The sequence below is a fragment of the Phormidium tenue FACHB-1050 genome (genome assembly GCF_014696925.1).
In the GTDB taxonomy this organism is placed as follows: Bacteria; Cyanobacteriota; Cyanobacteriia; order Pseudanabaenales; family Pseudanabaenaceae; genus Pseudanabaena.
In genome coordinates this window covers 173,014-226,495 of record NZ_JACJQY010000004.1, presented here as the reverse complement: position 1 = coordinate 226,495, position 53,482 = coordinate 173,014, and the positions used below count along the sequence as shown (strand labels likewise).

General features: G+C 42.3%; 46 protein-coding genes and 2 tRNA genes (1 of these 48 cut by a window edge). 25 read left to right on the top strand and 23 right to left on the bottom strand.

All coding sequences use genetic code 11. The features are described 5' to 3' along the window. Nucleotides 1–179: 179 nt before the first annotated feature. Nucleotides 180–572: a restriction endonuclease subunit S gene (locus H6G05_RS04565; RefSeq protein WP_190576694.1), complete on the top strand. Its 393-nt coding sequence runs from the start codon at nucleotides 180–182 to the stop codon at nucleotides 570–572. 105 nt (nucleotides 573–677) lie between these two features. Here H6G05_RS04565 and H6G05_RS25240 read toward each other — a convergent pair whose 3' ends face one another. Both H6G05_RS25240 and H6G05_RS25235 read right to left on the bottom strand, forming a co-directional pair. After that, on the bottom strand, nucleotides 678–1,115 hold the full coding sequence (locus tag H6G05_RS25240; RefSeq protein WP_242025249.1) for a hypothetical protein: 438 nt from the start codon (nucleotides 1,113–1,115) through the stop codon (nucleotides 678–680). A 12-nt stretch (nucleotides 1,116–1,127) separates the two neighbouring features. Then, nucleotides 1,128–2,000: a transposase gene (locus H6G05_RS25235; RefSeq protein WP_242025247.1), complete on the bottom strand. Its 873-nt coding sequence runs from the start codon at nucleotides 1,998–2,000 to the stop codon at nucleotides 1,128–1,130. Between the two features lie 213 nt (nucleotides 2,001–2,213). Between H6G05_RS25235 and H6G05_RS04555 the strand changes: the two genes are divergently transcribed. From H6G05_RS04555 to H6G05_RS04535, 6 genes are all read left to right on the top strand, one after another. Further along, nucleotides 2,214–2,825 (top strand): Uma2 family endonuclease, encoded by a 612-nt coding sequence (locus H6G05_RS04555; RefSeq protein ID WP_190576692.1) that lies wholly within the window; start codon nucleotides 2,214–2,216, stop codon nucleotides 2,823–2,825. 10 nt (nucleotides 2,826–2,835) lie between these two features. Continuing rightward, the gene (locus H6G05_RS04550; RefSeq protein ID WP_190576690.1) at nucleotides 2,836–3,252 is read left to right on the top strand and encodes a XisH family protein; all 417 of its coding nucleotides are present in this window, start codon (nucleotides 2,836–2,838) and stop codon (nucleotides 3,250–3,252) included. Beyond that, nucleotides 3,240–3,611: a XisI protein gene (locus H6G05_RS04545; protein ID WP_190576688.1), complete on the top strand. Its 372-nt coding sequence runs from the start codon at nucleotides 3,240–3,242 to the stop codon at nucleotides 3,609–3,611. Before H6G05_RS04550 ends, H6G05_RS04545 begins: the two co-directional genes overlap by 13 nt. Nucleotides 3,612–3,616: 5 nt before the next feature. Then, on the top strand, nucleotides 3,617–4,228 hold the full coding sequence (locus H6G05_RS04540) for a Uma2 family endonuclease (protein ID WP_190576686.1): 612 nt from the start codon (nucleotides 3,617–3,619) through the stop codon (nucleotides 4,226–4,228). Nucleotides 4,229–4,288: 60 nt separating this feature from the next. Further along, on the top strand, nucleotides 4,289–4,558 hold the full coding sequence (locus H6G05_RS25230) for a hypothetical protein (RefSeq protein WP_242025245.1): 270 nt from the start codon (nucleotides 4,289–4,291) through the stop codon (nucleotides 4,556–4,558). Between the two features lie 63 nt (nucleotides 4,559–4,621). After that, nucleotides 4,622–7,219, top strand: coding sequence for a type I restriction endonuclease subunit R (locus tag H6G05_RS04535; protein ID WP_322096326.1), 2,598 nt, complete (start codon nucleotides 4,622–4,624; stop codon nucleotides 7,217–7,219). Nucleotides 7,220–7,272: 53 nt separating this feature from the next. On the opposite strand, the gene H6G05_RS04530 is transcribed toward H6G05_RS04535, so the two are convergent. Next, nucleotides 7,273–7,346 (bottom strand) — tRNA-Val (locus H6G05_RS04530). Between the two features lie 49 nt (nucleotides 7,347–7,395). Here H6G05_RS04530 and H6G05_RS04525 point away from each other — a divergent pair. After that, on the top strand, nucleotides 7,396–7,653 hold the full coding sequence (locus H6G05_RS04525; protein ID WP_190576685.1) for a glutaredoxin family protein: 258 nt from the start codon (nucleotides 7,396–7,398) through the stop codon (nucleotides 7,651–7,653). 2 nt (nucleotides 7,654–7,655) lie between these two features. On the opposite strand, the gene H6G05_RS04520 is transcribed toward H6G05_RS04525, so the two are convergent. Continuing rightward, complete coding sequence (locus H6G05_RS04520; protein ID WP_190576684.1) at nucleotides 7,656–8,969, bottom strand: aldehyde dehydrogenase family protein; 1,314 nt, start codon at nucleotides 8,967–8,969, stop codon at nucleotides 7,656–7,658. 19 nt (nucleotides 8,970–8,988) lie between these two features. Then, nucleotides 8,989–9,405, bottom strand: a complete 417-nt coding sequence (locus H6G05_RS04515; protein WP_190576682.1) for a hypothetical protein — start codon at nucleotides 9,403–9,405, stop codon at nucleotides 8,989–8,991. Nucleotides 9,406–9,841: 436 nt separating this feature from the next. Between H6G05_RS04515 and H6G05_RS04510 the strand changes: the two genes are divergently transcribed. Next, nucleotides 9,842–9,922 (top strand) — tRNA-Leu (locus H6G05_RS04510). 38 nt (nucleotides 9,923–9,960) lie between these two features. On the opposite strand, the gene H6G05_RS04505 is transcribed toward H6G05_RS04510, so the two are convergent. After that, nucleotides 9,961–10,443 (bottom strand): 2TM domain-containing protein, encoded by a 483-nt coding sequence (locus H6G05_RS04505; RefSeq protein ID WP_190576680.1) that lies wholly within the window; start codon nucleotides 10,441–10,443, stop codon nucleotides 9,961–9,963. Between the two features lie 47 nt (nucleotides 10,444–10,490). Beyond that, nucleotides 10,491–11,012, bottom strand: a complete 522-nt coding sequence (idi, locus tag H6G05_RS04500; RefSeq protein ID WP_190576678.1) for an isopentenyl-diphosphate Delta-isomerase — start codon at nucleotides 11,010–11,012, stop codon at nucleotides 10,491–10,493. 183 nt (nucleotides 11,013–11,195) lie between these two features. Between idi and H6G05_RS04495 the strand changes: the two genes are divergently transcribed. The 3 genes from H6G05_RS04495 (at nucleotide 11,196) to H6G05_RS04485 (ending at nucleotide 13,544) form a co-directional block, all read left to right on the top strand. Next, nucleotides 11,196–11,621 (top strand): hypothetical protein, encoded by a 426-nt coding sequence (locus H6G05_RS04495; RefSeq protein ID WP_190576676.1) that lies wholly within the window; start codon nucleotides 11,196–11,198, stop codon nucleotides 11,619–11,621. Nucleotides 11,622–12,001: 380 nt separating this feature from the next. Next, nucleotides 12,002–12,718: a hypothetical protein gene (locus H6G05_RS04490; RefSeq protein WP_190576674.1), complete on the top strand. Its 717-nt coding sequence runs from the start codon at nucleotides 12,002–12,004 to the stop codon at nucleotides 12,716–12,718. 43 nt (nucleotides 12,719–12,761) lie between these two features. Beyond that, entirely contained in the window at nucleotides 12,762–13,544 is a 783-nt protein-coding gene (locus H6G05_RS04485) for a CBS domain-containing protein (RefSeq protein ID WP_190576672.1), read from the top strand. Between the two features lie 77 nt (nucleotides 13,545–13,621). On the opposite strand, the gene H6G05_RS04480 is transcribed toward H6G05_RS04485, so the two are convergent. Continuing rightward, nucleotides 13,622–14,509: a ferritin-like domain-containing protein gene (locus H6G05_RS04480; protein ID WP_190576670.1), complete on the bottom strand. Its 888-nt coding sequence runs from the start codon at nucleotides 14,507–14,509 to the stop codon at nucleotides 13,622–13,624. A gap of 58 nt (nucleotides 14,510–14,567) precedes the next feature. Here H6G05_RS04480 and bioF point away from each other — a divergent pair, with 58 nt between their 5' ends. Together bioF and H6G05_RS04470 are read left to right on the top strand one after the other, a co-directional pair. Continuing rightward, nucleotides 14,568–15,734 carry an 8-amino-7-oxononanoate synthase gene (bioF, locus tag H6G05_RS04475; protein WP_322096325.1) on the top strand — a complete coding sequence of 389 codons (1,167 nt, stop codon included), beginning with the start codon at nucleotides 14,568–14,570 and terminating at the stop codon, nucleotides 15,732–15,734. Between the two features lie 461 nt (nucleotides 15,735–16,195). After that, nucleotides 16,196–16,870 (top strand): GGDEF domain-containing protein, encoded by a 675-nt coding sequence (locus H6G05_RS04470; RefSeq protein ID WP_190576668.1) that lies wholly within the window; start codon nucleotides 16,196–16,198, stop codon nucleotides 16,868–16,870. A gap of 157 nt (nucleotides 16,871–17,027) precedes the next feature. Here H6G05_RS04470 and H6G05_RS04465 read toward each other — a convergent pair whose 3' ends face one another. The 4 genes from H6G05_RS04465 to xdhA form a co-directional block, all read right to left on the bottom strand. After that, nucleotides 17,028–18,242, bottom strand: coding sequence for a hybrid sensor histidine kinase/response regulator (locus H6G05_RS04465; RefSeq protein ID WP_190576666.1), 1,215 nt, complete (start codon nucleotides 18,240–18,242; stop codon nucleotides 17,028–17,030). 65 nt (nucleotides 18,243–18,307) lie between these two features. Then, nucleotides 18,308–19,273, bottom strand: coding sequence for an XdhC family protein (locus H6G05_RS04460; protein WP_190576664.1), 966 nt, complete (start codon nucleotides 19,271–19,273; stop codon nucleotides 18,308–18,310). Between the two features lie 3 nt (nucleotides 19,274–19,276). After that, nucleotides 19,277–21,607: a xanthine dehydrogenase molybdopterin binding subunit gene (gene xdhB / locus H6G05_RS04455; protein ID WP_190576662.1), complete on the bottom strand. Its 2,331-nt coding sequence runs from the start codon at nucleotides 21,605–21,607 to the stop codon at nucleotides 19,277–19,279. Between the two features lie 63 nt (nucleotides 21,608–21,670). Next, on the bottom strand, nucleotides 21,671–23,089 hold the full coding sequence (gene xdhA, locus H6G05_RS04450) for a xanthine dehydrogenase small subunit (RefSeq protein ID WP_322096324.1): 1,419 nt from the start codon (nucleotides 23,087–23,089) through the stop codon (nucleotides 21,671–21,673). 253 nt (nucleotides 23,090–23,342) lie between these two features. On the opposite strand from xdhA, the gene H6G05_RS04445 reads away from it, so the two are divergent. The 3 genes from H6G05_RS04445 to H6G05_RS04435 all read left to right on the top strand — a co-directional run bounded on the left by H6G05_RS04445 (nucleotide 23,343) and on the right by H6G05_RS04435 (nucleotide 26,501). After that, on the top strand, nucleotides 23,343–23,984 hold the full coding sequence (locus H6G05_RS04445) for a DUF559 domain-containing protein (RefSeq protein WP_190576660.1): 642 nt from the start codon (nucleotides 23,343–23,345) through the stop codon (nucleotides 23,982–23,984). Between the two features lie 114 nt (nucleotides 23,985–24,098). Further along, nucleotides 24,099–24,578: a 2-C-methyl-D-erythritol 2,4-cyclodiphosphate synthase gene (gene ispF / locus H6G05_RS04440; RefSeq protein ID WP_190576658.1), complete on the top strand. Its 480-nt coding sequence runs from the start codon at nucleotides 24,099–24,101 to the stop codon at nucleotides 24,576–24,578. 126 nt (nucleotides 24,579–24,704) lie between these two features. Continuing rightward, nucleotides 24,705–26,501 carry an ABC transporter substrate-binding protein gene (locus H6G05_RS04435; RefSeq protein ID WP_190576657.1) on the top strand — a complete coding sequence of 599 codons (1,797 nt, stop codon included), beginning with the start codon at nucleotides 24,705–24,707 and terminating at the stop codon, nucleotides 26,499–26,501. On the opposite strand, the gene H6G05_RS04430 is transcribed toward H6G05_RS04435, so the two are convergent. After that, nucleotides 26,498–30,718, bottom strand: coding sequence for a DEAD/DEAH box helicase (locus H6G05_RS04430; RefSeq protein ID WP_190576655.1), 4,221 nt, complete (start codon nucleotides 30,716–30,718; stop codon nucleotides 26,498–26,500). The two genes, H6G05_RS04435 and H6G05_RS04430, sit on opposite strands and share 4 nt — an antisense overlap. A gap of 564 nt (nucleotides 30,719–31,282) precedes the next feature. Here H6G05_RS04430 and H6G05_RS04425 point away from each other — a divergent pair. Next, complete coding sequence (locus H6G05_RS04425) at nucleotides 31,283–31,597, top strand: hypothetical protein (RefSeq protein ID WP_190576653.1); 315 nt, start codon at nucleotides 31,283–31,285, stop codon at nucleotides 31,595–31,597. 383 nt (nucleotides 31,598–31,980) lie between these two features. Here the strand turns inward: H6G05_RS04425 and H6G05_RS04420 are convergent, their stop codons facing one another. Together H6G05_RS04420 and H6G05_RS04415 are read right to left on the bottom strand one after the other, a co-directional pair. Further along, on the bottom strand, nucleotides 31,981–34,224 hold the full coding sequence (locus H6G05_RS04420) for a caspase, EACC1-associated type (protein WP_190576651.1): 2,244 nt from the start codon (nucleotides 34,222–34,224) through the stop codon (nucleotides 31,981–31,983). 2 nt (nucleotides 34,225–34,226) lie between these two features. Then, on the bottom strand, nucleotides 34,227–34,661 hold the full coding sequence (locus H6G05_RS04415; RefSeq protein ID WP_242025241.1) for a hypothetical protein: 435 nt from the start codon (nucleotides 34,659–34,661) through the stop codon (nucleotides 34,227–34,229). A gap of 85 nt (nucleotides 34,662–34,746) precedes the next feature. Between H6G05_RS04415 and H6G05_RS04410 the strand changes: the two genes are divergently transcribed. Then, nucleotides 34,747–35,901 (top strand): pyridoxal-phosphate-dependent aminotransferase family protein, encoded by a 1,155-nt coding sequence (locus H6G05_RS04410; protein WP_190576649.1) that lies wholly within the window; start codon nucleotides 34,747–34,749, stop codon nucleotides 35,899–35,901. 208 nt (nucleotides 35,902–36,109) lie between these two features. Here the strand turns inward: H6G05_RS04410 and H6G05_RS04405 are convergent, their stop codons facing one another. Next, nucleotides 36,110–36,934: a type IV pilin-like G/H family protein gene (locus tag H6G05_RS04405; protein WP_190576647.1), complete on the bottom strand. Its 825-nt coding sequence runs from the start codon at nucleotides 36,932–36,934 to the stop codon at nucleotides 36,110–36,112. Between the two features lie 227 nt (nucleotides 36,935–37,161). Between H6G05_RS04405 and H6G05_RS04400 the strand changes: the two genes are divergently transcribed. The 3 genes from H6G05_RS04400 (at nucleotide 37,162) to H6G05_RS04390 (ending at nucleotide 38,868) form a co-directional block, all read left to right on the top strand. Beyond that, nucleotides 37,162–37,512, top strand: a complete 351-nt coding sequence (locus H6G05_RS04400; protein ID WP_190576645.1) for a formylglycine-generating enzyme family protein — start codon at nucleotides 37,162–37,164, stop codon at nucleotides 37,510–37,512. Between the two features lie 356 nt (nucleotides 37,513–37,868). After that, entirely contained in the window at nucleotides 37,869–38,051 is a 183-nt protein-coding gene (locus H6G05_RS04395; protein ID WP_190576643.1) for a hypothetical protein, read from the top strand. A 277-nt stretch (nucleotides 38,052–38,328) separates the two neighbouring features. Further along, entirely contained in the window at nucleotides 38,329–38,868 is a 540-nt protein-coding gene (locus H6G05_RS04390; protein ID WP_242025251.1) for a formylglycine-generating enzyme family protein, read from the top strand. On the opposite strand, the gene H6G05_RS04385 is transcribed toward H6G05_RS04390, so the two are convergent. Then, the gene (locus H6G05_RS04385; RefSeq protein WP_190576641.1) at nucleotides 38,869–39,426 is read right to left on the bottom strand and encodes a deoxycytidylate deaminase; all 558 of its coding nucleotides are present in this window, start codon (nucleotides 39,424–39,426) and stop codon (nucleotides 38,869–38,871) included. A 273-nt stretch (nucleotides 39,427–39,699) separates the two neighbouring features. Here H6G05_RS04385 and H6G05_RS04380 point away from each other — a divergent pair, with 273 nt between their 5' ends. Then, a complete protein-coding gene (locus H6G05_RS04380) occupies nucleotides 39,700–41,637 on the top strand; it encodes an ATP-dependent nuclease (RefSeq protein WP_190576639.1) in 1,938 nt (645 codons plus the stop codon). 48 nt (nucleotides 41,638–41,685) lie between these two features. On the opposite strand, the gene H6G05_RS04375 is transcribed toward H6G05_RS04380, so the two are convergent. Next, nucleotides 41,686–42,867 carry an amino acid ABC transporter permease gene (locus H6G05_RS04375; RefSeq protein WP_190576637.1) on the bottom strand — a complete coding sequence of 394 codons (1,182 nt, stop codon included), beginning with the start codon at nucleotides 42,865–42,867 and terminating at the stop codon, nucleotides 41,686–41,688. 121 nt (nucleotides 42,868–42,988) lie between these two features. After that, a complete protein-coding gene (locus tag H6G05_RS04370) occupies nucleotides 42,989–43,135 on the bottom strand; it encodes a hypothetical protein (protein ID WP_190576635.1) in 147 nt (48 codons plus the stop codon). Between the two features lie 272 nt (nucleotides 43,136–43,407). Between H6G05_RS04370 and tkt the strand changes: the two genes are divergently transcribed. Continuing rightward, nucleotides 43,408–45,411, top strand: coding sequence for a transketolase (tkt, locus tag H6G05_RS04365; protein WP_190576633.1), 2,004 nt, complete (start codon nucleotides 43,408–43,410; stop codon nucleotides 45,409–45,411). A gap of 247 nt (nucleotides 45,412–45,658) precedes the next feature. Further along, nucleotides 45,659–46,129 (top strand): DUF29 domain-containing protein, encoded by a 471-nt coding sequence (locus tag H6G05_RS04360; RefSeq protein WP_190576631.1) that lies wholly within the window; start codon nucleotides 45,659–45,661, stop codon nucleotides 46,127–46,129. Between the two features lie 74 nt (nucleotides 46,130–46,203). Here H6G05_RS04360 and H6G05_RS04355 read toward each other — a convergent pair whose 3' ends face one another. The 4 genes from H6G05_RS04355 to rodA form a co-directional block, all read right to left on the bottom strand. Next, nucleotides 46,204–49,662, bottom strand: coding sequence for a WD40 domain-containing protein (locus tag H6G05_RS04355; RefSeq protein ID WP_190576630.1), 3,459 nt, complete (start codon nucleotides 49,660–49,662; stop codon nucleotides 46,204–46,206). Nucleotides 49,663–49,715: 53 nt separating this feature from the next. Further along, a complete protein-coding gene (locus tag H6G05_RS04350) occupies nucleotides 49,716–51,647 on the bottom strand; it encodes an AAA-like domain-containing protein (RefSeq protein ID WP_190576629.1) in 1,932 nt (643 codons plus the stop codon). Nucleotides 51,648–51,885: 238 nt separating this feature from the next. Continuing rightward, nucleotides 51,886–52,854 carry a malate dehydrogenase gene (gene mdh, locus H6G05_RS04345; RefSeq protein WP_190576628.1) on the bottom strand — a complete coding sequence of 323 codons (969 nt, stop codon included), beginning with the start codon at nucleotides 52,852–52,854 and terminating at the stop codon, nucleotides 51,886–51,888. A 76-nt stretch (nucleotides 52,855–52,930) separates the two neighbouring features. Next, a protein-coding gene (gene rodA, locus H6G05_RS04340) for a rod shape-determining protein RodA (protein ID WP_190576627.1) crosses the window boundary here: on the bottom strand, nucleotides 52,931–53,482 show its 3' portion. The gene runs 705 nt beyond the window's last position; 552 of the gene's 1,257 nt are visible here — the last part of the coding sequence; its start codon lies beyond the right edge, outside the window — the gene reads right to left on this strand; it ends in the stop codon at nucleotides 52,931–52,933.

Below are 53,482 nucleotides of genomic sequence, written 5' to 3'. Positions count from 1 at the left end.
GTTCTATGGATGGTTTACGCAATACCGCCGCTTTATTGACGGTTATTCAAACTTGTAAAGCTCAAGGTAAATCTGTCATTGATTTTTTTCGTCAAGCTTTAATTGATCCTTCTTCCATCTCTCTCATCCCTATTCTTACCTGAATTCTTACAAATTTACTTAGAAATAGTATAGGTAAAATGACAGAAGAAACTAAAATTGGATTAGGACAACCATTGCCTAATGAATTAGTTTTTACTAGAGAAGCACCCGCAGGAGAAGTTGCAATGATCCCAGACAATAATATTGAGATGTGTCTTGGACAAAGAATGATGGGTATCAAAACTAATGAAAATGAGGTCTTAGGCAACTACCTGTTATATTTTCTGCAATCTCAAGCACTAAAAGAATATGTTGCTATCAAATCTGCTGGCAGTACAGTAAGCCATTTACGGGTTGGTCAGGTCTTTGATATTCCAATAATTTATCCATCAAGTATTAGTGAACAGAAAGAAATAGCTGATCTTTGTTCTAGATATACAGAAGAAATAGATTATGGCTGTAAGTTCATACAAAACGATATTGAGCTTTAGTTTGGACTAAAGGGCAGGTAAGAGAGAGGAACCAAAAGACACGAGAAAATTGAGCAGGAGCTGCAATAGCAAAATCCAGCTCAAAATTGAGAAGAGAACCAGAACCTAAGTGGCAATTGGATGGGTTGGCACAGGAGTTTTTTCAGTTTTCTTTATTTTTGAGGCGTGTTTTTTAACAGTCGGATAGCGAATACGAGGAGGAAGGCGAGCGCCCTTGGAGCGCCCAGGCGATTTACCGCGTAGTTTAGGAGGGATTGCAGGAGTACCAATCGCGGCAATAATTACCGCAAAGGATTGAGCGACACGACCAGGAGCAAGATTATCCTGAGGAGACTGCCAAGGTAAAGGAGAATCAACACAATCGAGTCGAGCGAACCAAAGTTGCCAAGTCATTAAAGGCATCAAAGCACTCCAACGCTCAGCCGCCTGAGTAGAGGTAATCTGGGGTAGAGTCCAATGTAGGCGTTGCTTGGCAAAACGATACCAATGCTCTAGGGCAAAGCGACGCAAATATTTTAACCACATAGTCTCCAAAGCAGGCATAGTTTTACCCAATCAAGCCAACCACATGGGCTGAAACTTACGGTTGCGTCCCAAGGGTTCAATCACCTCAACTCTAAAAATCTGCATCGGTCGTTCTGGAGTGGTACGGAAATGAAAATCACGCCAATGAGTTACCCGTACCCGACCGATTTTTGGGTCTGTAATTTCTATGGTGGTGTCGGCAACAGCCCAAGTTTCTGTGGCATTCAGTTTGAATTTATGCCCATGCTTACAAGGTGCGCCACGACCGCTATAGGCTGGAGGAACTCCCCAAATACAGCGATTAGATGCCAAACGCAGTAATAGATCCGCCTCAATATTCGCTGTTGCTTTCACAAAACTTGCATTCCCATATCCTCGATCATAGACAGCTAGGGGGCGTACGCTTAACTGCTTTGTGACTTGTTTGAGTTGGAAGGCAGCTTTACTCACAGGAGTCTCGAAACTGTTGATCCGCTCATGTTTTATCGGTAGCGCCCAACTTCCTCTTGCTTCGGGAATCCATGCCAAGGTGCTGTAGCTTTGTCCTATGCCGATACTTTCATCTTTGCCATGATGGAATCCTCTTTCCTTCAGCGTTTCTGCATCTGGTCGCAACCATACGCTATTATCTCCTGCTAACAAAGGTTGCTCTTCCGTTGGGATCTCTTGCACCATCAGCTTCATTAGCTTTGCTCTGACTGGTCGGCTGTCGCGCAGTCCCTCATAAATACTTGACCATTTTCGCCGAAATAATGGATTCATTGATAGACTCACATACGAGCTAATACTCGGACTTGTCAGGACGGCATCCATTAATTCAAATACTGCATCTTTTCCTGTTCCTAGGTATTCATATATCGACTTGCGAAATTCTTGTAATTTTTGGAAAATTATAGTAGTCAATGTCAATTTGGTTTATTGATCATTGCTCTTTTGGCAGTTTGTGACATTCACTTCCTGCCTTTCTTTTCTTCTTTTTAGTCTAAAGTCCAGATTGAGAAAATTAGAGAATTTCATAAAACACTTATTTCAGAAGCAGTTACAGGCAAAATCAAAGTGTGAGTACAGGCTTTTAGCCTTATGTCATACTAAAAACATTGGTAATAAAATATCACCATGACTCAAACCCCACTCCGCACCGCCATAACCAGCGAACAAGACCAAGATCAACGCCTAGTCTATTCGGGCATCACTTGGGAACAATTTAAACTGATTCAAGCAGGTTTCGCCGAATCTAACCGAGTCAGACTTTTTTATTATCAAGAAACCATCGAAATTCTCATGCGCGGACGCGCTCACGAATTTAACAGAATTATCATTGGATTCTTGATCGAACTATTTTGTCTAGAAAGCAACATCGAATTTGAACCCACAGGCTCCATGACCCAACAACGCGAAGGCGAAGTATCCGTCGAGCCAGATGAATCCTATTGTTTCGGCGCATCCAAAAACACACCCGATCTCGTTATTGAAGTAACCTTTAGTAGCGGCAGCCCCAAAAAATTACAACGCTATCAGCCATTACAAATTCCCGAAGTATGGTTTTGGCAAAACGGTACATTTAGCCTCTATCGCCTCAATGATGACCACTACGAAGCGATCGCCAAAAGCCAAATACCAGAACTAGCCAACCTCGATATCGACCTACTCACAAACTGCATTGCGATCGCTCAAACCTCTCGCCTCGAAGCCTCAAACACCTTCCGCAATGCCATCAAAAAGAGATAACGTGTAAATTATGCCTGCAAAAGATATTTACCATGATGCGGTTAAAAACGCGCTTATTCAAGACGGATGGGAAATTACCGCCGATCCTTACTTCATTAAGTACGAAGATGCAGAACTTTATGCAGACCTCGCCGCCCAAAAGCCGATCGCCGCACAACGTCAGGAACAGAAAATTGTTGTCGAGATCAAAAGCTTTATTGGTAGATCTCCCATGTATGACTTTCACAACGCCATTGGGCAGTACATCGTTTACCGTAACCTCATCCAGATCACCGAACCTGAATATAATCTTTATCTAGCGATCGACGACCTCACCTACGACAACTTCTTTCAACGTGCCTCAATTCAATTAATCACCAAACAAAACAACTTAAAAATTATCGTTGTAGATACCCAAAAGGAGCGCATACAGTTATGGATAAACTAACCTACTATCGCCACACGATCCAAACCCTGCTCAGCGACTACTACAATCTCAACCAACGTCAAACTCAAGAAAATCCAATTTGCGATCGCCTAGCCCTCGACCCAGAGCGAGATCAATACCTATGGCTTCGCACGGGATGGGATGGTAAAAAACGAGTACAACATATCATCCTTTATTTACAAATTCAAAACGGTAAAATCTGGATAGAAGAAGACAGTACCAACTTTTGTATCGTTGACGATCTGCTCAATGCCGACATACCTAAACAAGACATCATCCTTGGCTTTCAACATCCCAGCAAACGACACCTCACCGAATTTGCAACCAATAGCGAAAACGAAATTTTACTTGTAAGGTAGCCACAATGGTTCAAATTGCCCCAAAACTACTCAGCACCGATACCTTTATCGCCAAATATGGCGACACAACGCAATACGAACTAATTGACGGAGAACTAATTGATTTGGAACCAACAGGACTACATGAACAAGTAGCCGCCCTCATCGGACGGAAACTCAACATCGCGATCGATCGGCAAAACGCACCATTTTTTATCCCCTATCGCTGCTTAATCAAGCTATTAGGCACAGAAACCGCCTTTCGCCCTGATGTCATTGTCCTCGACCAAAGCCAACTCCACCAAGAACCCCTCTGGCAAGAAGAACCGATTATTTGCTTAGGTCAATCGATCAAACTGATCGTCGAAGTTGTCAGCACCAACTGGCAAAATGACTATGCCCGTAAAGCCGAAGACTACGCTCAACTAGGCATCCCCGAATATTGGATCGCTGACTATCTCGGACTTGGTGGCAGAGAATATATCGGCACACCCAAACAACCCACCCTCACGATCTGCACATTGCAAGGCGATCGCTACCATCGGCAACTATTTAGAAATAGCGATCGGCTGCAATCCCCCACTTTTCCGAGCCTAGAACTCACCGCCGATCAAATTTTCGCAGCAGGAAAACTGTAAAGATAGGCGGCGCAACGCGCCGCCTATCTTTACCATCATAAATTTTAGAAATATCAAATTATGGTCAGCCAAACCAACGAACAAGCATTAGAAGACCTCATCGAGCGATCGCTAATTACCAACTCACGCTATGAAAAAGGGGATTCGGCTGACTACGATCGCGAATTTGCGATCGACAAACAAAAAATTTGGCAATTTCTGGAAACCACTCAACCACAACAACTCGACAAACTACGCGATCGCCCAAACTGGCAACGCCTGATCCTCGAACGCCTACATCGCAAAATTCAAAAAGATGGCATCATCTCAGTTTTGAATTTTGCGATGTAGGCGTTCGAGGATGCACATCTCACCCTTCTCTACAGCCTTCCCCACAACGACAACAAACCCGAAATTCAAGCCAACTTCGATCGCAATATCTTCTCCCTGACGCGCCAAGTCTACTATTCCGAAAGTAACCCGCAACTCTCCATCGATATCGTTCTATTTATCAATGGCATTGCGATCGCCACCCTCGAATTAAAAAATACTTGGACAGGTCAAACCACCTACCACGCTAAACAACAATATTGTAGCGATCGCGATCCTAAAGAACCGCTATTTCAATTTGCCCGTTGCCTTGTTCACTTTGCAGTTGATACCGATGAAGTTTGGATGACCACCAAACTCGATCGTCAAAGCACCTATTTCTTACCCTTCAACAAAGGCGACAACTACGGCAAAGGCAACCCAGTTAACCCCAACGGACACAAATCCGCCTACCTCTGGCAGGAAACCCTCACTCGTGAAAGCTTATCCAAAATCATCGAGCATTTCGCCACCCTCTCCACCAAATCAAAAACCCTACTTTTTCCCCGTTACCATCAACTCGATGTTGTCCGCCAAATCCTTACCCATGCCCAACAAAATGGCGTAGGACATAAATATCTAATTCAGCATTCCGCAGGTTCAGGTAAATCCAACTCGATTACATGGACAGCCTATCAACTGATCGAACTCTATGCCCAAGGTGCGTCCACACCTCTCTTTGATTCCGTCATCGTCGTCACCGATCGCCGTATTCTCGACAAACAACTAAAGGACACCATCCAAGGCTTTGCCGCCGTTAAAAATATCATTGCCCATGCCAGCAACTCCCAAGAACTCAAAACCGCTTTAGAAACTGGCAAAAAAATCATCATCACCACGATCCAGAAATTCCCCTTCATCGTCGATGGTATTGAAAATCTTAGCGATCGGAACTTTGCCGTGATTATCGATGAGGCGCACTCCTCCCAAAGCGGACAAGCTGCCGATAAACTCAGCATGACTATCGGTATGGATGAAGAAGATCCAGAGGATAACCAAGACAAAATCCTGAAGGTAATGGAAGGACGCAAGTTAAGTAAAAATGCCTCCTATCTCGCCTTCACCGCCACACCCAAACCAGCTACCCTCGAAAAATTTGGCATCAAACTCCCCGATGATAAATTTCAACCATTTCACCTCTACTCCATGAAACAGGCGATCGAAGAAGGCTTTATTCTCGATGTCTTAGCCAACTACACCACCTACAAAAGCTATTACGAAATCCAAAAATCTATTCAAGACAATCCCCTCTTTTATACCGCCAAAGCCCAGAAAAAACTCCGCGCCTATGTAGAAGGTCACAAAGAAACGATCGCCACCAAAGCCGATATTATGTTCAACCATTTTATCGAACAGGTTTGGCAACAGAAAAAGCTCAAGGGCAAAGCCAAAGCCATGATCGTCAGTCGCAACATTGAAACCGCGATCCGTTATTTCTTTGCGATTCGCGACGCTCTCACTTCAGCCAATATGCCATTCAAAGCGATCGTTGCCTTCTCTGGCGAAAAAACTGTCGATGGTATTAAATACACCGAAGACATCCTTAACGGATTTCCTAGCAAAGATATCCCCACAGAATTTGCGAAGGAAGACTACAAAATTTTAGTGGTTGCCAATAAGTTCCTCACAGGTTTTGACGAACCCTTACTGCACACAATGTATGTCGATAAAAAGCTGCAATCCGTTCAAGCCGTCCAAACCCTATCGCGCCTCAATCGTTGCAATGCATCCGTAGCCAAAACTGATACCTTCATCCTTGACTTCTTCAATACCATTGATACCATTGATGAAATTAAAAAAGCCTTTGATCCTTTCTATACTTCTACAACCCTCAGTCAACCCACTGATGTCAATGTTCTCCACGACCTCAAAGAAGCATTAGACGGGGTTGGCGTATATGAATGGTCTGAAGTTCAGCAATTTAATCAACTCTTTTTTAATAAGGCTGAAGCCGATCAGCTTAGCCCCTTAATTGACACTGCCGCCCATAGATTCGAGCTCGAACTAGAACTCGACAACGAAGCAAAAATCGATTTCAAAATCAAAGCCAAACAATTTGTCAAAATATATGCTCAAGTCGCTTGTATCATTCCCTTCAATAATATGCAATGGGAAATGTTGCACTGGTTTCTCAAATTCCTCATTCCCAAACTGATAGTCAAAGATCCCACTCAAGAACACCTCGATCAGCTACTCGAAAGCATCGATCTATCTACCTACGGCTTAGAGCGCGTCAAACTTAATCACTCTATTACCCTAGATGCAAACACATCCGAACTTGATCCGCAAAATCCTAACCTGCGAGGTTTTCACGATGAAGCCCAAAAAGATCCCCTCGATGAGATTATTGCCGCCTTTAATGCCCGATTTTTTACAGGATGGAATGAAGTCAAGTTTATGAACATTGCGCGTCATATCACCCAAAATCCTAATTACGAATCTCAAGTAGTCAACAACCAAGACGAGCAGAACCGTCATCTAGCTTTCGAGCAGTTAATAAGAGAAGCTATGAATAAAGAACGTAAGCAAGATTTGGAGACATATAAACGCTATGTCTCCGATCCAGATTTTAAACGAGCTTTTGATGCCAGTATTATGATGCTACTTCCCAAAGTGAGCGATCAAGGTTTATCCCAAGGCTAAAAACAGCTATGCTGTTTTTAGCCTTGGCTTGGTTTAGCGCAAATCGCTGTATATGAACACAAGTGGACTCGAACCACCGACCCCCACGATGTCAACGTGGTGCTCTAACCAACTGAGCTATGCGTTCTGACGGATTAATAATATAACATAGTGGAGTTATATTCAACAAAAAATCTATGAAACTAATTTTGTATAGCAAGCAAGGATGCTGCCTGTGTGAAGGTTTGCTGACAAAATTACAACAGGTAAAGCAAGTTGCCTTCGATCTAGAAATTAGAGATATCACTAGTAATCCAGACTGGTTCGATCGCTACCAATATGAAATACCTGTACTTTGTTTGCTCAATGATCGCCAACAAGAACAGGAATTACCAAGATTTCCGCCGCGATCGCCAGTCGAGAAATTAGAAGCATTACTTCAGCGCTATTGCTAAATTTATTGCATCCATGAATTTGTCAGCACTTGCTTAGTCGTCGTCAGCGCATAGATATCAATCAATCCAGGATATCTGGATGCGCCTCGCGTTTTTAAACTGGACATCCCCAAAGCAATCTTGGCATTGCCACTATCACCAAGCTTAAAACAACGACTAAAGCGACTATGGGCATTGACAAAGATCGTACTGCTATTAACGCGACTAACAAAGCGATCTCGTTCAGATAGAGAATCAGTCAGCAATACATCGGCATGACCACTGCTGTACTGATTAATCCAAGCGATCGCCTCTTCAGTATCATTAACGATCTTGATGGCGATCGTCTCGTCTAAATAAGCCTGTCCCCAAATATCCTCAGACTCGATCGATTGGTCAATAAGAATTTGACTTGGTTTGTCTGTTTCCTCGCTATGGGACTCCTCAAGAAACTGGCGAAAATAGGCGGTTGTTTCCGCACAACCACGTACCACCAAGCCTTGCTTTCTAAGATTACTAATCCATTCACCGAGACTGCGATCAATTAAAGATCGATCAAGCCAAGATCGATGTACGACAACCTTTTCGATCGCATTAACTGCATCAGGATCACCCTTACGACTATTCAGAATAATTTCTCTGGCAAAGTCTAACTTCCCTGAAGCTGATAAATATAAATAGCAATTACCCATAGAAATGGGCAAAGCCGAGACAGTTGCTTGTTTGCTCACCTGCTGCACAAAGCTAGGACGACCATAGGGAATCACCAAGCGCAAATACTTTTCTTGGACAATTAGTTCTTTGAGGGTCACACCTTTGGGGACGCAGGACATACATGCTTCGGGAAAATTTCTAGCAATGAGGATTTCCTGAACGATCGCCGCGATCGCTTCTTGAGTATTTGTGCCTTCATTCCCACCCTTGAGAATAATTGTATTACCGACCTTTAGGCACATTCCCGCCGCAATTAAGCCCAGTTGAGGAAAGCCCTCATAGATAAAAGCTACCACCCCTAAAGGGACGCGCTGATAGCCATTGATACCCACATGCAGGGTAAGTGGATCAGGCAGATTTGCAAGCTGGGTCAGACATTCGATCGCATTGTTGAGACGTTCGGGAGTCAGTTTCAGCCACTCTAGGACCAACTCAGGCACAGCCATATCTCGACTAGCTTCTAAATCCAGCGTATTCGCTTCTAAAATCGCGTTTTTATGCTTTTTAATACTATTAGCAATTTCTAGCAGCAAACTATCGCGGTCTCTAGTAGAGATTTGCATCAGTTGCAGCGCCGCCGCATGGGATTTATAAATGAAGCCTGTAAGGTCTTCTGGTGACATACTCTGTAATAAATAATTGTTAAATATCGCGCTGACGAATCACGAGCAATCGCCATATTAGCAAACCTAAAAGGGTAAACAACAAAATGGCTAGAGGAATACCTAAAGTTGATTTGAGATTTAGCGCCCAGACAATGACTAAAGCAAAAAACAATAGTGAAGCCGCATATATCAAAGCCATTTCTAGCCAAGTTTGCTGTCCATTTCTATAAATAGGTTGCCATTTACCAGTCCATTGCCATGCATGTTGTTGCGACTCAATCCCACCTACCTGCAATAGACTATAGCCGTCGTTTTCTAGCTGAAATAGCAAGGAACAGCGATCGCATCCAAAAGCATCAGTCAGTGCGATCGGCTTTAGCTTGCCACGTTTGCGAGGGCAAGGACAGGGGTAAATTTGTTCTAAATCGATTTTTTGAGGCTTATGGATATGCACTAGATGGACATGCTCAACAAAGATGCTAAAGGTATGCTCAGAATAGAAATATAGATTCAGTTAGATCAGGTCACTAATCAAAATGATTGTATAGCAATCCTAAATAATTTGTAAGAAAGACAAGGGGCTTAAGCCCCTTGTTACAAGCCTTTACCTTTTTTATGTGACTCATTTTACGCACTTCCTAGTCAAGAATTTAGTATTGCGGGGCTTTGCACCACAACACTAAACTCTTACAACAAGAAAAATCCTAAAAGCGTTGCTTCGCAACGCTTTTAGGATTTTTCTTGATTTGGGTTTAAGTGCAAATCGTTATAAATCATGTGCAGCGTAGAGCGCCGCACATGATTAACTCTAGATGTCTATTAAAATTTTGTGTAGTAATTCACCAAGATTGCTGTATTATTTTATTCGGTGCAAAAAACACCTAACTCAAGCGGATGTGGCGGAATTGGTAGACGCGCTAGATTTAGGTTCTAGTATCTTTGATGTGAGAGTTCGAGTCTCTCCATCCGCATATAAAAAAAGAGGTAATGCTTCGCATTACCTCTTTTTTTACTTGAGCCATTCTTCGAGGCTAGTGGTTAATTTACCTGTAATTTGAGCTGTAAGCTGATCGCGCTTTTGTTTACGTAACCATTTTTGAAATTGCTTTTCGTATTCTTCACTTTCTGACTGGTAAATAACCCATGAATCCAGTGCAATGCCTAATCCCCAAAATAATAGAGGATAGATCGCCCAGCCAATTCGACCAGATGTAAAAAGGTTGAGTGCTACTAAAAAAGAATTAACGATCGCATATTTCAATACATTTGACTTTAAAGATTTTCTTTTGTATTTATCAAACTCTACCTGCTCTTTGCGAACGGATTGTGTAGATTGCCATTCCTGCACAGATGCTAAAAAATCAGCTTCACTGATGCCCATATCGGAAGCAATCTCATATACTTGCTGTTTGGTCAGATTTTGACCATTGGTTCTCTTGGCAAGAGCATAACGGAGAATCTGATCGACTTGTTCTTCTGAATAAGTTTCCATATTTTCCTCCAGAAAAATAAATACAAACAACTCAATGTTGTTTGTATTTATCCTAGTTCAGTAATGAAGCGATCGCAGCAATCACGTAGCCAATAGGTATAAGATTGTGGATTTTTTTGAATATCGGCTTGCAAAACTTTTAAATCTATCCATTTCCAATCTTCAGCTTCTTCAGGATTGAGAACAGGTTCGCGATCGCAATATCCTAGCAGCACATGATCAAACTCATACTCGGTTAGGTCATGATCTAGCTGAGCGCGATAAACAAAACTAAATAGCTCTTGCAACTCGCAGTCAAAGCCCATTTCTTCTTGCAAACGACGATGCGCCGCATCTAGTGTCATTTCATTGGGGCGCGGATGACTGCAACAGGTATTTGTCCACAGTCCTCCTGAGTGATACTTATGTTTAGCTCGTTTTTGTAATAAAAGTTGATTTTGTGAATTCAGCACAAAAATCGAAAAAGCACGATGTAGTGAACCATCCCGATGCGCTTGCAATTTTTCTGCAATCCCCACTTGGCGATCGCTACTATCTACTAAGATAACTTTTTCTTCTAAGGCATTCATAATATTTACGAGCGTTTCAAAAACAGATAATTTAAAAAGGCTTGGGCAAAGCTCAAGCCTTTTTAAATTATCTGTTTTTGGTATTAGAACGCAAAGTTCTACAGCCTCAAATTTTCAAGCAAAATTTTGTTAAATGCGGATGGGTTAGAATATATTACAAAACTACACATTCGCAGGAGTTTTATGGATACCATCGACTTAGAAAAGCTTTTTCAACGAGGCTACTATGTCACCCTCGGTGCAACATCATCATTACTTGAGGTAATCCAAGACCCCACCAAACGCGAAGAAAATCTCAAAAGGTTGGGGCGCAGTTTTGATGAGATTACTCAAGAGCTTGCTGAAAAGGGTGTAACGACTGAGGCTGAGGCTCGTAGCTATGTAGACAAGTTTATCGCGCAACAGGTAAACGGCTCATCTACTACTTCAGAATCAGCAGGTTTAACTACTGTCACCACAACGGCTAAAACTGTTGAGGACAATGTAACGGATAGTGTCTCGGAGCAGTCTAATCAATCAGTAAAAGCAAGTATGCGGGATGAGATAAAAGAACTCACAGAACAGCTAGCAGGTTTACGTTCAGAATTAGAGAAGTTACGCTCCAACTAAAAAGGAAGAGGCGCGATCGCGCCTCTTCCTTTTTAGTTTGCTATTTAACCTAAAAATCTTACTAACTGTGCGTTTGGGTACGGAGCAACTGTTGGCGCAATTTTTAGAAGAGTATGAAGGGTGAGTTGAAGTGCATATAAGAGATTGTTTGCTATATGCCTCTCGTACTTACCTTGGAGAGTGCTAGTTTTATGGCTCTAAGGTGGTTAAGGCTGTGGGTAAGTGGATTAGGATGGATTTAGTTGATGATGTTTAAGATAAATTTTGATTTCTTATATAACGTAGGAATCTAAGAAAAATAAAACCTTGTTTTCTGATATATTTTATCCCAGTATTCCAATAGCTTTCTTAAGGGCTATTATCTTAATTTAATATCATTTATGCCTCTTGCACTGCCTGAAAACGTTACAAAAAATCTCCAAAATACTAAAAACTTTTTGGATTCAAGTATTGATACTGTGGTAAATACCGTTAATCAAAATACACAAAAAGCTAAAACTGTAATCGTAGAAAGTACAAGTCAATCCATTGAAGGTATTAGTCAAATTACGGAGAATACGAGAACAAATCTTGCTAAAGCTGCTGATAACACTATGGATAGCGTTACAGAAAAAACTGGTCAATTAATTAATGGTATAACCTCCACAGCTAGCAATTTAAAAGAGTCTTTACAAACAGCTATTGAGAAGATTGACAATCTGAATCACACATTATCTGAGGGTATACAGTCTTCAATTGACGCATCTTTAAATAGTTGGATAGATAATCACCCTCAATTAGTTTGGTCAATTAATCATCCTTTGCAAAGTGTGGGGATATTAATATTGCTGCTAATTATGTCAGCAGGACTTCTAGGAGCTATATCTGATATAACGAAAATTTTTTGGCTGTCGCTCTTTACATTTCCCCTTAAGATTATTTCTAAAGTTTGGAGTACGATCTCAAACCTGTCGAAAAAGAATAATGATGGACAAAAGAATATTTCTGGAGAAACGGAAACACAGAGACGCATTGCGGAAATTTTAAGCCACCTAGAAGCTAATAGAAAAGAAGAAAGTTTGCTTTTGCAAGAATTGGAGTCTCTTCTAAAGCCTTAGTCAATTGCTATGACATTCTTAATTAGGAAGAATAGAGGATAATATGGATCTAGATCGGGAAACTCTAATTTCTTTTCGTGACCAACTGCGTGATGCTAGAGCATCTGCTTTACTCAATACTGAATCATTCCAAGAACTCTTATTCGTGGTAGAAAGATTTGGATTTTTACTAACTAAAAATCCAAAAGTAACAGGTCTTAATAGCTATAAAGATGCAGTTGAGACTTTTGCTATAAAACGTTCTCCTTTAGCAAGAGATGTTATGCGAGCATGGCATACACCATTTAGCGATCTTTATACTCTTGTCTCCAGAGAAAGAAACGATGCTTTGCATCAAGGAGCATTTGCACGTAATCTAACGAAACATGCGGTACAGTTAGCGTTGATTTTGGAAGATGCACTAATGGAGAGTTTATTGACAGTTAATGATTACATGGTAAGAAATCCGATATGTGCTTATCATTGGCAACCGATAAGTTTTGTGCGCCAGCAGTTGTTAGAAAATTCCTTTTCCTATCTTCCAGTATTTATCAATGATGGGTGGAACTTAATCTCTGACCATTCTGTTGCCTTGTATCTTCGCTCAGGCACAGTAAGTCAAAATGAAAGGAAAAAACTGCTTCTCCATACAGTTGAAGAAGCAGTAAATTTACCTCACAACAAACTTGTTATTCAAAGAATTGATGATGATAAATTATGTGATGAAGAAACTACTGTAGAAGAATCATTATTAAAACTTCAAGAATATTCATATCCATTACTCGTAACAAGAAAAAAAGAAAAGACTATTTTACTAGGAATACTAACTGCTTTTGATCTTCTCTAACAAGCATCAGAATTTATGGTTTGTTTGCTGTTTTCCGCTTAGCTTGGGCTAATCAGAAAGCAGCAAACAAACTAAAATTAATAAGATCCTGCCTTATTTGCCGTGTCTTTGAGATTGGCATTAAAGAACATGGGAATGAACTTCTCAACAAAAGTAGAAGGATCTTTTGCCCATGCCTTCTTAAAAATATCGATGCGAGTCTTTTGCAACTCATTAGAGAACAAAGTCTCAGGAAGTTGATTGAGCAAGTATTGAGGACGTTCCCATAGAGGAAGGGTTTCGGAAATCTTCAACAGATTCTCAAGGCGGCGCACTTCTGCACCAGCAAGAACATCCATTCCTGACTCAAACGCAGCATGTTCGATCGCCACATATTTACGCTTAGCAGCATCAACCTTGGCATGATGGGCTTCACTCTTTTTAGCAATCTCCCCAAGCTTGCGATTACCCCAGCGTACATGTGCCGCTTCTTCAGGAAGAATCTTCTCAATGGTTTCGCGGATCTTGATGTTTTCAGGAGTTTGCTCAACTTTCTTGAGAGAGCGAATATGAGCCGCGAAATATTCACAACCACGCTTTTCCGCAACATTGATTCCCGCCAAGGCATCAATCACAAAGTCTTCAGGATTGGAGGAGACTTCGTACTTACTCAAGCGGTTAAATTCATCAATATACAAATTGCCATCTGGTGTGCTGATCTCTTCACCAAGTTCATACAGTAAATCAGTTAACCAAGCTGCATGACGTGCTTCGTCAGAAACATGATGTGATAAATCTTGAATCAAATCACGGGGCTTGCCATTGAGAAATTCAATCAGTCCAGTTAGGTCTTTGCAACTACGCTGTTCACTAAAGCGATAACGATTTAAAGTGGTCATGTGGACTTCACGCTGACGCACTACATTATCGAGAATGTCTTCAGCACTGAGTTGACCGCGAAATTTACGGGGATATGCAACAGTCATTTTATAAACCTAGATAATGAATACCTAGCTTAATTTTAATATTAATTTGTAAAGAAGTGTGAAGACTACCCCCATATCTACTCCCTACGACTGGCTCGATCGCTCCCTAGACTCGATCCACAAGGCTAACTGGTATCGTTCTACGCAAACCGTTACGAGCAAAGCAGGGACGATCTCCATGATTGATGGGCGCGAAATGTTGATGTTTGCTAGCAATAATTATTTGGGCTTAGCAGGCGATCGCCGCTTGATTGATGCAGCGATTAAGGCTACAGAAATGTACGGTACTGGCTCAACAGGATCGCGCTTAGTCACAGGGCATTTGGCTTTGCATGAGGAATTAGAATCGGCGATCGCTGATCTAAAAAATACCGAAGCAGCTTTAGTGTTTAGTTCTGGTTATTTAGCAAATTTGGGGACAATTGCGGCAATTGTAGGAGCGCGAGATTTGATCTTAGGTGATGCTTACAATCACTCTTGTTTGAAAAAGGGCGGCTTGCTCAGTGGCGCAACGGCGATCGATTATCAGCATCTGGACTTAGCTGATCTCACCGCCAAATTGCAAGAACATCGGGCGAAATATCGGCGTTGTCTGATCACGACTGACAGCGTATTTAGTATGGATGGCGACCTTGCACCATTGCGGGAAATTATAGACTTAGCGCATCAATACGATTGTATGGTGTTAGTCGATGAGGCGCATGGTACGGGAGTATTTGGCGATCGCGGAGGTGGTTTGACTCAGGCTTTAGGAATTCGGGAAAACTTAATCCAAGTAGGAACCCTAAGCAAAGCTTTGGGGAGTTTGGGCGGCTATGTGGCAGGATCGGCAAAACTGATCGACTATTTACGCAATCGTGCCGCTACTTGGATTTATACGACAGGGCTATCGCCTGCGGATACGGGTGCAGCGATCGCGGCGATTAAGATTATAAAAACTGAGAATAATCTCCGAGAGAAGCTTTGGCAAAATGTAGGATTTTTGAAACAGGGTTTACAAAATTTGGGCTTTCAGGCGATCGCCTTTGACTCACCGATTGTTGCGATCGAGATGGGAGATATTGCTAAAACGCTACAAATAGCTACCCATTTACGGGAAAATGGAATCTTTGCGCCTGCCATCCGCCCTCCAACTGTGCCGACTCCACGTATTCGCCTAACTCTCATGGCAAATCATACCCACGAACAAATCCAGTATTTTGTGCAATGTTTACAAGCTTGGTAAATCTTGACATTCAGACAATGAGCTTCATGCTGGGTATTGATGCGGCTTTGCAATTATTGATACTGGGTTTCTTAAGCTTGTTGGTAAATCAATATCGCGGAATCAATACCTATGCGATAGGTAGGTTATTTACAACAATTGGCTATTTACTAAGCTTAAGCAAGGTTTTCAATTACTCCTTGACATTACTTATAGCGGGGATTTTCCTTTTCGTTGGTACTTCCATTTCTTGTGTCGGAATTTCTCAATTTACAGATAAAAAAATTAGACTTAGTTATCTATTTATAATTAATCTTTTGTTCATTTGTGTTCAATCATATTTATTTGTTTTCAATGATATTTATATATTTAAAAGTATTAATCAAACTGGTTTTCAAATAATTATTTTCTCAATATCTGCATACTGCTTACTAACTACACCTCATAAGAGTTTTATTGGATCATCCAGATTCTTGGCAAGCGTGCTGATTGCTTTATTAGTATCATTAGTTGCCAGAATTGTTGGTTTAGCAAGAAATCCGCCAAAAAATTTATTTCTTTCTCATGATATCAATGCTTACACCTTAGTTGTGTTGTTTGTATTCACATTTCTATTGACGGCTGGATTTATTATGATGGTCTGTCAGAGGCTTTTCTATGATTTGAAAGTTGCCGCTAATACTGATGTGCTAACTCGGTTACTTAATCGACGAGCAATGATGCATCAGCTTGAGATTGCCATGAATTATTTTCATCGTAGCGATCGCTCCTTTGCACTTATTTTAATTGATGTCGATTTCTTTAAGCGGGTTAATGATGTCTATGGACATGATGGCGGTGATATGGTGCTGGTTCATCTTGCTCAAATTCTGCAAACCAAAATGCGTCAAATAGATTCAGCGAGTCGTTGGGGCGGTGAAGAGTTTTTGATTTTATTACCTGATACAGCCCTCGATCAGGCTCATGAGATCGCTGAGCGATTACGCTCGTATGTAGAGACAAATCCCGCACCAACAAACATTCAAATTACAATCAGTTTAGGAATTGCCGTCATCCGTCAACATGGCAATTCGCTGGAGAGCTTAATTACGGCGGCTGACCATGCTCTCTATGCAGCCAAGAGAAATGGACGTAACCAAGTAGCGATCGCAATATAGCAAAGCAAGTTTTGCTTAGGACATAAAACCTAAGAATCGAGTGGCGGCGCGAAGCGCCGCCACTCGATTCTTGGGTTTTGATTTGTCCTAGCTATCTCTTGCACTGCTATAGTGTATTTTAAAGCGCAGAGACAAAGGCAGAGAGAGAACACCATTACTAAGCAATTGGTAACGTAAACCAGAACTGAGAACCGATATTTGGTTCACCGACGACCCCGATCGCACCTCCATGAGCTTGGACAATCTGACGACAAATGTATAAACCTAAGCCAAGACTAAGCGATCGCCGATTGAGTCTACTGTGGTCTTTTCCTTGAGCATAAAGCTCAAACAAATTCTCGCTTTGAGCGCTGGTCATGCCCGCGCCATTGTCAGCAACTGTGCAGAGCATTGTTTTTGCATCGCTGATCTCTGCGGAAATCGTGAGTTTAAGGTTAGGAGGATTGTGCTTAATCGCATTAGCAATTAGATTTTGGAAAACTCTACAGACATGAGCCTCATCAACCAGAGCAAGAGGTAGATCGAGCGAAACTTGTAAATTGATTTCTGTCTCTTCTTTATCTAAAAGTGGTTGAAGATCGTCAATCGCTGATTGAATGACTTGGCTAATGACTACAGGTTGAGGATGAATGATAATTCCATGAACATCATTCACATGGGACTCTAGTAACGAATTAATTAAAGCTAGCTGGCGATCGCCACTTTGTTGCATTCGCTCCAGTGTTGTACGGGATAGCAGAATATTTGACTCTGAACTACTTGTAGTTTTAGCCAAATTATCTAACACCATGATCAAGCCCGTCACAGGATTTCGCAAGTCATGGGAAACTGCATGGAGAAAAATCGTTAGAGATTCTTCAGCACGCTTGCGTTCAGCAATTTCAGCTTGCAAATCAAGATTTTGAGACTCGATGGTTTGGCGTTGTTTGGCGATCGTTAAATGGGTACGAATCCTGACTAATACTTCTTCATGTTCAAAGGGCTTAGTCACATAGTCCACTGCCCCCAGAGATAAACCACGCACTTTGTCCACAGTTTCCGAAAGAGCCGTCATAAAAATAATTGGAATCTTGACAGTTTCAGAATTTGCCTTGAGGCGTTGGCAAGTCTCAAAGCCATCAATTCCAGGCATCATTACATCTAACAAAATCAGATCGGGCTTAATATATGTAATCTGCTCGATCGCACTTTCGCCATCAGTTGCTACTAAGACCCGCAGCCCCACATCCCGTAATAAATTCACTAACACACTCAAGTTAGTGGGGTTGTCATCTACAACCAACACGCAACCTTCTAAGGAATGACATAGATTTGAGATTTCCGAATTTTTGTCCGTTGTTTGGTCGATGTAGCTTGACAGGCGATCGCTCATAAAGTTAGTGAGTAACTAAGCTAAATTATCTCAGCTTTTTAATAAACGGCACTAAACAAAATATTTTAAAAATTACGCAAACTCACCGATAGCGATCGCCCAGTGCCGCCACGCCGCAACATGATTAACTCTGCACTAATGCTGACGGCTATCTCCGCAGGTGTTAGCGCACCAATATCTAAACCAATGGGAGCATAAACAAATTGTAATTTCTCAGTGGAGATTCCCATTTGTTTAACTTGATCAAGAACCTCCTTAACTCGGCGATCGCTACCAATCATCCCGATATAGGAACAGGGTAAATCGCGATTGAGTAAAGCGGTTAGAGCTTCCAAATCATAACGATAGCCTCTTGTGACTAGCGCAACATAGAGAGAGCCATGATTTGATAATTCGGTTAAAGCTTGATCGATATGTGAATAAATGAATGCTGCTTGAGGATATCGTTCTAGATTTGCCCATTCAGGACGATCGTCCTGAATCGCAACCCGAAAGCCGACCAAATCTGCAACCTTAGCAAGTTGTTCCCCCACATGCCCCGCACCCACGATCAGCAGCATCGGTGCAGGCTCCAAAACTTCTATAAAAACCTCCGATTCCTTCTCCTTTTTCCCTTCTCCTTTTTCCTTAATCAAGTATGGATGTGCATCACCAAAAGAAGTAACCAAAGTAGGCGATCGCCCCAATTTTAATTCTGTAATTATCTGCTGAACGAGCGCGATCGCTTCTTCTCCATGCCAGCGCTCTAACAAGATCTGCATCCATCCGCCACAAATCCCCTCAGTCTGACGATTGGGCGCACCTGTAAGGTCAATTTCTACCAGTGTTTTCTTGCCACTTTGTAAAACTTCTCTTGCTTGAGAGATTACCTTCGCTTCTCCTGCTCCACCACCGATAGTATCAATGCAGCGATCGCTGGTAATGAGCATTTTCGCGCCCACTTCTCTTGGTACTGATCCTTTGGCATTAATTATGGTCGCAACAACCACCGCCCCTTGACTAAGGGCGATTAGAAGATCTTCGTAAATCATAGGTCAGGCTTTTACCGCAGTGAGAGAATCTGATTTCACAGTTTCAATTGCCCAGAGGGTAGCTTCTGGAGTTGCGGGAATAGCCAAAGATACTTGGTTCGCATTGCCAAAGGCGGCGACAGCATTACGAATTGCTTCTCTGACTGACATCGCCAACATAAATGGCGGCTCCCCAATCGCTTTACTGCCAAAAATCACACCGTCTTGGGCGGCTCTTTCCAGTAGATGTACATGAAAATGTTCGGGAACTTCGCTAACAGTGGGGATTTTGTAAGTGCTAGGGGCAAAGGTGAGTAAGCGTCCTTGGTCATTCCAGACCAATTCCTCCATCGTCAGCCAGCCCATACCCTGCACAAAACCACCTTCGATTTGTCCTTTGTCTAGTAATGGATTAATCGATTCGCCTACATCTTGAACAAGATCCACTCTTCTCAACTTGAATGTTCCTGTAAATCCATCGACTTCCACTTCACTGACAGCCGTTCCATAGGAGAAATAATAGAAGGGGCGACCTTTATTTAGCTTGGCATCCCAAAAAATATTCGGCGTGCGATAGAAGCCATTTGCAGAAAGACTGATGCGATCGCTGTAGGTGCGTTTTACGACTTCATCAAAAGCAATTCTGGCGCTGGGGTAGGTGCGGCAATAAATCCAATCATCCTCGAAAACAAGGTCTTCAGGGGCATCGAGATTGAGCATTTTTGCAGCAACGGTTGCCATGCGGTTACGGAGAGTCTCACAGGCTGCCTTGACCGCTTGTCCATTGAGATCGGAACCACTAGAAGCAGCTGTTGCCGATGTATTGGGAACCTTATCGGTACTGGTGGGCATGATCCGAAAGCGCTCAAGCTTGACACCGAGGGACTTTGCCGCAACTTGGAGCATCTTTGTATGCAGTCCCTGTCCCATTTCTGTACCACCGTGATTTACCTGAATGCTGCCGTCAGTGTAAATCAGCACCAATGCGCCTGCTTGGTTATATTCAGTTTTGTTAAAGGAAATGCCAAACTTAACGGGTGTAATGGCAATGCCGCGCTTTTTGTAAGCACTAGTCTGATTGAACTGAGCAATCTCAGCTTGGCGATCGCTAAAATGCGATTTCTCTTTAGCTTCTGTCCATACGCGAGCGATACGGTTATGGACAATATCCTGTCCGTAATGGGTGGTGCTAGTTTCGCCAGTGCCATGATAGAAGTTCCGTTCGCGGACTACTTCGGGTGGCAACCCAAGAGTGCGTGCTACGCGATCGATGATTTCTTCACAGACGATCATCCCTTGGGGACCGCCAAAACCACGATAAGCCGTATTCGATACCCGATTAGTCTTGGCAATCCATCCCTGTACTTCCAAATGGGGAACATAGTAGGCATTGTCGATATGCATCATCGCTCTCATCAATACAGGCGGCGAGAGGTCTAGACTCCAACCACCCTCAGCATATAGCTCAGCTTTTATCGCCGTAATTAGCCCCTCATTAGTAAAGCCCACTTGGTATTTACCCAAAAAATTATGCCGCTTGCCTGTAACGATCATGTCTTGATGTCGGCGCAGGCTGACTCTTGCTGGGCGGCCAGTTTTATGGGCGGCTACAGCCGCCGCCGCCGCAAAGGGGTTAGCCTGAGATTCTTTACCGCCAAATGCGCCCCCCATCCGCAGACAGGTAACAACGACATGACTATTGGGCAAGCCTAAAACCCTTGCCACGATTACTTGAGTTTCGCTAGGATGCTGCGTCGAGCTATAGACCTTGTAGCCATTTTCACCATCGGGAACTACCCAACTGGTATGGGTCTCTAGATAGAAATGATCCTGTCCACCTACTTCTAGTTCACCTTGGAGCGTGCGATCGCTATTTTGGAGAGCCGTATCAGGTTCACCACGTTTGATTACCCGTTTGTCGAGATGATAACTATCAGCAGCGATCGCTTCTTGAATACTGAGAATTGCGGGTAAAGGTTCATATTCGACAATTACTTTGGCGGCTCCTTGACGAGCTGCTTCTTCAGTTTCGCCGACTGCCCAAACTACTACCTGTCCCCAGTAGCTTACTTCATGTGTTGGCAGCATCACTTCATCGTGAATAATCACACCCGTATTATTCTCCCCAGATATATCATCAGCCGTAAGAATTGTGACTAAACCAGCGACTTCATAGGCGGCAGTACAGTCGAGTTTGGTGATTTTGGCACGGGCATGGGGAGACAGCACAGGATAGAGCGATAACATTCCTGCGGGTAATCTCTGGTCATCAGTATAGACAGCCTTGCCACTGACATGACCAACGGCGCTTTCATGGCTTTTCTGGTTACTAACTTTCTGATCGGTAATCGTCATTTTCTATTCCTTCCATACCTACAAAGAATCCACAAGGTAGCAGTTGAAGCGAAGCTTCAACTGCTATGTATGTTCAACAAAAAACTTCTCAAACAGATTGCCTACTAACATCTTGCGATAATTGGCACTACCACGTAGATCGCTTAAGGGTGTAAATACTTCATACAGAGCAGGCTTTACTGATCGCACAGTTGCCATTGTCCAAGGTTGACCGATGAGCATTTCTTCAACAGCGATCGCCCGAATCGGAGTTGCCGCAACACCACCATAGGCGAGACGGGCATGGATAATATTCTGCTGATCATCAATATCAATCACAAAAGCAGCCGCAACGATACTGATATCATCCGTACCACGTTTACCAATTTTGTAGGACTGACTAAGCCGTTTTGTTGCTCCAGAAGTAATCGTTTTAGGAATCTTCACAGAATGGATAATCTCACCTTGTTTTAGTTCTGTTTGTCGATAGCTTTTGAAAAAATCTGCAAGTAATAAACTGCGATCGCCATCAATGCCCACCAGCTTTACTGACGCATCAAGGGCTAATAACACAGGTGGCAAATCGCCAATGGGGGAAGCCGTACCAATATTACCGCCGAGGGTCGCCCGATTGCGTACCTGTCGCGCCGCGAACCAATGCAGCATTTCATCAAGACTTGGGAAAATCCCATGCAGCAAATCTTCAATGTGACTGAGGGGTAAAGCCGCCCCAATCTCCACATAGTCATCGGTTTGGTGGATTTGTTTAAGCGCTGTAATTCCCTCTAAGGAAATCAATATGGGATAGGTGCGCCGATGCCAACTCATTTCTAGCCCTAAATCCGTTGCTCCTGCGACCAATGTTGCTTCAGGATAATGCTGAAGTAGTTGCAAGGCTTCCGTTAGCTCGATGGGACGATAAAATTGCTGCTCACTTCCTGTATAGGCGATCGCTGCCAAATCAGGAGTTTTGCTAACTAGCGCCGCACTAAAATGATCATCAGCATTATTTTTCGCCAATAGTTGCGCGGCTTTACGGATTGGTAAGTAGCCCGTACAGCGACAGAGATTTCCCTCGATACAAATGTCATCGCCGAGACTGTGATTATAGTAAGCCGCAAACATACTCATAATGAAACCTGGGGTGCAATAGCCACATTGCGATCCAGCCATCTCTACCATCGCAGCTTGGACTGGATGTAATTGACCATTGGCGATCCCTTCGGCGGTAATGACCTCGCGCCCCGCGATCGCACCAATGGGGACTAGGCAGCTATTCACCGCTTGATATTGGGGCTGCCCGTGACTATCTTGACCAATGATCGCCACAGTACAAGCACCGCAGTCACCATCACCACAACCCTCTTTTGTGCCCACATAGCCGTTTTGTCGGAGGTAGTGGAGTAAAGTTTTTGACGGGGAAATATTTTCAATACGGGAGGTTGCACCGTTGAGGGTGAACGTAAAATCAGTTACGGGAATGGTCGCTACCTGTTGAGTCACGGGAATTTCTCTTTTGGAGTCACAATTTGACAGGTGAATACAATTTTAATTAATTAACGTATTTGGCTTGCTTAAAGTGCGCCAAGATACATTTGCTAATTCTTTTAGGATTCTGTGTTCAGCAACTTAATGCAATAAAGGCGATTACCTGAAAAATTACTGTTCTATAGATCTCTTTTACGAGTAGATCATTGACTATAGCCCATTCAAGACTTAATCATTAGTTAGTAAAATTATCAATAAAGGTATTCAAATGGCAATCATCACTGAAAATCAACTTCGATATATTTGCCGTAATATGCTTGGCTTAGATTCTTGGCTGCCAGAAATGCATAAAGTAGAACATATCTTGGAAGTTCTTAAATTGTGTCAGTCAACCCTTGAAATCATGTATTTAATTGGTGCTTATCATTTCATTGAACAAACAGCAAAGCAAGCAGGACATGGGGTTAGTGGTCTGAGTTATGCTGAGATAGAATATAACGAGAAGAAATATCCTGCTGTATGGTTTGTTGAGCCGTGGGCTGGCTGGTTCACGGAATGGGCTGCCTATTGGAGCGGTCCATCTTCAATGGCTTTTGTTCCACAAATCGAAATTGCAGGGTTACATTTTGACTTTGGAATTTTTTGTGGTCATGACAATGGCTCTCCTAAAGGGAGTTTGTGGTATGTAGTGGAGATTGACGGTTACGGAGTACACAAAGATAGACGCGAACTAGATAATAAGCGAGATGAGATTCTAGAAAGTGAAGGTTTAACTTTTCTCCGATTGCGTGAGGAACTTGATAATCCTCTTATGTGGTTTGAGAAAGTTGTAAGGTTAAGTACTATGTCTAGAGAAGAAGTCGATGACGATGACGATATTTTAGAATGCGATTCAACAGTAGAGTTCTAGGGTAAATTAGAAAATTCAAAACTTAACCTTATTGTATTGTCAAAGATATCACTGCCTTAAAATAGGCTTACTATTGTAAATAGTTAAATTTAGCAAATCAGCATCTAATCATCTATGAATATCCGCATTGGCAATGGTTATGACCTGCACCGACTGGTTAGCGATCGCCGCCTGATCCTTGGTGGAGTTGAAATTCCTTACGAAAAAGGATTACTAGGACATAGTGATGCTGATGTACTTACCCATGCAATCATGGACGCAATGTTGGGAGCGCTTGCCCTTGGCGATATTGGGCATTATTTCCCACCCTCCGATCCAAAATGGGCAGGAGCCGATAGCATCATGCTCTTACAACAAGTGCAAGAATTAATTAGCGCACAGGGTTGGAGCGTGAATAATCTTGATGCGATGGTGATCGCTGAAGCCCCAAAACTCAAACCCCACATTAAGGCTATGCGCGATCGCCTATCCCAAGCGATGAATTTACCAATTGATTGTGTCAGTGTGAAGGCGACTACTAACGAAGGCATGGATGCGATTGGTCAGAAAGAAGCGATCGCCGTTCATGCAGTAGTTTTATTAACTAAAAGCTAATGGCTTCGCAGTAAAATAAAGAACCATTTTTGTGGCGCGGCGAAGCCGCGCCATAAAAATGGTTAGTATCTAAAAGCTCTTAATCTTAATGTTTACTTTGTTTATTTTTTAGGGAAGATGGCGATCGTGAGAAGAAGCATTCAGAAACGAACCAAGGTGAAACAATGGAAAGCAATCGTCTTGCTACTACTGATCAGTATGTGTTCGCTGCTGCTTTGGGGTTGCGCGGTCAAACCAGAAGCCCTCACAAATCGACTTGTAGTTCCACTTGATAGTGATATCAAAACTTTTAATCCAGTTTTAATTAATGACGCTTATAGTGGCATCGTTATTGGCTATACCCTCACTGGCTTGATTTCAGAAAATCCAATTACAAAGGATCTAGAACCCGAACTAGCCGAAAAATGGGAATTTCAGCAGGATGGCAAACAACTTATTTTCACGATGCGTCCTGATCTGAAATGGTCAGATGGTCAACCACTTAACGTGGATGATGTTCTCTTTACCTATCAAAATATTCTCTTTAATGAGAAAATTCCCACTGGTACTCGTGATGTCCTTCGTGTTGGACAATCGCAGACTCTTCCCAAGGTTGAGAAACTTGACGATCGCCGCATTTCTTTTTTACTGAGTGAACCCTTTGCTCCTGCTCTACGCACATTAGGCGGAATTGGCATTTTACCAAAACATGTCTTTGAACCAACTCTCCAAGAAGATCCTAATGCGCCAGACAAAAAATTAAAGTTTCTCGAAACATGGACTCTGAGTACACCTGTTAGTCAATTAGTTGGCAGTGGAGCTTATATAATCCAAGAATATCGACCCTCAGAACGGGTGATCTATAAACCTAATCCCTACTATTGGCGGAAGGGAAAGCCCTATATCGAGCAATTTGTAATGCAGATTGTCGAATCACCAGATACTGCTCTGCTGCGATTCCGATCGCAAGATCTTGATATGTATCGCCTTCGTGGTGAAGACTTCCAACTATTGAAGCGTTTTGAACAACGCGATCGCTACAAAATTTATAATGCGGGTCCCGCCACAGGGCAAGCATTCATTATGTTCAATCTCAATAAGGGCAGAAATCCGAAAACCAATGAACCCTTTGTTGATCCGAAAAAATCCAAATGGTTTAATGATGTTAACTTTCGCCGCGCTGTCGCCTATGCGCTCAACCGCGAAGCGATGATTACCAACCTGTCGAGAGGTTTAGCCCAAACCCAAAATTCACCAGTTTCGATCCCTAGCCCCTATTTCTTTCCCCCCGAACAAGGACTTAAGGTTTACGATTACCTGCCTGAAAAGTCCAAAGAGATTCTCTTGCAAGCGGGATATAAATATAATGCTGAACAACAATTACTTGATGCTGAAGGTAATCTCGTGCGCTTTACCTTGCTAGCGCCTGCGGGTGGTCGAGTTGCGATGGGAGCGCAAATTAAAAGCGATTTAGAAAAAATTGGCATGAAAATTGACTTTAATCCAGTCGATTTTCGGATTATCGCCGATAAACTCGACAACTCAAAGCAATGGGATGCGACGATTCTTGGTTTTACTGGAGGTGCTGAACCCAATAGTGCGATTAATCTCTGGGCAACTGATGGAGATTCCCATATGTTTAATAAGGGGCCAGTTGGTGATGAACCGCCTTTCCCCGGTCGTGAGGTTGCTGATTGGGAAAAGAAAATCCATTCGCTGATGATCCAAGGCGCACAGGAACTAGACGAAACTAAGCGGAAAGCCATCTATGCCGAATATCAGCAATTGGTACAGGAGCAATTACCGTTAATTCATTTAACGATACCTTTGTACTTAGTTGCTGTGCGCGATCGCGTGGAGAATGCTCAACCATCATCACTGGCTGGCAGTACAGGTGTGACGGGTGCATTATGGAATGTAGAACAATTAAAACTGAAGTCCTAAATCTCATTAATCAATTGCAGTAATGCATCGGTAGTGACCTTGCCACTCATATCCGTACCTTCCAGCAAACTATCTGCTAGATCCCGCTTATGAGTGTGCAGATCGACTATCTTTTCTTCAATCGTTCCCTTTGCCACAAGGCGATAAATCGTGACGGGGCGTTTTTGCCCGATGCGATGGGCGCGATCGCTTGCTTGATCTTCCACGGCGGGATTCCACCAAGGGTCCATGTGGATGACATAATCAGCAGCAGTGAGATTTAAACCCGTACCGCCAGCCTTGAGACTGATCAAGAAGACATCACCTTCACCTGCTTGAAATGCCTCTACGCGCTTTTTGCGGTCTTTGGCGGGAGTACTGCCATCAAGATATTGATAGCTGATCTTTTGGGAATCTAGATAATCGCGAATGATATGTAGATGATCGACAAATTGGCTAAATACTAGCGCCTTGTGTTTGTTGTCCAGTAATTCACTGACCACTTCGCCGAAAAGCTGAAGCTTAGAACTGGGTAAAGGAATATCGGGTCTGACCAGTTTGGTATTGCAGCAGGCGCGGCGCAATTTCATGATTTCGGCAAGAACTTGCAAATGCTTTTGACCTGCATTTGCCTCAGTGCTGCTTAATTTCGCAACTGCCTCACGACGTAATGCTTCATAAAAAGCGAGTTCTTCTTTGGTGAGTTCCACTTGTAGCGTGACTTCGGTACGAGATGGTAACTCTTGCAATACTTGGTTTTTGGTGCGTCGCAGGATAAAGGGCTGAATTAATTTTTTGAGTTGATTGCGGGCTTCCCGATCCTGCGATCGCTCAATTGGGTTGGCATAGTTCGTATTGAAATTATCAAGGGAACCCAATAGTCCGGGGTTAATAAACCGAAATAGATTCCACAGTTCGCCAAGATGGTTCTCGATTGGTGTGCCAGTCGTGATTAGTTTGAAGCCGCTTTGGAGATTCATCGCTGCTTGTGATCGCTTGGTAGCTGTGTTTTTAATTGCTTGCGCTTCATCCAGCACAACCGTTTGCCATTGCACTTTGGCTAGCATTTCTCCAACTTCTTCTTGCTGAAGTAACCCATAGCTACAAATCACCATGTCAAAGGGTTGGAGATTGTCTAACACCTTTTGGCGATCGCCTGTACCAAACACAATTACATTCAGGGTTGGCGCAAATTTTGCAGCCTCCCCGATCCAGTTCATGCAGACTGAAGTTGGCGCAACGATTAGGGTAGAGCCTTGAGTAGCGCGAGTCAAAATCAATGCTAAAGACTGCAAGGTTTTGCCCAAGCCCATGTCATCAGCCAAGCAAGCGCCGACTCCCCAATGGGCAAGCCTTGCTAACCATTCAAAACCTTCAATCTGATAGTCGCGCAAATCTGCTTGTAAGGTGGATGGTAGCTGCGGCGAGAAGTTCCGCATTTCCTTGATTCTTTTGACATGGGCTTTCCAATGTTTATCAGCTTTAAGATCGTCAATTTCATCGACAAAATCTTCTAGAGCTAAAGCTGCTAAGGGATGGAATCTAGTTCCTGAGCCATGCTTTTCGGAGAGGCGACGAAACTCATCGAGACGTTTGCGGAACTGATGGGTGAGAGCTAAAAATTGACCATCACCAAGGGGAATAAAACGGCTAGGAGTTTTATCGAGAAGTTCCAATAGATGCTGCATATTCAACACCTTATCATCGCCTAACTGTAGTTCACCTTCGGCGGCGAACCAATCACGGCTTTGATTGATCGTCATCCGAAAGTTGCCAAAATCAGCACGATGGCTAATTCGCATCTTTTCGCCTTCGGGCCATTCCAAGACAATGCGATCGCCTAATGCTTGCAGTTCCAGTAATAATTCCAAGCAAAATTCGGGATCGTCAATTGTCCATTCGCTCTCATGTTCTTCATAATTACCCAGAGTGAGACAAGCAGCGATCGCCTCATTCGCTAACTTTTTCTCTTCCTTTAAATTACGGGTTGCTTGCAAGCGTTTACCATCTATTTCTGCTAGCACCGTCGCCCCGCCTGTCCCTGGACGATAGTAGGCTCCCGCATTGGCAAAGGGACGCGCTAACACTGCGACTTTTAAGCCACTGCCAGCAGGTAAGATATGCACATGGGGTTTGCTATCCGATGGTACTTCTTCGGCATTACTAACACCGCCGCCAATATCCGAATGCACCGTCACAATCGAAGAGATGCCATGAATCGCCGCAAGTACTTTTTCTTTAGCTGCCACGGGAATTTCGAGGCGATTTTTTCTGCCAATAATTTCGGTGATGCGGCGATGGGAGTCGGTCACCTGTGTCACCTTCAGGCGCGTGGGGCTTTCCTTGGTGACTACAAAGTTCTGTCCATCTTTTAATTGCGGCGAAAATTCTAAAACTAGGCGATCGCCTTTACTTGCTTTGACGAGTAGTTCTGGTTCTCCCTTAACAATATCCACACGAGTAGTTGGCGAATCTTCCCAAAATACTAGGGGATGTCCAACTAAGGCGCAGATCGTATCTTCATCAAATTCATACTGGCTCTGCCCATAATAGCCATGATAGGAATAGACTTGAACATGGGAACAAACCAGAATGTCCTGTGGAGTCATATAGGGAAACTCATGTACTGACTCTTTTAGTCGCTTCACCGCAATATTTCGCCCCGCACTCCATACACCCTTCGCATTGATTTTTTGTTCTCGCGGCTGGATTGTACAGGTTCCCTTATTAAAAGTAATAAACCAAACTAGTCTCTGTGGTGAATTATTGGCTGATTTTGCTTGCTCCTGTGGCGATTTACTAAGATTTAGCAACGCATTCAGACTTAATTCCCAAGTTTCCTGAGGACGAATCAAATTGACAATTGTGGCAATTTGATTCCCTTGTCGTAATTTTTGAGCATGTTTTTGATGAATAGAATTAGTTGCCAGTTCCCCCAATAGTTCTGCTGCTTCCATCGATATCCAGTGATACCCTGCATTTACCGATTGTTTGAGCAATGGTTCGAGAATTTTGGGTAACTCGATTCTAGATTTTTCAGGATTTGCCCAATAAAGACAGAGCGCACTAAAAAATGCTTCCAAACAATGACTCTCAGTATGATTATGGATATATTCACTACTGAGCAAATCCTTTTGGGGAATATCACCTAACTGGAATTTCAAAACCTTTTGCAGTCTGCTATAGGTGACTTGCAACCAATGGTTTGTCTGCTTAGCCATGATCGCCGTATAGCCTTCAGCTTCGCGCATACTTTCAGCAGTACCTTCCTGAATCAACGCCAATATAAAAAATAGCCCTGGTTCGCCACTGAAGTAGACTTGACGCTTACCTGTAGCCTTTCTAATCATCTTTAAGGATTGCCGAAACTGAGCGATCGCATATTCGCGATCGCCTTTCAGAAAATATAGCCAAGCTAATACAGCTTCACCAGCTTCTTTGTAGTCACTTGATAGGCGATTATAAGCGTCTTGGGCAGTCTCTAAATCCGCCCGTAATAGACTCTGCTCCATCAAAATCAACAGCAATTGATCGGTACAGCGATCGCCTTTTGACTGAAACTCCTTTAATAAAAGTGCTAAAGCCTCATCGGTTGGCTTCAACTTAAGCATTCCATTAGTCAAAATCGTCGCTAAAGCGATTTCATAGAATTCTAATTTTAAGGTTTGGAACCACTCAGGATCAAAGGGATTACTACAGGCTTGATACAAAATTGCATCTAAGGTGATTTTCTGTTGAGAATAGCCATAGCGATAGAAGTCTTCAAACTGCTTGGTGACAAACTTAATGTCTTGGCGATAAATCCCAATCCTGACTTCACGGATAAACTGTGATTCACTTCTGAAAGTGCGTGAATCAGTTCTTCCATAAGAAGGTACAGGGATTTGCAATTCAATTACATTGACAATCTTCTCAAATTGTCCTGACTTTACTGCGTCCCGCATCACAATATCGATTAAAGAGGCGTTACATTGAGCACCTTGAGAGCGATCTTGAGTGAGCAAGCCTAATTTTAAAAATCGATCAATATATGTCTTTAAACTAATCCCTGTAAAGTGCTTGTTATCTTTGTCCTTAATTCCAAGCTGAAGTAGGCAATCGAAATATACACTGCGATTAACTGGTTCATAGGCGATCGCAAATACTTGGATCATCTGTTTTTCTAGTGGCAACAATTTGCGGTAACTAGCTGTCAGGTTTTCATAAAGCTTCGCAGAATCAACTTGAGAATCAGGCATATCAGGGGTTTTATTGTGTCTAGATGATTAGCAGAATTTGCGATCGATGGCAACAAAATAAGCCCAAAATTTGGATTGTATTTGTTACCAATTATTAATCTTAGCAAAAATCTGGTTTTCAATACAGATCCTAATGAATGGTTTCTAAAGCATCATGTTGGATAAGTCAGCTAATCTTTCGGGTTTCCCTACTAAAATAGCTGACTCGGTTTGATATTTGGATGCTATCCCTAGCACCACGATAGATCTGGACTTACCACCATGTGCGATCGTTACATTCCCATGTAATGGATCTGGGCTGAACAGATCCCCAACTTTTTCTGTAAAGTTGAGAGATACTCTCTGACTTTACAGAAAAAGTCGGGGGTCTCAGTCTCTGTCAATGAAATGAATCTATGCCAAGTCGTTCCATAAATTTTGAGCAATGGCGTTATTACCATGTTTATAATCGTGGTAACAATTTCCAAACGATATTTTTTGAGAGAGCAAGCTGCAAGCATGACAGGGCAACCACGGTGGGATTGCCCCTACTCCAATAATTTGATTTTGTAGGGGCAATCCCCCTTGCCAGCCCTAGACTTAGATGATTACTGGAATTCCATCCACGTAACACCAGTTAATAAGCGTTTTAATCGTGTTGGCTCGCTATTTCAGGGGAGTTTTAAGACGATTTTAGTTGATTCTGATGAGTATTTGGTGCATTTAGTTCGTTATATTCACCTTAATCCAGTTAAGGCTGATTTAGTGAGGTCTGCTTCAGCATGGGAGTTTTCTAGCTTTAGCGAATATGCAGGTGTTAGAAATGGAAGTTTGTCTTCAATGGAATTAGTTCGTTCGATGATTGGTTCAGATGAGGAGTATCATTTTTTTTCTAACTGAATGTAGTCTTCCTTCAATTCCTCAGTTGAGGGCTTTGATGTTAGATGAATAATAGTAGAGATTCAGGTAAGATTTAGATCCCCGACTTCTTTTGTGAACTTGAAAGGAATCTTGGATGAAGTAGAAGAAGTCGGGGATCTTGGTTATAAATGGGATCTTTGTGGATGGTAGTGAGGGATTCAGATCCCCGACTTCTTTTGTGAACTTGAAAGGAATCTTGGATGAAGTAGAAGAAGTCGGGGATCTTGGTTATAAATGGGATCTTTATGGATGGTAGTAGTGGGGATTCATAAAAATTAGCACCACAGTCACTGACCTAAGTGCAAAATATAGAACGCAAAGAGCAAAGAAAAAGCGCTCAGCGCAAGAAAAAGGGAGGGAACTCAAGCAACAACAACCCGAAAACCAATATTGTTGTTGCAAAGATCCGCAAAGAACCTGTAGCGATTCGCCGAACGACAAATAAACGCATAGTAGTACCACGAGCCACCCCGCAGAGCGCGTCTATTCTGCTCACCACCAGTTAGCCAAGCAGAGCCATCCTTGGGCGCACCATTATAATTTTCATGCCATATATCTTCGCACCATTCCCAAACATTGCCATGCATTTGATATAAGCCCCATGCGTTCGGGCTAAAACTCTGCACATCAACTGTCTGATTACGATATTCTCCCTTTGGTACATCTACATAGGGATAGTTACCGTTATAGTTAACCAGTTCGGGAGTAATGGTTTCACCGAAATGAAAGTCAGTAGTAGTTCCAGCGCGACAAGCATACTCCCATTCAGCTTCACTGGGCAACCTAACATTCTTTTTGAGTTTCTCAGAGAGTCTTTTACAAAACTCTTTAGCATCATCCCATGAAACGTTGATTACTGGTTGGGTTTTGCCTTGAAACTTAACATCAGACTTTTCTGATGGCTTTGTTCCCATTATTGATTGCCACTGAGCATTAGTTACAGCGTATTTCCCCATCAAAAAAGCAGGAACCTTTACTTCATGCTGCAGCGTTGACCAATCTAGCCATGTTTCAGCATTTGACAGATCATATTTCTTAGCATTCTCAAGTGCAATTTGACTCTCATTTGCTGGCATTCCCATCATAAATTTTCCCGCAGGAATCCTAACCAGATCGAGAGTGACACCATTGCCTAGATTCTCAGAAATGTATTCGACCTTCCCTTTTTTGCGGTCTAGAGATACAGTCACTCGCTGCTCCTCTGTATCAACCAACTTTTTACTCAATCCAAAAAAACTATCAACTTCTTTCTGGACAATTACTGTTTTCTTGTCCAATTTAACTTGAATTATCTCAAATTCAAACTCAGGTTGAGCAGGCTTAATCTGTTGTCTTTTGGTTCGTTCCGCTTCTTCCTGTAACCAATTTAGCCGATCTTCCTCCTGAGCCTCCATCCTCAAACGCTCTAGCCGATCGCTTTCTTGTTTCTGGCTCTCTGCTTCAGCAACTTGTTGTAATCTCAAGCGTTCATCCTCTTCTTGCTGACGCTTCAGACGTGCAGCCTCGGCTTGTCTTTGTTCTTGTTGCAACTGCTGCTCGTACTCAACTTGCTTAGTACCAACTATCCGATTCTTAATTGTCTGCAAATCGTCTTCACGGAGACCTAAATAGGTTTCATATTCTCGTAATTCTTCCTGTGTAACTTCACTAAAGGGAAACTCTTCCACAATCATCTCTGTTAACGCATTTTCATACTTCTTAAGCTTTCTAGAATATTCCTGATATGGTCGTAAAACCTCATTGATAATCGATTCAGCCTCAGAGAAATCAATCCATTCCGACTTTTCAATTAATAAATTTCTAGCGATCACTGAAATCTTTCCATTACTCCGCTTAACAACCTTCTCAACCTCCTTCCGAAACCTCAGCTTAGGATCATCCTGCGCCGCCCTCGTCAACACGATCCGATGCCCCTCCTTCTGACCAAAAAACTTTGGTGACATACTGTTATTGATACTCTTAACCTTTCCCTCCACATAGACGTGCAACTCATCCACCGACACATCCCCATCCTCATCACGATCCGCCGCCCCCGTCTTCAACCCCTCCACTAGGAAATGCGTATAGAGCGACAACTCAAAACCCTCCTGCTCGAAGGCATATTGACTCGAATCCGCAGCCGTCAAAATCGCCTGACCTTCTCCACCTAGTTTGATGTCTACCGTGCCAATATCCTTCGCCTTCATCCCCTTAGGAAATGCCCCACTATGGCAACAGTCCAAAATCGCTACTTGACGCTGTGACCTGCTGTTATACATTTGCGTCTGCACATACACCGATGACACTGCAGTAGGAGGCAAAGCCTCCTTGCTCGTCGAAGTACCAGTGAAATAAAAATCACGGCGATCATCGGTCACACCATGACCTGAGAAATAAAATAGCAACAGATCATCGGGCTTACGATTGGCAAACAAATGATAGATCGCTGTCTCGATCGCACCTTTCTCCGCATCCTTCAGCACCACCACATCCCTATCCGCAAAGCAGCCAATCTCAGGATTGAGCAAAACTTGTTGCAAAGCATCGACATCTTTCACCGCACTGGGTAAAAGATCAAGCCCTTTGGTGTAATTGCTAATGCCAATCAGTAGCGCGTATCGCCCCATGTTTAAGCCTTATGCTTTTCGATAAATTCGTTAATTTCATTAATCGCAAACTTAACCTCTTCTTCGCTAGAGGCGCTGACCTTCATTTTGACACCATTGACCTCAGCCTCTAAAGAAATTGGTTTATTGCCAAGGCGATCGCCCAAAAATTTCAATACCTTCAAAGCATTTGCAGGATTAGCCTCTGCCTTGAGCAAATCCAACAAACCACCACCACTCTTATTCCCATCGGGAGGATTGGGATCGCGCAAGCGAGTAACTGATTCAATGTCAGAGCGATTATTCAAATCATCAAATAGCTGCACCAACTCATCATCACGCTCTGTATATGTCAATTCTGCATCAGTAAAGGCGATCGTCAAAGCAAACTGGTTTTTACTGTTTTCTGAAGTCATGACTGCGAGAAATTTCGGTAACTTTTCGATATTGTATCGCATCCTTATTTCACTGCGAGTCCCTAACATCTCAATTGCTATACAATACTAGATCTAGTATTTAACCAAGTATTCAAGATTTCGACTCATGGAAGATAAGTTGATGTTAATGATCCCAGGTCCAACACCTGTACCTGAACAGGCTCTGTTGGCCCTGGCAAAAGCTCCCATCGGACACCGTAGCGGTGATTTTAGCAAGGTCATGGCAGATGTGACCGCCAAGCTCAAGTGGCTACACCAAACCACTAATGATGTATTAATTCTCACCGTAAGCGGTACGGGCGCGATGGAGGCAGGCATCATTAATTTCCTCAGCAAAGGCGATCGCGTCCTTGTTGGCGATAATGGCAAGTTTGGCGAACGCTGGGTCGAAGTCTGTCAAGCCTATGGTGTCAATGCCGAAGTCATCAAAGCGGAATGGGGCAAGGCTCTTGATCCCGAAGATTTCCGAGTCAAGTTAGAGGCGGATACCAATAAGGAAATCAAAGCGGTAATTATCACCCATAGCGAAACCTCGACGGGTGTTCTTAACGATTTAGTCGCGATTAATCGCCATGTCAAAGCCCATGAAAAGGCACTGATCATCGTTGATGCAGTTACCAGCTTGGGAGCAATGAATGTTCCCATCGACGAATTAGGCTTAGATGTGGTCGGTTCTGGTTCTCAAAAAGGTTACATGATTCCCCCCGGGTTAGGATTTGTGGCTGTCAGTCCTAAGGCATGGGAAGCTTATAAAACTGCGAATCTCCCTAGGTTCTATCTCGATTTGGGCAAAGCTCGTAAAGATGCTGCAAAAAATTCCACTCCTTTCACTACTTCCGTGAATATGGTAATGGCTTTGCAAGCTTCACTAGAGATCATGCAACGTGAAGGTTTAGAAAATATCTTTGCGCGTCACTTGCGTCATCGTGAAGCCACAAGGGCAGCAGTCAAGGCTCTGAATCTGGGCTTATTGGCTCCTGATGAAGCCGCAAGTGCTTCGATTACTTCAGTGGTTCCTCCTGAAGGACTGGACGCAGAAAAGATTCGCGCCACAATTAAGAAGAAGTTCGATATTGTCATGGCTGGTGGTCAAGATCATCTCAATGGGAAGATCTTCCGCATTGGACATCTTGGCTTCGTCGGCGATCGCGATATTCTCACTGCGATCGCTGCCCTCGAAGCATCGATTTCGGCACTTGGCTACACTAATTTCACTTACGGTGCTGGTGTAAAAGCTGCGATCGAAGTTCTGAACGGCTAACTTTCTTTATAAACTGATGTTACGTGGAACTCAGATGATGAATTTATTGCTGCTAGCGAAGCAGGGCAACCACGGGGGGATTGCCCCTACCCCAATAATTTGGATTCTGTAGGGGCTGTGCCCCCGTGCCAGCCTAGCCCCCTGCCATCACAAAAATTCTTTCCACATAACATCAATCCATAAAAAAAGGGCGCTTTGCGCCCCTTTTTTATGGATTGATTGAAGTATAAGCATTTGGACATTTATAACCTTCATCTTGATTTTGCGGTTTAGAAGGTATTTGTTTAGTAGGAACATTGCTTTCACACAGAAGTAACTTTGTGACTTTTTGATTAGCATCATTACTAGCGATCGCATAGACAGTACCCGTATAAGATTTCAATCCATCCTTTAAAGGAACCGCGCTATGCTGCGCCAGATTTCCTAAGTTAGTAACTTTGTAGCTATAGAACTCTGAATTCAGCGATAATCCCGATTTTAATTGATTGATATCAGACGTGAATTGTCCTTGCGCTTGGAATACTTGCTGCTGCGATCGCATGATGGCGCGAATGGAAGACTTACTCTCTGCTTCTCGAATTAAGGCTGAAGTTGCTATCAAATCTTGCGATCGCAAGATTTTGATGTCACTAGAAATAGTTGTACTATCCGAGATTTTGGTTAGCTGTTGAGGCTGGGAATCTAGTGATGTGGGGCGAGGCTGATTTGGAACAGAATTGGCTATTTTTAATTGTCCATCACTATTGATTTCATAGATAGTTTGGGTAGTAAGAACGCCAAAAGTAAGATCAATTTGCTGAGGCGTTTTGCTGGAGTTGACTTTAAAAGTACCTGCGATCGCAGTCTTACCTAATGGCAAATCATCAGACAAAATGTAAATATTCCCATCAACATCATTTTGAGTCTCAAAAATGGCTGTACCAGTTTTGACTCCATTTTGATTTTTGAATTCCCAAGTCCCCGCTAGTTTGTAATTGATTGAGTTTTTGGCGCGATCGCCTATGTTGTTACAACCGCTTAACAATCCTGTCATAACCAATGAAATCGTAATTATTAAGGGGCTTGCAGTGAAATAAAGAACCGATTTTTTGTGGTGCGGTTTCGCCACGCCACAAAAAATCGGGTTCCTTATTAAATCGCATAACCCTAGTGTGATTGATCTATTGGTAAAAATCTTTCTGAAGACAGGGATTTGCATATTGATAGATTACAATTTAGACTAATTTTAAAAGATACTCTAAGACTTAGAAAAATTTAACTATGGAGAAGAAACTTAGCCAAGTGTTTTCCGAATATTTGGGGGTAGATAATTTTTTAGAGTTGGTACATATTCCTGAAGGTAAGTTTGTTATGGGAACAGCTCATAATGAAGAAGGCTACGCTAGTGAGAGACCATCACAACTAGTTAAAGTATCTTCATTTTATCTAGGAAAATTTCCAATTACTCAAAGGCAGTGGCAAGCAGTGGCAAAATTACCTGAAATCAGTATTCCTCTTAATCCTGCAATTCGTTTTTTAGGTTTTTTTCTTTGGCGGTTATGGATTGTTTGGGAGGGGGGGATTTTTCCCAAGTTAAGGATTTTTGCGAGAAGGTTGGGGGCTGGAAGTTAGGCAGGGTAGGGGTTTAGTGGATTTTATGGAATTTTTCCTTAAGTTTTGTAAACTTTGGTTATGTTGACGGTAGGAAAACCTATATTATTGAGTTGTAACCCATTTTGAAAGGTAGAAAATTATCATTTTGAAAGGTAGAAAATTATGAGTACGAGTATGAGTACGAGAGTGAAACTTGTCGTTAAGAACAACACTGGGGTGGTGGTAAAGTGTACCAATATCGAATGTGAGAGGTTCGAGAATTTGTCTGAGGGCGACACAATAGCGCCCGGTGGAAAAAACGAATTCACGACTGAGACCTGTGATCGCATTTTTTGTACGTTCACTGAACAATCGCCTGGCGCTGGCAGCTGGCCATGACATGTCCGAGATCGAGTCGGAACAGTGCTTGTGGTAGCTATAATGCGGGATTGCAACCCTATGAACGACGTGGAACTCCTGTGACGTTTACATTTATACTCGGGCAACCGAATGAAGCAGACTGGAATCACGGAGACATTAATGTGTTTGATGTGATCGAATATGGGGATTGCTCATAAATTGACGATCTCCATGATTTGCTGTTAGCCTTTGAAGTGCGATCGCTTACGAGTGTAGTGTGATCGTGGTCTTCTTGTTGATTAAACTTTAAGATTGTGATAGTTTGGGCTGTTGAAAGTGCGATCATTTTGGGCTGTTGAAAGTGCGATCGCCGATCTTGTAGGTTGGGTTGAGGTTACGAAACCCAACATTACTTTTTCCCAAATTACCACCCAATATCTGAGTTATAATCAATACTATCAATTCTACACCTTAATCAAATAATTTAACTTATGTCTGCTACAATACAGTTCACATTTTAAAAATGAAGTTGCTCCTGTTGAAAATATCTCATGGGTTGATGCGATCGAGTTTTGCGATCGCCTTAGTAAACTGACGGGCAGAAATTATCGTTTACCTAGTGAAGCAGAATGGGAATATGCTTGTCTGGGAGGGAAATCTACTCGCTACTATTTTGGAGATAAGATTAGCTCAGATTTTGCCAACTATGACGGTAGATTTCAGTATGAATCTGAAGCTTCTGTAAAATATCGCGACAAGACGACCCCTGTTGGCACTTTTTCGCCTAACAATTTTGGTTTATATGACATGCATGGGAATGTTTGGGAATGGTGTGCAGATCCTTGGCATAAAGACTATCGCGGTAGACCAACAAATGCCTCAGTGTGGGATTTGGGAGGCGATCCACAATATCGAGTCTTAAGAGGAGGCTCTTGGAATCATGATGCATGGGAATGTAGAGCTACCAATCGCCGCAAAGATCCATTTGTAAATTGGTACAACTATTATGGATTTCGGATCGCTCTGTCTAAGTAGCTAAGGAAATAAACGTAATTCAGAGGTGGGAGAATTGAGAAATAAATCTGCTCTTCGCAGTACTGATGGTGATATCTTAATCTGCTTGAGAGCTACCAAGCCCTCATCTACAAAGGATTTACATAGAGCTGCGTTATTACCTTTATTAAAAGTCGTCTCATAAAAAACTTCGCGAATACCCGCCGACACCACCAGCTTTAAACAAGAAATACAGGGTTCCAAAGTCACATAAATACTCGCACCATCGGTGGAAATTCCATGTTTAGCTGCTTGCGCGATCGCATTGGCTTCAGCATGAACAGCCCTTGAGGGAAAATCTTTGTTCACGGTGCAATTACTCATCTCTGGATAGCAATAACCTTGCGTCGTGCAATGGACTGAGCCTGAGGGTGAGCCATTGTAGCCCGTGGCAAGTACCTGCTTATTTTTAACAATCACGGCTCCCACAGGAAAGGCAAGACAGGTCGATCTCATGGCGGCAAGTTTAGTCAGCAGCATAAAGTACTCGTCCCATGTGGGGCGTTGCTGAAATGCGGCTTTTTCGATCAATTCTGTCATAGGAAAAAATAAATAGAGCTTAGAAGGATAGGGTAGAATATTTCACCGCAATGTCTAGAGCTTACCATAGGCTGCTTAAAGTAGCACTTACAGCGCTTTAGCTTCAAGCCCAAACCTATAAATTTATGCAGCTAATAGATGTTAGCGATATCCCCGATGTACTAAGAGACCTTCGAAGTGTGGGAACTCAATATGAAATTCCAGAACTAGGTGATGATAAATTTAAAAATGCGCTGTTAAAATTGGCTAATGTAAGCATAAATATCGAAAATCATGTTTATCCAGAAATTTCAAATCCAAAATTTTAAATCATTTCAAGATGTAACTTTATATTTCAATAAAGATGTAAACATATTGACAGGAAAAAATAATTCTGGCAAAACCACAGTTCTTGAAGCTCTATCTCTATGGCATGAATGCTTTACTAAACTTATAATTCAAGCAATTAGAAATCAAAAAAAATATAAAAAAGAAGATTGGATATTCCGATTAAGATCAGATATATTTAGTAGTTTTGATCAACTCCAGAGTAGTTCTAAGTATTATATTGAAGATATTTTTTATGAATGCCAGATAAAAAATAAAATAAAGTTAGGTGTAACATTCCAAAATGCTGAAGGTGATATTCTTGAGATTAAATTTAGTATTAGTGGATTAAAGTATAATTACAAAATTGCACTAGATAAACATACAAATTTTGATTTTGTAAAATTTAATTCATTTTTTAGATCATTGCCAAACACATTTAGTATTTACTATGCTTCACCAATAGCAACTGTGGCTCCTTCTGAGAAATATATAGATTTAGCGGAAGTTGAACAGGCATGTATGGATCATAGATCTAGTTCAGTTATTAGAAATAGACTATTCCAAATCTCTAAATTTCCTGCCACTTTTGATATATTTCAAAGAGATTTAGCCTACATTCTATTTAACAATCAAAGTAAAATATCATTTGATTTTATTTTCGAGGATACTGAGAATAGTCATATTGTTGTCAAATATAAAACCAAATCAAACGAAAATCCTAAAGACCTTTCATTATTAGGTAGTGGTACATTACAACTAATTGAAATATTAGTTAATTTTTATCTAGTAGACCTGCAAGGGAAAGAAATTCGATTGGTTATGTTAGATGAGCCAGACAGCTATATTCATCGAGATATTCAAAAACGTTTAATTGAAATAATCACCAGATTCTCTGCCAATACCCAAATTATAATTTCTACACATAATGAGTCTTTTATTCGCTCAGTTCCTGTTGAGCATCTATTTCATTTAGATGGGAAATCTATCGGTGAGTATCACCCAATTAATGAATCTGAAATTGAGAAGTTGCAACCACGCTTTAAAGGGATTTATCCATCTTTAATCAATCCCATTATTCGCACGGTTGGCGAAATAACAGGGCTGGATTTTATTAATGCCATAGAATGCGATCGCTTAATTTTTGTGGAGGGCGAAGATGATGCAAGATATCTAAATGTATTACTAAAGCAGCAATTGGGGATCAGAAAGCGATATATGTTTTGGGTGCTAGGAGGTGTTAGTGAAGTATTTGAAAATATACTTGCCTATAAGACCGTATTTTCTGCGATCAAAAATGGTCAGAATCTATGGCAAAAATCCTGTGTTGTGATTGACAAAGACTATCTAAATCATGATCACCAGCAAGCAATTATTGCTAAATTCAAAGAAAAGTATCAGCTAGAGGTATTTAGCTGTGATGCTTATACCTTTGAGTCTACCGTTTTTGAGAATCTAGAATTATTGTCATCGCTGATTAGCCAATGGTTAGAACTTAAAACTAATCGTGAAGTTGATAGGAATGAATTGCTCCTATCTCTTCAACATGAATATGCCAAGGTTCACCAACTATTACAAGCAAAATATACTGATAAATTTATTGAAGAGGTGGCTCAAAGGTATAGAGATATTAGAGAAAAAACAAATGCTCTATTTGGCAAACCCGCAATTATTCCTCAAAGTGATATTCAATTAACTAATTTAGTCAGGAGGAATTTGCAAGATACTTTAGAAACAGCTAATTATTATTGGCTAATGCGAAAGAGTGATGTTGAAGTAGTTATTCATGCGATCACACAGCAGTATGGGGTTAGTTTTTCCTGTGAAACTGATTTTATAGAACTGATTAAAGTCGTCAATAAAGGGACTTGGATGAATCAATGGAATTTCTTAAATAGGATTTGATCCAAAATAATCAAAGTGCTTATATAGCGGGTATTTTGATTTTTTGGATCAAGTCTGGAGCTTTTTCTCTAATTTCTGACTAGCTTGAGATAGGGAGAAGCAGAACATCCAATAGATTAAAGCCACAAATAGATAAACTTCAGCATAGCGACCAATAAACTCTGGCTGTGATAAGACAGTACGAGACACACCCATCAAATCGACTAGACCGACGATCGCCACTAGTGAAGTATCTTTAAATAATCCAATGAATTGACCAACAATTGCAGGTATCGAAGCTTTGAGAGCTTGAGGTAAAACAATTAAAGTAATCGTTAAGGGAATATTTAATCCCAAGGCTCTAGCGGCTTCTGCTTGCCCTTTAGGAATTGACTGCAAGCCACCACGCACATTTTCCGCAAGATAGGCGGCACTAAAAAATACAAAAGCGGCGATCGCTCTCAAAACGCGATCTATCTCTAAACCTGCTGGTAAAAATAAGGGCAGCATCACTTGCGCCATAAATAGAATGCCAATTAGTGGCAATCCGCGCACAATTTCAATATAGAAGACACAGAACCATTTAATTAAGGGCAATGTACTCTGTCTTCCTAAAGCTAGCAAAACTCCCAATGGGAAAGAAAAGATGATCCCTGAAATCGCCACGATCAAGGTTAAAACTAGTCCATTCCAAACATTCACATCAACGACTGTTAATCCCAGATTGCCACCAATTAGCCATAGAGAAATGGGTAAAGTTGCAAACCATGCGATCGCCAAAATCAGAGAACTTTGAGTAAATTTCTTACCTTGCTGACCGACCAGAAACCCAAGCCCAATCGCGCCACTAATTGCTAAAGTCAAAACTTTGGAGATGCCATCAACAGGTAGCAAGATTGCAAGGGCGATCGCAAGTGCACCGATAGAGATTGCCACAAACCGACTAAATCTGCCCCATAGCCCCCATGAGATTCCTGCCAAACTGCCTGCGATCGCTAAAATGCTCCACAATCGCCAAAACTCTTCGACAGGATAAAGCCCCACTAAAAACAACCGCAAATTACTACTCACTACTGACCATTGAGCTTGAGTTGTAGCCCAAAGCCAGACATTACTTACAAACTGATATAACAACCAGATACAAAAAAATGTAAGTAAGCTATTAAGCCAACTGCTAAATAGATTTTTTTTTGCCCATGCTAGAGGACTCTGTGATGCTAGGAGTGGTGGCGTGACCGAAGTTTGCGTCATGATGCATCTACAAATTATTTACCGCGCAATGCGCTGCATAAACAATACACCAAAAAAATATAAGGGAACGCAAAGCGTTCCCTTATATTTTTTTGAAAATAGCAAAATCAGTTTTGGGGTTTTATTTAGAATTTTCAGAGGCAGGATCGCCTTTATAAGGTTGTGCGCCAGTAGCGGGGAAATCATCTTTGCTTGGGGAGAAAATTTTAGCGATCGCATCGCTCAGATATTCCACCATGCTTCTAAATTTTTTTGCTAAACCGTTCATAACTATCACCCTCAAAGGAATATCTAGAGAACTTAATTTTTAGGATTAATGTAGGGCTTGATCCCTAACTCTGTATATTTTAATACTTACATTGTCAGGGATTGCTGATTTTAAGGTTGCTTAATAATTGTTTGAGTTTCGACACAAGTTCTGATGTTCATAGGTAAAACTGAGTCGGATGATACCAAATCTTAAAATTTATTATTGTATGGGACAGTTTTGAGGGAAAATGTATCTGATTGAGTACAAAATTTTCTTAAGCAATTGTAACTATGGTCGCTGCACCCTCGAAACCTCAAACTCTTGAGACACTCTGCATTAACTCCATCCGCTTTTTATCGATCGATGCGGTCGAAAAGGCAAAATCTGGTCACCCCGGTCTGCCGATGGGCGCAGCACCAATGGCTTTTGTGCTGTTCGATCAGTTTTTAAAGTTTAACCCTAAAAATCCTAAGTGGGTCGATCGCGATCGCTTTGTCCTCTCCGCAGGACATGGCTGTATGTTGCAATACTCATTGCTACACCTGACTGGCTATGACAGCGTTAGCATCGAAGACATCAAAAATTTCCGTCAATTGGGTAGCCCCACCCCAGGACACCCTGAAAACTTTGAAACCGCAGGTGTAGAAGTCACCACAGGACCTCTTGGTCAAGGTGTTGGTAATGCCGTTGGTTTAGCGATCGCTGAAGCACATTTAGCGGCACGTTTTAACAAACCTGGTCACAATATCGTTGATCACTACACCTATGTGATTCTTGGCGATGGTTGCAACATGGAAGGTATTGCTTCTGAAGCTGCTTCCTTGGGTGGTCACCTCAAGCTCGGCAAGCTGATCATGATGTATGACAGCAACAGCATCTCCATCGATGGCAGCACAGACTTAGCCTTCACCGAAGATGTGGCTATGCGTTATGAAGCTTACGGTTGGCACGTTGTCAAGGTCGCTGATGGTAACGAAGACTTAGATGCGATCGCCAAGGCACTCGCTGAAGCCAAATCTGTCACCGACAAGCCTAGCTTGCTCGTTGTTACTACCACCATCGGTTATGGCTCACCTAAGAAAGCTGGTACATCTGGCGTTCACGGTGCGGCTCTCGGTGGCGATGAAGTTGCGGCAACTCGCGCTAATCTCGGTTGGACTCATGAACCTTTCGATGTTCCTGCTGATGCTCTGGCTCGTTTCCGTCAAGCTGTTGATAAGGGTGCTAAGGCTGAGGCTGAATGGAATGAGCGCTTTGCTGCTTACGAAAAAGCCTATCCTGCCGAAGCTGCTGAATACAAACGCATCATGGCTGGCGAACTTCCTGAAGGTTGGGAAAAAGCCCTTGAGCCTGTTGCTCAAAAGGAAACTTCAACCCGTCTTCTTTCCGAAGCTTGCTTGAATGCTTTGTCTCCTGTACTTCCTGAATTCTTGGGCGGTTCCGCTGACTTGGCTCACTCCAACATGACCTATGTTAAGGGGCTTGCTGACTTCCAGCATGGATCATACGAAGGTCGTAACTTCCGCTTTGGTGTGCGCGAACACGCGATGGGCGCAATCATGAATGGAATGTTCCTCCACGGCGGCACAATTCCTTACGGTGCGACCTTCCTTGTATTCGCTGACTATATGCGTGGCGCAATGCGTCTCTCGGCTTTGTCAGAAATTGGTGTACTGTACATCCTCACCCACGACTCCGTAATGCTTGGTGAAGATGGTCCTACTCACCAACCAGTAGAAACGATCGCCTCTTTGCGTGTCATTCCTAACTCCTTGACCATCCGTCCTGCGGATGCTAACGAAACCGTTGCTGCTTATCAAGTAGCGATCGCTAACCGTAAGCGTCCTAGCTTCCTAGCCTTCACTCGTCAAAATGTGAAGAATCTCGCTGGTACTTCCATCGAAGGCGCGAAGAAGGGTGCTTACACTGTTGTTGATGCAGCAAATCCTGACCTGATCTTGATTGCTACAGGTTCGGAACTTGAGTTGGCAACTAAGGCAGCCGCTATCCTCGCGGGCGAAGGTAAGGCAGTGCGCGTAGTTTCTATGCCTTGTCAAGAACTCTTCAATGAGCAATCTGATGAGTACAAAGAATCCGTACTTCCTGCATCTGTCAAGAAGCGCGTCAGTGTTGAAGCTGGTAGCACCTTTGGCTGGCACAAGTACATCGGTTCTGAAGGTGCAGCGATCGGTATGGATACCTTCGGTGTTTCGGCTCCTGGCCCTATTGGTTACGCCAAGTTTGGCTTCACCGTTGATAACGTTGTAGCAACTGCTCGCAAAGTTCTCGGTTAAATAGTAGAAGTATTTCCTTGAGAAAGATTTCCATAAAAAAGCGCACTAAGTGCGCTTTTTTTATGTCTAAGGCGATCGCTGGTTGATTGAAGTGAACTTGCGTTCACCTTAAATGATGTTAGACAAATGCTTGGTTTATGAGATTGGGACTAACTCGCTACTTGGATAAGTGCAGTAAAAGGCGATCACTTACAGTTAACATCTAGACTAGAATAAGCTGAGATGAGTGATCGCGGGAGAATCTCTAATGACTCAAACAATTGCAAAAAAAATATCACTTTATGACCAAGATCTAAATCTGTGGTTAGAAACGGTGATCGTGCAATTAAAGAGTGGTAATTTAGAAAACCTCGATATTGAAAATCTGGTAGAGGAGTTGGAAGGCTTGGCAGGTAGAGATCGGCGCGAGTTAAGAAGAAGGCTATCAACTCTTCTCGAACATTTACTCAAGCGTTGCTATGTTAGAAGCGAGTATGACTATGCAGGATGGGAAATCACTATTGATCGCACTCGATTTGAAATAATCGGTATTTTAAGTCAGTCGCCTAGCCTAAAAAGCTATGTAAATAGTGATGAATTATTTGAAGAAGCTTTTGCTCTTGCTTTGCGTACTGTAAGGAAAAATCAAGGGTTCAAAAATGTTGATTTCCCAGATAAGTGGCAATTTAGTCACGATATTGATGACATCTTAAATGTTGATTTTTGGGAGATTTTATAAAGTAAGCTCGCCTCTCAAATAATCACAAGGCGCATATTGGAACAGAATTGATGCTTAGCGGAAATAGTTTTGTGTCAAGGCTCATGGGTTTCCAAATAGTCTTGAATCCAGTTGTTGCCTAATTCCATCAGATGCGTCAAACTGAGATCCCATAAAATGACCTTACTATTGACACTAGCTGAGGCGATCGTTTTGCCATTAGGACTAAAGCAAACACTTCGCAAAGGCGATTGATGTCCTTGAAGAGTTAACAGTTCCTTTCCATCAATACTCCATATCTTAACTGTGCGATCGCTACTACCCGATACCAAAGCATTACCATCGGGACTAAAGCAAACACTTCTAACTTCGGCTGTATGTTCATTGAGGCTTTTTAATAATTTACCATCAAGGTTCCATAATTTAATGCTGCCATCTTTACTACTACTCGCCACAGTCTGACTATCTGGACTAAAGCAAACACTATAAACTTCACCCGTATGTCCACTAAAAGTATTTAACAACGTTCCATCCCAATGCCATATTTTAACCGTTTTATCTTGGCTTGCTGTCGCTAGCATATTGCCATCAGGACTAAAACACACTTGATAAACAGCATTGGCATGACCGATTAATGTATGTATCCATTCACCTTCTTTACTCCATAACTTGACTGTGCAATCAGCACTAGCCGAAGCAAATAGCTCTCCATCACTACGATAAGCAACACTGTAGATCGAGGCTTCATGTTCGTTATATATACTTTTAAGTAAGATTCCTTTAGAATTCCAAATTTTAATGGCGCGATCGCTACTAACAGATAATAAAAATCGATTGTCTGGGCTAAAACAAACACTATTCACACTTTCTTTATGTCCTTCAAGAGATGTAATCAATTGAGAATTAGCTAGCCAAATTTTAACCGTACAATCATTACTAGCTGAGGCAATAAACCGATTATCAGCACTAAAAGTAATGCAATTCACCTCATCAGTATGACCAACTAAACAAGGTAGAGAATTACCATTAGTCCGCCAAAATTTGATCGTTGTATCTTGGCTCCCCGTGATAATGGTACTGCCGTTAGTATTAAAGTTGATACTATGAACACTGCCTTTGTGTCCATACAAAGTTTTCAATAAATTACCTTTAATATCCCAAATTTTAACTGTGCGATCTCTACTAACTGAAGCTAAAGATTTGCCATTAGGGTGAAATCTCACTCCCAACACTTTATCACTGTGTCCATCAAGATCGGCGATCAGATTACCTTCCATATTCCAAAGTTTGGTGTCATGCCCACGGCTTACAGAGGCTATAATCCGCCCAGATGGAGAAATATCCACATCTTCAATAAATCTATCATGGGCTTTAATAGTTCTTATAATAGTTCCATTGACGTTCCAAATAATTAGCAATTGATCCGCACTACCTGTAACTATCCGCTCTCCATCAGGACTAAAGCAGAGACAAGTTATCCATTTGCTATGTCCGCCAGTAAAGGTGTTAAATGCAGTACCATCATCGCGCCATAATCTAACTTTGGCATCTTCGCCACAGGATGCAAATATGGCATCAGTAGGACTAAATCTCACTGCTAAGACTGGCGATTGATGATCCTTCAGGATTTGGATGGGTTGCTCAATATATAACTTTGTAAATCGATCCATTTTCCAAAGCCTAATCGTTCCGTCACGACTCGCTGAAGCTAAATATTGTCCAGTGCGGCTAAAACTTAGGCTAGTAATCCAGTTTGTATGTCCACTTAGGGTTTGTTTGAGGTTCCCTTTACTATCCCAAATTTTAATGGTGCGATCGCTACTTCCTGAGGCTATGAGATAATCATTTGGCGCGATCGCAATGCAAGTGACGGTATTTAGATGCCCCGTAAGGTGATTATATTCGCGCACGTTGTAAACGGTTTGGTGTAAAGCGGTAATCCCATGCATTCGGAGGCTTGCTCTTTCACCTGTGGAGTTTTCTAAGTCCAGTAACTGCTGCCCTGCTGCTATGGATTCTAAGAGCGCTTCAAATTGCTGATTGAGGATAAATGTTGCCTTAGCAGAAGCACTTTTGAGAACAACTTCAGCTTGCATTAAGCTAGCGTGCAGTTGTTGCTGCATCTCCACCAGTCTAATCTTGGCTTCTTGTTCCGCCGCCAGAGTTTTTTCTAGTCTTTGTTTTGCTGCTGATAGAATTTGATTTGCCTCGGCTTGGGCAAAGAGAGCTATTTCCACTTCGCGCTTTTCTAGTTCTTGACTCGCCGAAAAGAATTGGTAGTCATGATTGCTTAAATTTTTATCTGCTGACCATGCCAAAGCATCTTGCAAAGCTTGCCCACGTAACAATCTTGACTCATCTTGATAGTCCGAATCCATCCAAGCTTTGAATGCTTCACCATAGGGTCGTAAATTTGCTAGGGCTTGGTTTACCCAATTTTGATTGAAAATTGCTGCATAAACGGGATTGTAGACCCTCAGCTTTCCCTCTCGTTTAACCACTAGTCCTGTAATTCTTAACTCCGTTTGTTCAGGACTATCATCGGCAATAATTCCATATTCAAGCTTGTGTAAAGATGGCTCAGACTTCAAAATTTGTTGATATAGTCCGAGCAGTTTACCCTGGCGATTTTCACTGCTCCAAAGAATGCGATCGCGAATTGTTTTGAAATGTTCAGGCTGATCCTGTATTTCCCAGTTTTCGACTAGGCGCGATCGCACTAAATTATTCACCCAGACAAGTTCATGATTGAGAGGAATCGACTCCGATGAGGTCAGAATAATTTGACAAAGTTTTTGGGTGAGAAATGGTTGCCCACCCGTATAGGCAAGAATCGCTTTGAGAACGGCTACGGGATTTTGCGATTTTGCTAATAATCCTCGCATTAGGGGTTTTGCTTCTTTTAACTGAAAGCCTCTGAGTTCGATCGCTCGACCAATGTTAAAAGGAGTGCGTTGTTTATCACGAATCAGATCCGCAGGTGTAGCTACTCCAAATAGTGCAAAGGTCAGACGATTATAGGCAATGCGATCGGCGCGACGATTAAATAATTCACGAATCAGGGCAAAGAAATCATCAACAGCAAAATTTAAACTGAGAATACTATCAATTTCATCAACAAATAGAATTACGGGTGAAGATATTTTTTTGAGCAATCCTTCATCAAGAAACTTCCCAAAACGCTGCACTGGCGATAGTAAGCGGTTCCGTTCCCACCAATCCTCCAAATCAAAAGAATCATACAAATCCAAACTGCTGATAATGCTGTCAATTAGCCCCGCATACCACTGCTCTGGCGAAATATCAGATGTGCCGATCGCCGTAATATCGATCGCCGCACAGGTGAAGTTTTCTTCTTGGAGGCGTTTCATTGTGCGGACTCGGAGGCTCGATTTCCCCATCTGCCGTGAATTTAGAACGTAACAAAATTCTCCAGATTTTAAGCTTTCATAGAGATCGGTGTCAGCTTGCCGCGCCACATAAGTGGGCGCATCAACAGAGAGACTGCCACCAACCTGATATAGATAATTTGTAGTTCTTTCTGCAAGCATCATTCACCTTCTATAAAAACTAAAAGAAGAAAAAGGGGCAAACCCTTTTTCTTCTTTTAGTTTTTGCTCATAGTTTGTTGAAAATATCGATAATATAAATTACACATGGGAACTACCTGATTGCCGACAAACTTAACTAAACCGATACTCCTCAATTTAAAGGATATTTGACTATCTAACTGTAAAGGGCGATCGCTTTGCACTAGTTCTTTATAAGCTTCCAACAACTCAGGGTCTTCCTTTAAGTTTCCTAGTTGACGACGGAGATGATCACCATAAATGCCTTCTTCAGTAGGAGCCAATTGTAATAAAGTATCCCAATTTATCCGACCTCTAGCAATTTGGTAGAGTGCTTGCCTGACTAAATATGGATGCCCACCAGTAAGTAGCATCAGTTGTTTTACCTGAGCAGGTTGCCAATCTAGTTGATGTCGCTGTACCAAGTCCGCAATTTGTGACAAATTCAATTCTGGCAATTCAATCGGTAATCCGACATTAAAAGGTGACTGGTTAATATTTAAAGGGATATAAACTTCTTTAGAATGAACAATCACTAATCTCAACTTTTTCCAGACATCTTCATTCTTGGCTTTCTCATGCCAAGCTCTTAGCAAACCAAAAAAATCAGAGGCAATTTTGGGATATTGAAAGATTAGATCTACTTCATCTAGTCCTAGGACTAAAGGATATTCCGTAGCGGTCAACAAATAACGCTGAAAATATTTGGTACATTTGTTTTTGCTACCCAAAACGCCTTGCCAGTAAGGTTCTAAATTGTCGTCTAGATCTAGTTCCGAAGCAATACTGGCGCAAAACCATTGCAGAAATAAATCCAGATCATCAAATATAGCGCTATCTGCTTGTTGAAAATATAAGTGGGCAACTTGATAGCCCTTATGCTTGGCAAAGGCTAGAGTACGTGATAGCAAAGATGACTTTCCCATTTGGCGGGGAGCTTTAATCCGAATTAGGGAGCCAGCCCGCAGCATAGTTGCGAGACAGTCTTTTTCAATGGGAGGTCGCTGAATGTAAAAATGAGAACCTAGTTCTATTTGCCCTTCAGGCTCTTCTAATTGAAATTGTTGCTGTTGCTGTTGTTGCGGCGGTCTAGAAATAGTTGTTGCAGCCTTGGCATTGCGGAGAAGGTTCTCCAGTGCTAGCAGAGCCTCTGTCGCATCATGATATCTTTGGCGATAGTCATATCGCACCATTTTGTCAATAATTGCGGCTAGTCCTGAATTAATTTTAAGGTTGACCTGAGCAACAGCCAAGGCACAACTGTATTCATTGGTTTGTTTATCCTTTGGTAATTCTCTAAAGGAAAGCCCCGTGAAAGCCTGTAGGCACATTATTCCTAAAGCATAGACATCACTACAAAATTTTGGCTGCCCTGCTAATTGTTCATTTGGCATGTACACCAATGAGCCAACCACAACACTACGAGTCTGGTTTTCATCTTGCATAAAGCGTTCTAAAGAGTCTGGATTCAGGGCTTTGACTGCCCCAAAGTCAATCAGGACGATTTTGCGATCGCTACGACGACGAATCAAGTTAGCAGGTTTAATATCACGATGAATCACTTGGCAGCTATGGACAAAAGCGAGAACTTGCAAAATATCGTACAAACTGGAAATCAATTGAGCCTGTTGCCATTGTTTTCCAGCACCAATCTCCGACTCCAAGGTTTGACCTTCGACATACTCCTGCACTAGATAAAATTCACCATTTTGCTCAAAGTGAGCGAACAGCCTTGGAATCTGATCGTGAACTCCCAAGTCGTGCAAAGTCTTTGCTTCGCTATCAAATAGGCGTTTGGCGATCGCTAGTTCTTGAGGTTTAAGCAATTGCAGCTTGAGCTGCTTAACGACACAAGCAGGCTGATTGGGCAGTTGTAAATCCCGTGCTAAAAATGTTTGCCCAAAACCACCACCACCAAGCGGTTTTACAATTTGATATCTGCCTGCAAGAATTGCTTCAGCATTGGTCATGGTGATCGATATGAAAATAAGTTTTACGTATCATTTCTCTACATGATACAGCGATCGCTATTTCATGAAAGGTTCTTGGTTGTTTATTTGACCTATCCACTATTCCCAAAACTTAACAGTTAATTTCATTACAATAAATTATCAAACCCTTAAAGTTGCTCCCCACTGGGGCGCTACTTTAAGGGTTTTGCTTTGTGATTAATTATGCCTAGCTACTTAGCGCGACTTTGCCGCGCAATTAAAAATTGGATTCTGGTTTAAATTGTAGAATCCCGATATTTTCTTTGATCGATGAGGCTGATGCGTGGAGAGCAGCAAGTTCAGCGTCTGTAAGTTTCAGCTCAATCACTTTTTCGACACCTTGTCGTCCTATTTGCACTGGTACACCCATGAATATATCTGTTAATCCATACTCACCACTAAGATGAGCCGCCGCAGGATAAATTCGATGTCGATCGCTAATAATTGCTTCTACCATTACATAGGCGGCTGCCGATGGCGCAAAATAGGCACTCCCATTTTGGAGTAACTTGACGATTTCGGCTCCGCCATTACGAGTTCGCTCTACGAGTCTAGCGATCGCCTCCTCTGACAGTAGCTCGGTAATCGGTATCCCATTTACCGTCGATAGTCGTGGTAAAGGCAACATCAAATCACCATGTCCACCCAAAACCGTGGTGTAAATATCTGCCGTGGAAATCCCTAATTCCATCGCAATAAAAGTTTGAAATCTCGCCGCATCTAGCACTCCCGCCATCCCAATTACTCTCTGAGGTGGTAACCCACTTACTTGCCATGCGAGATAGGTCATCACATCAAGAGGATTAGTAACAATCAACAAAATTGCATGGGGAGATAGCGCGATCGCCTTCTGCACCACCTCCTTGATAATTGATGCATTAATTTTCAGCAGATCATTACGACTCATCCCTTCTTTGCGTGGCAAGCCTGCGGTAATCACAATGACATCTGAGTCTTTGGTGTCGTTATAGTCGTTAGTGCCGATAATTTGGCGATCGTGATTGGAGATGGTATGCGCTTGGGCAAGATCAAGGGCAATTCCCTGCGGTTTTCCTTGGACAACATCGCATAGCACCACATCTGCCAAATTTTGTTTGGCAATACGCTGTGCAAGCATACCGCCGACATTACCCGCACCGATAACGGTGACTTTAGGCGATCGATAATCTTGTATTTGTGTCGGCATGATTTTAAAACTGAGTCTAGATAAAGTTAAAGCGTAAAAGCTAAAAAAAGAAGAAGGCGCTTTGCGCCTTCTTCTTTTAGAATTTGATTGTGCGGCGATGGGCTGCCACAGACTCCACCAAACCGATCGCCATAAAATTAGCAATTAGTGCCGAGCGTCCATAACTGAGCCAAGGCAAAGGAATTCCTGTCACTGGCGCAACATTAATATTCATCCCAATGTTGACAAAGGTTTGAAATAGGATGAAAGAAAATACACCGATCGCCAAGAGCGAACCAAAGTTATCCCGTGCATTTACCGCAACCACCAACAAGCGCCAACAAACTCCCAAGAACAACAACAAAACACAAAGACAACCAGCAAAGCCAAACTCCTCTCCGATCGCCGAAAAAATGAAGTCAGTATGTTGTTCAGGAATAAAATTTAACTGTGTTTGTGTACCTTTGAGCCATCCTTGACCAAGGAGTTGCCCAGCACCGATCGCAATTTTGGACTGGATGACGTGATAGCCAGCACCGAGAGGATCTTGATTAGGGTCGATAAATAGCAGCAGGCGCTTTTTTTGATAATCATGGAGAATATTCCACAATAAAGTTCCTGCTTGGCCAGACACCAAGTTGACTACTAC

Bases quoted from the DNA above. Each gene is read 5' to 3' on its own strand.
- H6G05_RS04565 (WP_190576694.1), top strand. From the start codon at position 180: ATGACAGAAGAAACTAAAATTGGATTAGGACAACCATTGCCTAATGAA.
- H6G05_RS25240 (WP_242025249.1), bottom strand. From the start codon at position 1,115: ATGCCTGCTTTGGAGACTATGTGGTTAAAATATTTGCGTCGCTTTGCC.
- H6G05_RS04555 (WP_190576692.1), top strand. From the start codon at position 2,214: ATGACTCAAACCCCACTCCGCACCGCCATAACCAGCGAACAAGACCAA.
- H6G05_RS04550 (WP_190576690.1), top strand. From the start codon at position 2,836: ATGCCTGCAAAAGATATTTACCATGATGCGGTTAAAAACGCGCTTATT.
- H6G05_RS04545 (WP_190576688.1), top strand. From the start codon at position 3,240: ATGGATAAACTAACCTACTATCGCCACACGATCCAAACCCTGCTCAGC.
- H6G05_RS04540 (WP_190576686.1), top strand. From the start codon at position 3,617: ATGGTTCAAATTGCCCCAAAACTACTCAGCACCGATACCTTTATCGCC.
- H6G05_RS25230 (WP_242025245.1), top strand. From the start codon at position 4,289: ATGGTCAGCCAAACCAACGAACAAGCATTAGAAGACCTCATCGAGCGA.
- H6G05_RS04525 (WP_190576685.1), top strand. From the start codon at position 7,396: ATGAAACTAATTTTGTATAGCAAGCAAGGATGCTGCCTGTGTGAAGGT.
- H6G05_RS04520 (WP_190576684.1), bottom strand. From the start codon at position 8,969: ATGTCACCAGAAGACCTTACAGGCTTCATTTATAAATCCCATGCGGCG.
- H6G05_RS04505 (WP_190576680.1), bottom strand. From the start codon at position 10,443: ATGGAAACTTATTCAGAAGAACAAGTCGATCAGATTCTCCGTTATGCT.
- idi (WP_190576678.1), bottom strand. From the start codon at position 11,012: ATGAATGCCTTAGAAGAAAAAGTTATCTTAGTAGATAGTAGCGATCGC.
- H6G05_RS04495 (WP_190576676.1), top strand. From the start codon at position 11,196: ATGGATACCATCGACTTAGAAAAGCTTTTTCAACGAGGCTACTATGTC.
- H6G05_RS04490 (WP_190576674.1), top strand. From the start codon at position 12,002: ATGCCTCTTGCACTGCCTGAAAACGTTACAAAAAATCTCCAAAATACT.
- H6G05_RS04485 (WP_190576672.1), top strand. From the start codon at position 12,762: ATGGATCTAGATCGGGAAACTCTAATTTCTTTTCGTGACCAACTGCGT.
- H6G05_RS04480 (WP_190576670.1), bottom strand. From the start codon at position 14,509: ATGACTGTTGCATATCCCCGTAAATTTCGCGGTCAACTCAGTGCTGAA.
- H6G05_RS04465 (WP_190576666.1), bottom strand. From the start codon at position 18,242: ATGAGCGATCGCCTGTCAAGCTACATCGACCAAACAACGGACAAAAAT.
- H6G05_RS04460 (WP_190576664.1), bottom strand. From the start codon at position 19,273: ATGATTTACGAAGATCTTCTAATCGCCCTTAGTCAAGGGGCGGTGGTT.
- xdhB (WP_190576662.1), bottom strand. From the start codon at position 21,607: ATGACGATTACCGATCAGAAAGTTAGTAACCAGAAAAGCCATGAAAGC.
- H6G05_RS04445 (WP_190576660.1), top strand. From the start codon at position 23,343: ATGGCAATCATCACTGAAAATCAACTTCGATATATTTGCCGTAATATG.
- ispF (WP_190576658.1), top strand. From the start codon at position 24,099: ATGAATATCCGCATTGGCAATGGTTATGACCTGCACCGACTGGTTAGC.
- H6G05_RS04430 (WP_190576655.1), bottom strand. From the start codon at position 30,718: ATGCCTGATTCTCAAGTTGATTCTGCGAAGCTTTATGAAAACCTGACA.
- H6G05_RS04420 (WP_190576651.1), bottom strand. From the start codon at position 34,224: ATGGGGCGATACGCGCTACTGATTGGCATTAGCAATTACACCAAAGGG.
- H6G05_RS04415 (WP_242025241.1), bottom strand. From the start codon at position 34,661: ATGCGATACAATATCGAAAAGTTACCGAAATTTCTCGCAGTCATGACT.
- H6G05_RS04410 (WP_190576649.1), top strand. From the start codon at position 34,747: ATGGAAGATAAGTTGATGTTAATGATCCCAGGTCCAACACCTGTACCT.
- H6G05_RS04405 (WP_190576647.1), bottom strand. From the start codon at position 36,934: ATGACAGGATTGTTAAGCGGTTGTAACAACATAGGCGATCGCGCCAAA.
- H6G05_RS04400 (WP_190576645.1), top strand. From the start codon at position 37,162: ATGGAGAAGAAACTTAGCCAAGTGTTTTCCGAATATTTGGGGGTAGAT.
- H6G05_RS04395 (WP_190576643.1), top strand. From the start codon at position 37,869: ATGACATGTCCGAGATCGAGTCGGAACAGTGCTTGTGGTAGCTATAAT.
- H6G05_RS04385 (WP_190576641.1), bottom strand. From the start codon at position 39,426: ATGACAGAATTGATCGAAAAAGCCGCATTTCAGCAACGCCCCACATGG.
- H6G05_RS04380 (WP_190576639.1), top strand. From the start codon at position 39,700: ATGTTTATCCAGAAATTTCAAATCCAAAATTTTAAATCATTTCAAGAT.
- H6G05_RS04375 (WP_190576637.1), bottom strand. From the start codon at position 42,867: ATGACGCAAACTTCGGTCACGCCACCACTCCTAGCATCACAGAGTCCT.
- H6G05_RS04370 (WP_190576635.1), bottom strand. From the start codon at position 43,135: ATGAACGGTTTAGCAAAAAAATTTAGAAGCATGGTGGAATATCTGAGC.
- tkt (WP_190576633.1), top strand. From the start codon at position 43,408: ATGGTCGCTGCACCCTCGAAACCTCAAACTCTTGAGACACTCTGCATT.
- H6G05_RS04360 (WP_190576631.1), top strand. From the start codon at position 45,659: ATGACTCAAACAATTGCAAAAAAAATATCACTTTATGACCAAGATCTA.
- H6G05_RS04355 (WP_190576630.1), bottom strand. From the start codon at position 49,662: ATGATGCTTGCAGAAAGAACTACAAATTATCTATATCAGGTTGGTGGC.
- H6G05_RS04350 (WP_190576629.1), bottom strand. From the start codon at position 51,647: ATGACCAATGCTGAAGCAATTCTTGCAGGCAGATATCAAATTGTAAAA.
- mdh (WP_190576628.1), bottom strand. From the start codon at position 52,854: ATGCCGACACAAATACAAGATTATCGATCGCCTAAAGTCACCGTTATC.